Genomic DNA, 57,335 nt, shown 5'->3' with positions numbered 1-57,335 from the left:
TCGGCCGGATTACGGCCGTGGCCAGGCCCGAGGATGCAAAGCCAGCAGCTTGTGAGATAACTAACCGACCGGTCGTTCTTATTTATTGCTAGCCTGCCGCCATGAAGGCTGCGATATTCCTGACCGGACGGCTCCTCAACGCCGCGGCCGTCGTCGCCCCACCCCTGGCCCGACGCGCCGCGTACACGCTCTTCTTCCGACCGGCCGGCCGCGCCCCGGTCCACCCCCGCGAGCAGGACGTGCACGCGGCCGCCATGGTCGGACAGGTGGACCTCGACGGCGTCCCGGTCACCACCTACACCTGGGGCGACGGCGGCCGGCCGGTGCTGCTCCTGCACGGTTGGAGCTCGCGCGGTTCCCGCTTCGCCGGGCTGGTCGCCGACCTGCTCGACCGGGGATACAGCCCGGTCACCTTCGACGCGCCCGGCCACGGCGACTCCGGCGGCACCTCCACGAACCTGCTCCAGTACGAGCGCATCATGCGCCTGCTGCAGGAACGCCACGGCGACTTCGCGGCGATCGTCGCCCATTCCTTCGGGGTTCCCTGCGCCTTCCACGCGCTGCGCACCGGACTGCGCGCCGGCCGCCTGGTCGCGGTCGGCGGTCCGGCCGAGTTCGAGCACCTCATCACCGAGTTCACCCGGCAGCTGCGGCTGCGCCCCGCGCTCGCCGAGCACCTGCGCACCCGCTCGGTGCACGACATCGGCGTCGCCGACCTGTGGCAGCGGTTCTCCAGCACGTTCCAGCCCGAGGCGCTGACGATCCCGCTGCTGATCGTCCACGACACCGACGACGACGTGGTCGGGGTCGACCACGCCCGGCGGATCCACGCGGCCTATCCGGGATCGCAGCTGCTGATCACGAGCGGCCTCGGGCACCGCCGGGTCCTCGGCGATCCGCGTATCGTCGGCCCGGTCGTCGCCTTCCTCGACGCCCAGGCTCCCGCCTCCACACACTGAGGAACCGGCCACCCGACCGGGCTCAGCCCCGAACTCGTCGGCCGGCTCCTCCGGCGGGCAGGTCGCACCACGCTGTCCAGGGCTCAGTCATCGACACGATCGGCATTCTGTTGCCCGGAGTCTGCGGCCAGGTGGTCGGCGTGGAACGCCAGCGCCGCCGCGTAGGCCGGGAACACCGGCTCCCGCACGTCGTACGCGGCGACGAAGATCCATGCCCGCGGGCGGGAGCGTCCCCACAGCAGTCTTCGCCACAGAGGCGTCGGCCGGGCCGACCACACCGCCCCGGGGTCGCGCAGCCGTAGGGCCAGTCCGAACCGTTGCTGGGCCGTCCGATCATCGGGGCGGGTCGCCACCTCGGCGACCTGCTCCCACGGCACGGTGAGGCCGCGGACCGGCAGGCGTACGCCGTCCCGGTCGACCTCCAGCGCCGGGCGCGTACGCCGCCGGGCGACGGCGACCACCCCCACGATCAGCAGCACCGCCGCCAGCACCGTGCAGGTCATGAACAGCGTCTGGTCCGGATCGATGCCGCGCCGCCGAACCCAGAGCGCGACGGACATGATCAACACGGGCGCGGCCGCCACCGCGACGACACTCTGCAAGCCCCAGGGTGCCGGCAGGCGCAACCGGACCGGTTCCGCCTGTCCGGGTCGGCGTGCCGCGATCGCGGGCCATTGCGCCGCCGCGATCTGCCCCATGCGATCTTTCCGGGCGCCCGCCGCCAACATCACGAACGTGGCGATCAGACCGGCCGGCCGCAATCCGTCCGGCGGGTCGGTCAGAGCCCGGACCGCCCAGATGCCGCAGAACGCGAAACCAGACAACCGGAAAACCCAGCGCAGCCTGCGGGTCGCGGACTGGGCCGCGTCCTGTACGGCCGGATCGGGGTGCGGGTGCCCTGACTCGGCGAGTCGCCGTGCCTCCCGGCGCACGGGGGCGGGCAGGAACATCCAGAGAGACCGCATGGCGATCATGGTGACCGGGCACCGCAACCCACCGGTATCCACCATGCAGTCGGCCCGGTGAGCTGCGGCAAACAGCTCACCGGGCCGACCGGTGCTCGTCTGGCTGCTCGTCACCCGCGTCGGCAGGGGTCACCCGAAGACCCGTCCCGGCCGTGCGACGAACGTGTCCGCAATGGACACCTGTGCAGGTTACCCAGCGGACAACACGCTACGCAAGCGTGTGCTCACTCTTCGGTGAGATCCACCGCGCTGACCGAGACCGCGCCGATGTTCTCGGCGGCCCGCTGCAGCAGGTCCGCCGCGACCGGCGAGTCGACGGTCAGCGTCATCAGCGCCTCGCCGCCGGCCTCGCGCCGGGCCACCTGCATCGCCGCGATGTTCACGCCGACCGCGCCGAGCACGGTGCCGACCGCGCCGACCACGCCGGGCCGGTCCGCGTAGCGGAAGAACAGCAGGTTGCCGTCGGCGTCCAACTCCAGGTCGAAGCCGTCCAGTTCGGTCAGCTTGATCTGCTCGCGCAGGCCGTGGGTGACCACCGCGCCGGCGACCGAGACGGTGCGCCCGTCCGGCAGCGCGCCGCGTACCGTCACCAGGTTCTTGTGCTCGTTGACCTCGGGGTTGGTGGTCAGGTCGATCTCGACACCGCGGTCCGCCGCGATCAGCGGCGCGTTGACATAGGTGACCTGCTCCTCGACGATCGCGCTGAACAGGCCCTTGCTGGCGGCCAGCTTCAGCACCGACACGTCGTGCTGGTTGACGATCTCGCCGCGCACCTCGACGGTTACCCCGGCGGCGACGCCGCCGGCCACGGCCGTGAAGACCTTGCCCAGCTTCTCCGCCAGCGGCAGCAGCGGCCGCACCTCCTCGGCGACCACGCCACCGGCCTGGACGTTCACCGCGTCCGGCACGAACTCGCCCTGCAGGGCCAGCTTGACGCTCTTGGCCACGGCCAGACCGGCCTTGTCCTGCGCCTCGTGTGTGGACGCGCCCAGGTGCGGCGTGGCGACCACGTTGTCGAACGCGAACAGCGGCGACGTGGTGCACGGCTCCTTGAGGTACACGTCGATGCCGGCACCGGCGACCCGGCCCTCGGCCAGCGCATCGGCGAGCGCCTCCTCGTCGATCAGCCCGCCGCGCGCGGCGTTGATGATCCGCACGTCGGGCTTGACCAGCTGGAGTTCCTTCGCGCCGATCAGGCCGACGGTCTCCGGGGTCTTCGGCAGGTGGATCGAGATGAAGTCGCTCTCGCGCAGCAGCTCCTCCAGGCCGACCAGGCGTACGCCCAGCTGGGCCGCACGGGCCGGCTGCACGTAGGGGTCGTACGCGATCAGGCGGGTGCCGAACGCGGCGATGCGCTGCGCGAAGAGCACGCCGATGCGGCCCAGGCCGACCACGCCGACGGTCTTGCCCTGCAGCTCGACGCCGGTGTACTTCGAGCGCTTCCACTCGCCGTTCTTCAGCGCCGCCGACGCCGAGGCGGTGTTGCGGGCGACGGCCAGCAGCAGCGCGATGGCCTGCTCGGCGGCCGAGACGATGTTGGACGTCGGCGCGTTGACCACCATCACGCCACGGGCGGTGGCGGCGGGCACCTCGACATTGTCCAGGCCGACACCGGCACGGGCGACGACCTTCAGCCGCGGCGCGGCGGCGATGGCCTCGGCGTTGATCTGGGTGGCACTGCGCACGATCACGGCGTCGGCATCGGCCAGCGCGGCAAGCAGTGCCGCCCGGTCCGTGCCGTCGACGTGACGTACGTCGAAGTCGTGCGCCAGCACGTCGAGCGCGGCGGGAGCGAGTTCTTCGGCAATGAGAACGACGGCAGTCACAGCTTGCCTCACGGAGAGAGTTGGATGACTTCAGCCCGGTTCGCCGCACTGCGTTTCGGGCCCTACCCACGCGATGCTACGGGCTCGCGGGTGCTTCGCATGTCGAAGCCACCGCGTGACGGTACTCACGTTCGTGCTGCTCAGTCCGTTTCCGGTGCTCTCTGGAACCGGTCAAGAACGCGGTGAAACGCCGCCAGAGCGCTGACCGGGCGAAACGGCATGATCAGAAAAAACCGGGCCGTGCCCAGGGATCGCCTGGGCACGGCCCGCCAAGCCCGGCCGCATGGTTCTTGCTTCGCCAGTGGCTCGTCCCGGTGCCCCGCCTGAACGGCGGACCACCGAGGACTCCCCACCGGCGACCGGACACCTATGGGAGAGGAAAGCTCTTAAGCGGTCTCGGTGATCGGCCGGTCGACCCAGCTCATCATGGCCCGCAGCTTCGCGCCGGTCTCCTCGATCGGGTGCACCGCGCCCTGCTCCTGCAGCTTGGTGAAGTTGGGGCGGCCGTTGTCGTCCTCGGCGACCCACTCCCGGGCGAACTCACCGTTCTGGATCTCGCCCAGGATGCGCTTCATCTCTTCCTTGACCCGGCCGTCGATGACGCGCGGGCCGCGGGTGACGTCGCCGTACTCGGCGGTGTCGGAGACGCTGTAACGCATCCGGGCGATGCCGCCCTCGTACATCAGGTCCACGATCAGCTTCAGCTCGTGCAGGCACTCGAAGTACGCCACCTCGGGCGTGTAACCCGCCTCGGTCAGCACCTCGAAGCCCGCCTGGACCAGCGCGGACGCGCCGCCGCAGAGGACCGCCTGCTCGCCGAAGAGATCCGTCTCGGTCTCCTCCTTGAAGGTGGTCTTGATGACACCGGCCCGGCTGCCGCCGATCGCCTTGGCGTAGGACAGCGCCAGCGCCTGCGCACCGCCGGTGGGGTCCTGCTCGATCGCGATCAGGCAGGGCACGCCCTTGCCGTCGACGTACTGGCGGCGCACCAGGTGGCCGGGGCCCTTCGGGGCGACCATGGCGACGTCCACGTCCGCGGGCGGGGTGATCAGGCCGTAGCGGATGTTGAAGCCGTGGCCGAAGAAGAGCGCCTTGCCCGAGGTCAGGTTCGGGGCGATCGACTCGGCGTAGATGAAGCGCTGCGCGGTGTCCGGCGCGAGGATCATGATGACGTCGGCCTCGGCCGCCGCCTCGGCCGGCGTGACGACACGCAGGCCCTGCTCCTCGGCCTTGGCGCGGCTCTTCGAGCCCTCCTTGAGGCCGACGCGCACGTCGACGCCCGAGTCGCGCAGGGACAGCGCGTGGGCGTGACCCTGGCTGCCGTACCCGATCACCGCGACCTTGCGGCCCTGGATGACGGACAGGTCCGCGTCGTCGTCGTAGAAGATCTCAACCATTTTCGTTCCCTCTCAAGGTCACACGCCGGGCCAGGGCATCTTCGCCCCCGCCCCCGGCGGTAGGTGCACGCGGCCGTCCCGCGTCCCACCAGTTGATCGTCTTGTCCCCGCCCGGCCTCTCCCTGCCACAACTCTCAACGAGTCGCGGCCCCGACTCCCCTCCCCTGCCGCAACTCTTGAAGACTTGCGGCCTCGACGGGCGCTGGATGCCGCGACTCTTTAAGAGTTGCGGCGGCAGGGGGCGGGCGGGCGGGCGGGTGTCAGGCGGCGAGGCGCAGGGCGGGGTTGGCGGTGATGCTGCGGGAGCCGCGGCCGATGGCGACCAGGCCCGACTGCACCATCTCCTTGATGCCGTACGGCTCCAGGTCGCGCAGCAGCGCGTCCAGCTTCTCCGCGGTGCCGGTGGCCTCGATGGTGAGCGCGTCCGGGGCCACGTCCACGACCTTGGCCCGGAACAGCTCGACGGTCTCCAGCACCTGCGAGCGCACCGGACGATCGGCCCGGACCTTCACCAGCAGGAGTTCACGCTGCACCGCGGTGCTGGGCTCCAGCTCCACGATCTTCAGCACGTTGACCAGCTTGTTGAGCTGCTTGGTGACCTGCTCCAGCGGCTGCTCGTCGGCGTTGACGACGACCGTGATGCGGGAGACCTCGGGGTGCTCGGTCTCCCCCACCGCGAGCGAGTCGATGTTGAACCCGCGCCGCGAGAACAGCCCCGCCACGCGCGCCAGCACACCGGGCTTGTTCTCCACGAGCACAGACAATGTGTGCTTACTCATGCGTCCGCTCCACTTCGCTCCGCGGCCACCTGAGTCGAACTGAGCTTCATGATTCCCTCGCTGCGCTCGGTCATGTCAGAGGTCATCCTCGTCGAAGGTCGGGCGGACGCCCCGGGCGAACTGGATCTCGTCGTTGCTGGTGCCGGCGGCGACCATCGGCCACACCATGGCGTCCTTGCCCACCACGAAGTCGATGACCACGGGCGCGTCGTTGATCGCCATGGCGGCCTCGATCGTCTTGTCGACGTCCTCGGCCGACTCGCAGCGCATGCCGATGCAGCCCAGCGCCTCCGCGAGCTTCACGAAGTCCGGGATGCGGTGCTTGTGCGTGCCCAGGTCGGTGTTGGAGTAGCGCGAGTTGTAGAACAGCGTCTGCCACTGCCGGACCATGCCCAGGTTGCCGTTGTTGATGACGGCAACCTTGATCGGGATGCCCTCCAGGGCACAGGTGGCCAGCTCCTGATTGGTCATCTGGAAGCAGCCGTCGCCGTCGATGGCCCACACCACCGCGTCGGGCCGGGCGACCTTGGCGCCCATCGCGGCCGGGACCGCGTAGCCCATGGTGCCCAGGCCGCCGGAGTTGAGCCAGGTGGCCGGCTTCTCGTACGAGATGAACTGGCTGGCCCACATCTGATGCTGGCCGACGCCCGCCACGTAGACGGCGTCCGGACCGGCGATCTCGCCCAGCCGCTTGATCACGTACTGCGGGGCGAGCGTGCCGTCCTCCGGCTCCTCCCAGCCCAGCGGGTAGCGGGTGCGCAGGTCGTTGAGCTGCGCCCACCACTCCTCGCGGGCCGGGTGGGTTTCGCTGTTCAGCGCCGCGATCAGTTCCTCGAGCACGTACTTGACGTCGCCCACGATCGGCACGTCCGCGTGGCGGTTCTTGCCGATCTCCGCCGGGTCGATGTCGGCGTGGATGATCTGAGCGTCCGGGGCGAAGCTGTCCAGCTTGCCGGTCACCCGGTCGTCGAAGCGCGCGCCCAGGGTGATCAGCAGGTCGCTGCGCTGCAGCGCGTACACCGCCGACACCGTGCCGTGCATGCCGGGCATGCCGACGTGCTGGGTGTGCGAGTCGGGGAACGCGCCCCGGGCCATCAGCGTGGTGACCACCGGGATGCCGGTCAGCTCGGCCAGCTCCCGCAGCGCCTCGGTGGCCTGCGCCTTGAGCACACCGCCGCCGACGTACAGCACCGGGCGCTTCGCCGCCATGATCAGGCGGGCCGCCTCCCGGATCTGCTTGCCGTGCGGGTGCAGGGTCGGCCGGTAGCCCGGCAGGTCCAGCGCGGGCGGCCAGCTGAAGGTGGTCTGCGCCTGCAGCACGTCCTTGGGGATGTCGACCAGGACCGGGCCGGGCCGGCCGGTGGCGGCCAGGTGGAACGCCTCGGCCAGCACACGGGGCAGGTCGTCGGCCGACTGCACCAGGAAGTTGTGCTTGGTGATCGGCAGCGTGATGCCCTGGATGTCCGCCTCCTGGAAGGCGTCGGTGCCGATGGCCGGGCGGGCCACCTGACCGGTGATCGCCACCAGCGGCACCGAGTCCATGTAGGCGTCCGCGATCGGCGTGACGAGGTTCGTCGCGCCGGGACCGGAGGTCGCCATGCACACCCCGACCTTGCCGGTGGCCTGGGCGTATCCGGTCGCGGCGTGCCCGCCGCCCTGCTCGTGGCGGACCAGGATGTGGCGCAGCTTCGAGTCGAACAGCGGATCGTAAGCGGGCAGGATGGCGCCGCCGGGAATGCCGAAGACCACCTCTACCCCGAGCGCCTCCAGCGACTTGACGAGGCTCTGCGCACCGGTGGCCGCTACGGGGGCGGACTGGGCGCTGGTGGCGGCGGGGGGCGCTGATCGTTGCGCCGCGGCCCGCTGGGCCAGTGACTCCGGGCTGGGTCTAGTCATTTTCCGATCACCTTTGGCATCTGGAAGGTCTCCGGGCGTCCGGCCAACAAAAAAGCCCTCGTGCAAAGTTCGCACGGGGGCCAGCGCACTCTCGTCAGTTTGAGAGTGCGCTCAGGTAAGTACTCGGGCGGACGGCCGAGAGGTCGACATGGGCTCAGCTTGACGCATCTCAGCCGATGAGTCAACTGCTCCCGGATGTTGGGACGGCCGTGTCGTGGCGTCCCGCTGAGCTGCTGCTCGTCTCGCTGGCGCGAGACGGCGAAAGCCCGTTGAGCGGTTGCCCCAGCGGCAGCGACTTGGCTGGTGAGGAACCATTTCCGGGGGCGGACTGGGCACTCGGCAGGATCTTGGTCGGCGTCGTGCCGGTGCCCGCGGGCGACGCGCTCGGCAGCGGTCTGGGCGGGGCGGCCGGCAGGGCTTTGGGCCCCCCGTTGCCCGAGGACGCCAACCGGGCCTCGAGGTGCTCGGCGGGCACGCCCATGCCGAACAGCCGGCCCTGCCCGTACGGGCAGCCGGTGGCCTCGACCAGGCGGCGATGGTGCGGCTCGCTGATGCCCTCGGCGATCACCTGCAGGCCGAGGCGCTGCCCGAGGCGCACCGCCACGTCCACCATCGGCGCACCCGGCCCGTGGTCGGACGGCGCGTCGATGACCAGGTCTCGATCGATCTTGAGGATGTCCACCGGCATCTGGCGCAGCTGTCCCAGCGAGGAGTAGCCCGCGCCGAAGTCGTCCAGGGCGATGCGCAGGCCCAGCGCGCGCAGCGCGGCCAGGGTGCGCCGGAACTCGTCCAGGTCGGTGGCGACGGCGTGCTCGGTCACCTCCAGCACCAGCCGCGACGGCGGCACCCGGTGCTTGCGCAGCACCTCCTTGACGCCGGTGACGTACTTGGTGGAGTGCAGCTCCCGCGGGGAGATGTTCACCGACACCCAGACGTCGTAGCCCTCCTGGACCCAGCGCGACAGCTGGCGGCAGGCCTGGTCCAGCACCCACGCGCCCAGCACCTCGATCTGGCCGGTCTCCTCGGCGATCGGGATGAACTCCAGCGGGCCGACCGCGCCCAGCTCCGGGTGGTTCCAGCGGATCAGGGCCTCCGCGCCCACCGGGCGGGTCGACGGCAGGGCCACCACCGGCTGGTAGGCCAGCGACAGCTCCTGGCGGTCGATCGCACCGCGCAGCTCGTGCTCGATCGCGGTGCGGCGGCGCAGCTGCTTGTCGTACACCTCGTCGTAGAGCTCGACCCGGTTCTTGCCGCGTTGCTTGGCGGCGCGCAGCGCCAGGTCGGCGTTGCGCAGCAGGGTGGGGATGTCGTCGGCGGCGCCGCACCCGGCCAGGCCGATGCTGGCGGACAGGAAGATGTCGGCGGCACCGTGCTGGTAGGGCCGGGACAGCACGGACAGCAGGCGTGTGGCGACCTTGCCCGCCTCGCCGGGCCGGCTCCACATCAGCACTGCGAACTCGTCGCCGCCCAGCCGTGCCGCGAGGTCGCCAGGGCGCAGGTTGAGCCGCAGCCGCTGGCCGACCTCGATCAGCACCGCGTCGCCCGCGTCGTGCCCGCGCATGTCGTTGACGTTCTTGAAGCCGTCCAGGTCCAGCGTGAGCAGCACGCAGGGCGGGCCGCCCGCCGCGTCGAGATACATGGTGCGCAGCAGCCCGCGCCGGTTGGCCAGGCCGGTCAGCGGGTCGGTATGGGCCAGCTCGCGGAAATGCGACTCGCTGTCGGCCAGCCGGTTGTTGGCCCGTCGCACGTCGACCACGGCCAGGTACTGCCGGCCGACCATGAACAGCCCGTTGACGATGCCGACCAGGGCGGTGACCGGCTCGATCCCCATGCCCCGGCTGTAACCGAGCACGACCACCAGGGAGATCGTCACCACCGGCGCGAGGCCGGCAGCCAGGCCGGAACTCGGCGACACCGACTCGGAGTCGCTGGCCCGCGGCGGCGGCGGCGGTCCGATGAACCACAGCGCCGCGCCGGTGGGGACGGCTGCCGCTCCCACCAGCACCACCAGTGGTGCGCCGTAGCAGGCGCCCCCGGCGATCGTGGTCATGCCGACGGCCATCAGCCCCGCACCGATGCAGTGCCGCAGCAACGGACCCTGCCGCAGCTGGGCACGCACCACCAGCACCGCGCTCAACCCCAGCACCGCGGAGCACAGCACCGTGGCCACCAGCACCGGCACGCATGCGCCCGGCAGCGCGTGGTGCCCGCCGGGCTTCTCCGGCGCCAGCACGAAGGTCCAGGCCACGATGAACAGGCCCGACGCCACCATCAGGGACTCGAGCATCAGCCGCAGCCGGGCCCCGTCGCCGACCACCTGATCGGTGATCTCCAGCAGAGCGGCCACCAGCAGCAGCGCCGCGATCGACGCGGGCAGGCCGAGCAGGCCGCCCAGCACCATCCGGCTGCTCATCCGGTCCACCCAGCCGTCCGGCCAGCCGGCCGTGTGCACCCAGGCGATCGGCGCGGCAAGGGCGAACACCATCAGCGCACCGGCGCTGAGCCGGTTCGCGCGGACGACCAGGCCGTGCTGGTCGACCAGCCGATTCGTCGCCAGTGCCCAGACCACAGGCACAGCGGTCAACACGCTCGCCAGTACGGCTATCGCGAGCCCCGGGGGGAGGTCCACGTCCCCCACTCTGCCGCAGCTCTGAGCACAAAGCGAGACACGTTGTGCGACATTCCCCCTCCGCCACCGTCCCGGGGTGTGGACACAGCAACGCTGAGCTGGGCGCGCGCTCGGACGAGTGACACACTTACGACATGCCCGAGCTGCGTTCCCGCACCTCCACTCACGGTCGCACCATGGCCGGCGCCCGCGCGCTGTGGCGCGCCACCGGTATGACCGACAGCGATTTCGGCAAGCCGATCATCGCCGTCGCCAACAGCTACACCCAGTTCGTGCCGGGGCACGTACACCTCAAGGACCTCGGCGGCCTGGTCTCGGAGGCGATCGCCGAGGCCGGCGGCGTCGGCCGCGAGTTCAACACGATCGCCGTCGACGACGGCATCGCCATGGGCCACGGCGGCATGCTCTATTCGCTGCCCAGCCGCGAGCTGATCGCCGACGCGGTCGAGTACATGGTGAACGCGCACTGCGCCGACGCACTGGTCTGCATCTCCAATTGCGACAAGATCACGCCCGGCATGCTGCTGGCCGCGTTGCGCCTCAACATCCCGACCGTCTTCGTCTCCGGCGGCCCGATGGAGGCCGGCAAGACCGTCGCGGTCGAGGGTGTCGTGCACACCAAGCTCGACCTGATCGACGCGATGATCGCCGCCTCCAACGACGCCGTCAGCGACGAGCAGCTCGGCGAGATCGAGCGGTCCGCCTGCCCGACCTGCGGCTCCTGCTCCGGCATGTTCACCGCGAACTCGATGAACTGCCTGACCGAGGCGATCGGCCTGGCGCTGCCCGGCAACGGCTCCACGCTGGCCACCCACGCCGCCCGCAAGGCGCTGTTCGAGCAGGCCGGCTCGCTGATCGTCGACCTCTGCAAGCGCCACTACGACAACGACGACGCCTCCGTGCTGCCCCGGGCGATCGCCACCCGCGAGGCGTTCGAGAACGCGGTCGCGCTCGACGTCGCCATGGGCGGCTCGACCAACACCGTGCTGCACCTGCTGGCCGCCGCCCGCGAGGCGGAACTGGACTTCGGCGTGGCCGACATCGACGCCGTCTCGCGGCGGGTGCCGTGCCTGGCCAAGGTCGCGCCGAACAGCCAGCAGTACCACATGGAGGACGTACACCGGGCCGGCGGCATCCCCGCCCTCCTGGGCGAGCTGAACCGGGCCGGGCTGCTGCACACCGGCGTGCACGCGGTGCACTCGCCGGACCTGGCCGGCTGGCTGTCCGATTGGGACATCCGCAGCGGCGCGACGCTGCCCGAGGCGGAGCGGCTGTTCCACGCCGCCCCCGGCGGGGTGCGCACCACGCAGCCGTTCAGCACCGAGAACGTGTGGTCCACGCTGGACACCGACGCGGCCAACGGCTGCATCCGGGACCTGGCGCACGCGTACTCCGCCGACGGCGGCCTGGCCATCCTCTTCGGCAACCTCGCCCCGGACGGCGCGGTCGTGAAGACCGCCGGCGTGTCCGAGGAGAACCTGCGCTTCACCGGCCCGGCGAAGGTGTTCGAGTCGCAGGACGACGCGGTCACCGCCATCCTGGGCGGCGAGATCGTGGCCGGCGACGTGGTCGTCATCCGCTACGAGGGCCCGCGCGGCGGTCCCGGCATGCAGGAGATGCTCTACCCGACCTCGTTCCTCAAGGGTCGGGGCCTGGGCAAGGCCTGCGCGCTGATCACCGACGGGCGCTTCTCCGGCGGCACCAGCGGCCTGTCCATCGGCCACGTCTCGCCCGAGGCGGCCGGCGGCGGCCTGATCGCGCTGGTCGAGAACGGCGACACCATCGCCATCGACATCCCCGCGCGATCGATGGTCCTGGAGGTCCCCGAGCAGGTGCTCGCCGAGAGGCGTATCGTTCAGGACAAGCGGGAAAAACCGTACACGCCGGTCGACCGGCAGCGCCCGGTGAGCGCGGCCCTGCGGGCGTACGCGTCGATGGCCACGAGCGCCAGCGACGGCGCCTACCGCCTGGTCCCGTAAGACCCCAGTCCCCCGCAGGCTCGCCCCCGCGGGAGGACTCCCTCACGCTGGTTGACCATGAACCTCAGTTCATGGTCAACCAGCGTGTCCCGTTCCACCCGCCCGCACCTGCGGAGTCGGGGCCGGTGGGCCGGTGGGTGATCATGGGCGGCATAGGATGCGGGGCAGCACCGAATGTGAGGAGTACTGCGATGCACGAGCCCAAGTTGCCGCACCTGACCGCCGCCGATCCGACCCTGGCGGCGCTCATCGAGGGCGAGGCGAAGCGGCAGCACGACAAGCTGCGGATGATCGCCTCCGAGAACTACGTCTCCGCCGCGGTGCTGGAAGCCTGCGGGACGGTGCTGAACAACAAGTACTCCGAGGGATACCCGGGCAAGCGCTACTACGAGGGCCAGCAGTTCTGCGACCAGGTCGAGACGCTGGCCATCGAGCGGGCCAAGGCGCTGTTCGGCACCGAGCACGCCAACGTGCAGACGTACTCCGGCTCCCCCGCGAACCTCGCCGTCTACCTGGCCTTCATGACGCCTGGCGACACCTTCCTGTCACTGGAGCTGGCGCAGGGCGGCCACCTCACGCACGGCTCGCCGGTGTCGGCGACCGGCAAATGGTTCCGGCCGGTGCACTACACCGTCGGGCGCGACAGCGGCCGCATCGACATGGACCTGGTCCGGGACCTGGCGCTGGCCGAGCGACCCAAGATGATCTTCTGTGGCGGCACCGCGATCCCGCGCACCATCGACTTCCCCGCCTTCGCGGCGATCGCCCGCGAGGTCGGCGCGATCCTGGTCGCCGACATCGCGCACATCGCCGGCCTGATCGCGGGCGGGGCGCACCCGTCGCCGGTCGGCCACGCCGACGTCATCACCACGACCACCCACAAGACCCTGCGCGGCCCGCGCGGCGCCATGATCATGGCGAGCGCCGAGCACGCCACCGCCATCGACAAGGCCGTCTTCCCCGGCCTGCAGGGCGGCCCGCACAACCACACCACCGCCGGTATCGCCGTCGCGCTGCACGAGGCGGCGCAGCCGACCTTCACCGCGTACGCCCACCAGGTCGTCGCGAACGCGAAGGCGCTCGCGGCCGCGCTCAACGACCGGGGCTTCGACCTGGTCTCCGGTGGCACCGACAACCACCTGCTGCTCATCGACCTGACCGGCAAGGGCGTCGAGGGCAAGCCCGCGGCCAAGGTGCTGGACGCGGCGGGCATCGAGCTGAACTTCAACACGGTGCCCTACGACCCGCGCAAGCCGTGGAGCCCGTCCGGCATCCGCCTGGGCACCGCCGCGCTCACCACGCGAGGGCTCACCGAGCAGCACATGCCGCAGGTCGCGGCATGGATGGACGACGCCGTCACCGCCGCGGTCAAGGACGACACGGCCGCCGTCGAGCGCATCGCCGGCGAGGTGCGCGACCTGCTCCAGGGTTTCCCGATGCCGGGGTACACCGACTGAGCCACTGTGATCGGAGCTCCTTTCGTGCTGAACTGTTCAGCACGAAGGGGGCTTCGATCATTCACAAAGCAGCTGGAGCTCATATGAAGCGCGTAACCATCGCCGACATCGCCCGCGCCGCGGGGGTGTCCAAAGGCGCTGTCTCGTACGCGCTCAACGGCCGCCCCGGCGTCTCCGAGGAGACCCGGCGGCGCATCCTCGCCGTCGCCGAACAGTTCGGCTGGCACCCCAGCAGCGCCGCGCGGGCACTGTCCGACGGCCGCACCGGGGTGCTCGGCATGATCGTCGACCGCCCGGCCCGCACGCTCGGCATCGAGTCCTTCTTCATGCAGCTCATCTCGGGCATCGAGGCGACCCTGTCGGCCCACGACGTCAGCCTGCTGATGCAGGTCACCGAGGACCGCGAGCGGGAGATGGCGACGTACCGCCGCTGGTGGGCGCAGCGCCGGGTGGACGGCGTGATCATCGTGGACCTGCGCCGCGACGATCCGCGCATCCCGCTGCTGGAGGAACTGAACATGCCGTGCGTGGTCATCGGCGGCCCGCACGGCCTCGGCACGCTGCCCGGCGTGTGGAGCGACGAGGTCGCGGTGACCACCTCGGTGGTCGAATACCTGGCCGCACTGGGGCATCGGCGGGTCGCCCGGGTCGCCGGGCTGGCCGACCTGTGGCACACCTCGCTGCGCGGGCAGGCCGTCGCCGACTCCGCCGACCGGGTCGGGCTGACCGACGTGACCACCGTGTACACCGACTACACCGGCGAGGAGGGCGCGCGCGCCACCCGCGCGCTGCTGTCCCGGCGGCCGTCGCCCACCGCGATCGTCTACGACAACGACACCATGGCGGTGGCGGGGCTGGGCGTCGCGCACGAGATGGGCATCGCCGTGCCGCACCAGCTGTCCATTGTGGCCTGGGACGACTCACCGCTGTGCCAGCTGCTGCACCCGCAGCTGTCCGCGGTCAGCCGCGACATCGCCGCCTACGGCGCGCACGCCGCCGACCAGCTGCTGAAGATCCTCGACGGCGCCGAGATCCGCGGTTTCCAGGACACGACACCGCAGCTCGTGCCCCGCGGAAGCACCGCTCCGCCGGCCGGCTGAGGCCTAGACTCGCCCCATGACCCTGTCCGCGGCGTACGCCCGCGAGCTGCTGGCGGCGCTGCCGGCCCAGGTCGCCGACCCGCTGACCGCGGCCGAGTTCGCGGGCCTGGCGAGCCGCTTCGGGTTCGTCTTCAACCCCGATCACCGCGCCCTGCTCACCGCCGGGTTGCCGGTCGGCGAACGCTGGCCGGACTGGCGCGACGGCGACCCCGACCAGCTGCGCGACCTGCTCGCGGCGCCGGTCGACGGGGTGCTGTTCGACGTGCAGGAGAACGGATTCTGGCTGCCCGCCTGGGGCGACCGGCCGTCGCGCACCGCCTTCGCGCTGGCCGTCGCCCGCCGCATGCTCGCCCAGGTCCCGCGGCTCGTGCCCGTGTACGGCCACCGCTACGCCCCCGCGCTGCCCGAGACAGACCTGCCGGTGTTCTCCGTGATGCAGACCGACGTCATCGTGTACGGCGACACCCTGCCCGCCTACCTGCACCACGAGTTCGACCTGCCCCACACCGACCCCGCCCTCGGCAGCGCCCCCGCGAAGCAGATCCCCTTCTGGTCCGACCTGACCTGACCTCCACCCGCGCCGCCGATCCCAATTTTCATAGACGCTGGCCTATTACATCGATTATTCGTCGATCCAACTCGATGTAATAGGCCAGCGTCTATGAGAAAGGCGGGGTCGAAGCCGGGCGCGGCGGTCAGAGGAGGGCGTAGACCGTCGTGGCGTGGGCAACCAGCGCGCCCTTGGCCGTCATCGTGACGTCGGCGAAGGCCATGGTCCGGCCGAGCTTGGTCAGCCGAGCCGTGACCAGCACGTCGCTGCCGAGCACCGGCCGCTGGAACGTCGTCGACAGCTGCACGGTGGTCATCGGCACGAACCCGCCCCGCGCCGCGCTGACCGCGATCACCGTAGCCGTGTCCGCGGCCGCCATCAGCGCCTGCCCGCTCAGCGCGCCGCCCTCCCGGGCCAGCCGGTCCGACCAGGGCAGCCGCAGCGTGGCCCAGTCCGGACCCGTCTCCTGCACGGTCAGCCCCAGCTCCCGCACCCACGGGGCGAAGTTCTCGGCGAGGATGCGGTCCCCGTCGAGCACGGAAGCCTCCTGCTCCACGCTGCCCCCGGCGACGCTGGGCAGCACCTGCACCTCGCCACCGCCGGCGACCGGCGTGTCCTGACCCGACAGCACCCGGCAGTCCTCCCCGTCCACGTACACGTTGACGTAGCGGCGCAGCTCGCCCCGCTCGTCCCGGATGCGTCGGCCCAGCCGCGGCCAGCGCTGGTCGACCTCGTCCAGCACCGCGCGCAGCGTGCCGTCGGCCTGCACCTCGAGTTTGGACTCGCCGCCGACCTCGGTCCGCAGCGCGCCCGGCACCAGCACCGTGACCATCAGATCCGGACCGCCCGCACGCTCAGCACGTCCGGCAGGTGCGCCGCGACCAGCGCCCAGCTGTCGCCCTCGTCGGCGCTGGCGAACACCTCGCCGGTGCGGCTGCCGAAGTAGACGCCGACCGGATCGTTGTCGTCCGCGCACATCGCGTCGCGCAGCACCGAGGGGTAGAACGGGGCGGTGGGCAGCCCATACGCCTGCGGGGTCCAGGTCTTGCCCGCGTCGGTGGTGCGGAAGACGCGGCACTTCGCGTCGACCGGGAAGCGCAGCGCGTCGGCGGTGATCGGGAAGTTCCAGGCGGTGCCGCCGCGGCGCGGGTGCGCCACCATGGCGAAGCCGAAGTCGCTGGGCAGGCTGTCCGCGATCGAGGACCAGGTCTGGCCGTCGTCGTCGGAGCGATACACCCCGTGGTGATTCTGCAGGTAGAGGCGCTCGGGGTCCTCGCCGTCGCGGGCGACCTTGTGCACGCACTGGCCGAACTCCGGGAACGGGTCGGGCAGGAAGCTCACCCGGATGCCGCTGTTGGCCGGGTGCCAGGTCTCGCCGCCGTCGGTGGTGCGGTAGACCCCGCCGGTGGACATCGCGACCAGAACCCGCTGCGGGTCGGTCGGGTGCGGCAGGATCGTGTGGATGGCCTGGCCGCCGAAGCCCTCGCCCCACTCGGTGCGGTGCGGGTGCTCCCAGAGGCTGCGGACCAGCTCGTAGGTCAGGCCGCCGTTGGTCGAGCGGAACAGGGCGGACGGCTGCGTGCCCGCCCAGACCACGTCCGGCTCGGCGGCCGAGCCCGGCTGCAGCGCCCACACCCGGCTCAGCGCGGTGTCGGTCTCGCGCGGAAACGCCAGCGGGGCGTGCTCCGGCTCGCGCCAGCAGACGCCCAGGTCGTCACTGGTCGCCACGCTCGGGCCGAAGTGCGAACTGTCGACGGCCGCCAGCAGGCGGGGCGTGGCGCGGCGCGTGTCGACGCCGACGGCGTACACCCCCGTCATCGGGAACTGCGGCACGGACACCTGCCAGGCGTCCCCGACCCGGTCCCGGCGGGCGAGGAACAGCCCTTTCGCCGTGCCTATGAGTAGCAGAACGGTCATCGTCGACCTCACTTCTTCTCAGCTTCACCGCGTCTTCGGGCATCTCCGCAGCGCGCCACAGGCGCGAGGGGCCCGTCGGTCAGTATGCCCGTGACGTCCGACACAACACACTACGTGGAACAATCGTGGCGTGACCCGCTTCCGCCTTCCCGCTTCCATCAGCGTCGCCGCCCTGATCACCGCACTCGGCGGCGTCCCGCTCGCCGCGTTGGGCGGGTTCTGGTGGCTGGTGCTCACCGTGCCCGTCGCGGTCATGGTCTGGGCCTGGCGGGCCGGCACCGACGTCAACGAGCGCGGGCTGCGCGTCCGCGCGCTGCTCGGCAGCCGGATCGTGCTGTGGCCGCACGTCGCCGAACTGCGCCCGGACGGCCCGAAGCGGGTCGTCGCGGTGCTCACGGACGGCACCGCCGTCGAGCTGACCGCGGTGCGCCCGGCCGACCTCCCCGCGCTGGTCCGGGCCGCCGGTCAGTCCCTCGCCACCGCCTGACGACGCCCGCCCCGCCGGCCGGCGGGGCGATCAGTAGCCGTCGTGGACCTGGTTGTCGAGGGTTTCGCCGGCGAGGTGTCGGCGTAACTGCCGACCCACCAGGCGGTACGCCCGCGGCAGCAGGCCGCGCACCGAACCGGCCACGTGCGGCGTGATCAGGACGTTCGGCATGTTCCACAGCGGGTGCCCGGCGGGCAGCGGTTCGGGGTCGGTGACGTCCAGCGCCGCGCTGATCCGGCCCGACGCCAGCTCCTTGGTCAGCGCCGCCGTGTCGGCGACCGGCCCCCGGGCGGCGTTGACCAGCAGCGCCCCGTCGGCCATCGCGGACAGGAACGACGCGTCCACCATGCCCCGGGTCTGCGGGGTCAGCGGCACCAGCAGCACCACCACGTCGGCCTGCGGCAGCACCCGGGGCAGTTCGTCGACGCCGTGCACACCGTCGCGCGCGGTGCGGGCCACGTACGCCAGGTCCACCTCGAACGGCGCCAGCCGCGCCGCGACCGCCGCGCCGATGGAGCCCGCGCCCACGATCAACACCCGCTTGCCGCCCAGCTCGTCGGTGGGCGTGGCCTCGGCGTACGCCCAGCGGTGCGCCGCCTGCGCCCGCGCGAAGTGGTCGAAACGGCGCAGTGAGGACAGGATCGCGGTGACCACCCACTCGGCGGTGTGCGAGTCGTGCACACCGCGCGCGTCGCACAGCGTCACGCCCTCGCGCAGCCGCCCGACCCAGGCATCGGCCCCGGCGGTGGTCAGCTGCACGACCTTCAGGCTCGTCATCCGCTCGGCCAGACCGACCACGTCGCCGCTGCTCAGGAACGGCGGCACCCAGAACTCGACCTGGGCGGGATCGGCCGGCAGGGGCGCGTCGGGCCGGGGTAGCACCGCCACCTCGACGCCCTCCGGCAGGGGCCCCATCAGTTCGCGTCCGGCCTCATGGGCGATCCACATCCGCACGCCCCCACGTTATCGGTCGCGCATGCGTCGCAGAAGGGCGCCCGCTTCCGTCAAAGCGACAGCGGGCGCCCTTCTGCGACTCAGTCCCAGTCCTCGACGCCCATCAGCATGGTGGACTGCTCCGTGGGCATCGGAAACTGCCCGGTGCCCACGACGCCCCCGGAGGCGTCCAGCACCCGCAGCAACCGCTCCACCTCCCGCTTCTGATAGATCGTGCCGACCCCCTCCGCCAGCGGCACCGTCTCGACGAGACGGCCGACCTCATCCAGGACCTGAAGGGTGGTCGCGGTGGGTGGCGCCACCACGAGCACCGGCCAGTCGCTGTTCCCGTCGGGCGTGGGCGGTGCCTGCGCGCCCGGGTTCGCGAAGTCGAGGATCACGCTGACGACCGTGTCGGCCCGGCCCAGATCAGCCGAGGTGGCGAAGGACATCCCCTGGGAGCCCGTCGCCTCGGACGCCACGTACCACCAGCCGCCCGTCAGCGGCGCCGTGATGACGCTGTGCACCAGCTGATCGGTGCCCGGGGGGCGGCCCATGAACAGCAGCCGCGGCGCGCCGGACATCTCCGCCCGGCCCGCGGCGCGCAACTGCCGCACCGCCTCGCCGGCATCGACCTGCCCCCGTGCCCCGGCCAGCCCGGCCGCCAGCTCGGCCTCGGTCACGGCGCGGCCCTGGTGTATGCCGAGGCTTCCCATCCCCGGGCCCTGGAACCGGATCTTCCCGTCACAGGTGACCCGGTGCCAGGCCCAGCCGCGCTGGCTCAGCAACAGATCTCCGGCAGGCTCGTCGACCCACGACAGCGGGAGCACCCTGGTGTCCTGGACCGCGATGCGGCACCCGGCCGGAGCCAGCCCGATGATGGTCCGGCCCACCGACACCCGGTAGTAGGGGTCCAGCCGGACCGAGAAGAACGCCCGTTCGTCAGGGGTGTCCTGCCTGGTGTCGGTGCTGTTCAGTCGCTGCGGGCTCGCTCCGCGCTCGGCCGCCAGCAGCATGCCCCGCTGACTCCGGTCGTCGGCCCGGACGGCGACGACCACCCGGTGGTCGTCCACGTCGCCGGCAAACAGGATCTTCACTCGGCCGTCCGGCAGGACCGTGGAATCGCGCTGCTGGAGCAGGTCGGTCAGCTCGTCCACGAACGCGGTGTCGGCGGCCAGGCCACCGCGCACCGGCGTATCGATCAGACGCCGGACCCACGGCGTGAGGACATCCGAATCCTCCGACTCCTGCGCCGAGGACGAGCCGGACGGGCCGCCGAGCACCGGCTGCGCCGCGCCCTGGATGCCGATCGGGCCCAACAGCGCCGCCACGATCACCATGACCACCCCCGTGGCCCAGCCCGCCGCAGTGGTCCGGCGGGAACGGCGGTGGCGGCGCATAAGCCGGCCGTACGGGTCCTCGCCCGGCAGGACCGGACCGGCCAGCCGGGCCAGTCCGTCGATGAGCTCGCGCTCGCTCATGCGATCACCTCCGCCACGTCGGCCACACGCCGGGGCTCCGGGCGCAGCACCTCCCGCAACCTGGCCAGCCCACGGCTGGCCTGGGACTTCACCGAACCCACCGAGCACCCCATCAGCGCGGCGGTGTCCGCTTCGGACATGTCCTCCCAGTACCGCAGCACCAGCACGGCGCGCATGCGCACCGGCAGCTTCGCCAGCGCCGCCATCAGCTCGTCCCGCTCCGCGTGTGCGGCGCTCCCGTCTGCCCGACCCCGTTCCGGCAGCACACCGGTGAGCAGTTCCCGGGAGCCGATCCGGCGCCACACGCTGGTGCGCTGGTTGACCAGCGCCCGACGCAGGTACGCCATGGGCTCGTCCACCAGATTCCAGCGCCGGTATGCCTTCAGCAGCGCCGACTGCACCAGGTCCTCGGCCGCGTGGGTCGAGCCGGTCAGCAGGTACGCGGTGCGCAACAGCTCGCCGTAGCGCAGCTGCACGAACTCACGGAACCCCTCGTCCGCCATACGGCTCCTCCTTCCGTCGCCCTTCCCGACGCGGTTGTGCGGGCGCAGGTTGAGAGAAATGGGGAGTAGTTGAGCACAGAGCGCGGAGCTAGGCTCGATCGCATGTCGTTGGGCCGGGCACGGAACGGAATCATCGCGGCGTTGACCGCGTTCGCCTTCACCGCCGGGTGCAGCGAGGAGCCCGACACGATCGCCACGCAGGCTCCGACGCTGCCGGCCGCCCCGTCGTCGGCGGCGGCGACGGCGGCGCCGACTTTCAGTCCGCGTACCGCCGAGGTGAAGACCCTCGCCACCGGACTGCGCGCGCCGTGGGGTGTGGCATTCCTGCCCGACGGCGGCGCGCTGGTGACCGAGCGCGACTCCCGGCGGATCGTGCAGGTCGGTCCCGGCTCGTCCGGCGGCAGGCTCACCGTCACCGAGGTCGGCAGGATCCGCGAAGCGGACGCCAACAGCGAGGGCGGCCTGCTCGGCATCGCCGTCTCGCCGCAGTATGCGCAGGACAAGACGGTGTTCCTGTACTACACCTCGAACAAGGACAACCGCATCGCGCGCTGGAAGCTCGGCGGCCGGCCGCAGCCGATCGTCACCGGCATCCCGGTCTCGGGCATCCACAACGGCGGGCGGCTGGCCTTCGGGCCGGACGGCTTCCTCTACGCGACCACCGGCGACGCCTCGACCGTGGGAAACTCGCAGAACCTGAAGAGCCTGGGCGGGAAGATCCTGCGGATGACGCCGGACGGCAAGCCGGCGCCGGGCAACCCGTACGGGACGCTGGTCTGGTCCTACGGCCACCGCAACGTGCAGGGCATCGCCTGGGACTCCGGCGGCCATCTGTGGGCGACCGAGTTCGGCCAGAACACCTGGGACGAGGTCAACCGGATCGAGCCGGGCAAGAACTACGGCTGGCCCAAGGTCGAGGGCGCGGCCGGCCAGGGGCAGTACGTCGACCCGGTGGTGGCCTGGTCGACCGCCGAGGCGTCGTGCTCGGGCGCGGCGATGGCCGGGGACGTCCTGGTCGCGGCCTGCCTGCGCGGCGAGCGCCTGTGGCTGGTGCCGGTGCGTGGCGACGGCACCCTGCGGGCCGCGCCGGCGGCGGCGCTGGTCGGCGAGTACGGCCGTCTGCGCGACGCGCACACCGCCCCGGACGGCTCGGTGTGGGTGCTCACCAGCAACCACGACGGCCGCGGTGAACCCGTCGCAGCCGATGATCGAATTCTTGCTGTCACGCTCGCTCCGGCGTGACAGCCGGGGCATGATGGGGCGATGACTCGGTTGCCGAGGTGGGCACGGCCGCTGGGACGCAAGGCGGGGGAACGGACGGGCGACGGCGTGCGGCTTCGCGGCCGCGCCGCGCTGACGGCCGTGTCCGGCCGGGTGCCGTGGCGGCGGCTGGGCTCCGCGTTCGGGGTGCTGGTGGTGTCGCTGACCGGGCTGGCGCTCGGCCTCTACCTGGCGGCCGCCACCAGCGTGGACGTCGGCCCGTTCCGCTCGACGATGGCGCTCACCCCGTCGCTGTACGGCGACACCGAAGTCGTCCTGCCGCCGCTGGGTTCGCTGCAGCTGGACAGCCACGACGGACCGGCCCGGCTGATGGTCCGGCTGGACGCGCTGGACCGCACCCGCACCGAGGCCCTGATCACCGACCCCGCGGGCATCACCACGGCCAGCCGCACCGCCGTCGACGACGTACGTGCCGGCGTCACCCGGCTGGTGCTGCGCGCCACCGCGGTCGCGATGCTCGGCGCGATGCTGCTGGCCGCGCTCGTGTACCGGCGGATGCGCCGGGTCGCGTGGGCGGGCGGGCTCGCCCTGACGATCATGCTGGGCGCGTTCGGGTCGGCGTTCGGCACGTTCAACCCGGGCGCGCTGCGCGAACCGCGGTACGAGGGCCTGCTGGCCAACGCGCCGTCGGTGCTCGGCAACGCGCAGCGCATCGCCGACCGGTACGACGAGTACGCCGCGCAGCTGCAGAAGCTGGTGAGCAACGTCGGCAGCCTCTACGCCACCGTGCAGAACCTGCCCGTGTACTCCCCCGAGGACAACACCCTGCGCGTGCTGCACGTCTCCGACCTGCATCTGAACCCCGCGGCGTGGGGCGTGATCCGGACCGTGGTGGACAACTTCCACATCGACGTCGTGGTCGACACCGGCGACATCACCGACTGGGGCAGCGAGCCCGAGAAGGCGTTCGTGGCGTCGATCTCGCTGCTGAAGGTGCCGTACGTCTTCGTGCGCGGCAACCACGACTCGGCCGTGACCCAGGCCGCGGTCGCCGCCCAGCCCAACGCGATCGTGCTGGACAACCGGGTGGTACGGGTGGCCGGGCTGAGCATCGGCGGGATCGGCGACCCGCGCTTCACCCCGGACAAGGCGGAGGAGCCGGCCGGATCGGGCGACTCCAAGCAGACCGTGGAACGGGTCATCGACGTCGGCGACCAGCTCGCGGACACCATCGCCAAGCAGCGCGAGCGGGTCGTCGACCTGGCGCTGGTGCACGACCCGCTGTCGGCGGGGCCGCTGGCCGGGTACACCTCCGTGGTCCTGGCCGGGCACCGGCACCACCGCGAGGTGCGCAAGCTGGGCGACGACCAGACCATGCTCATGGTGCAGGGTTCCACCGGCGGGGCCGGGCTGCGCGGGCTGGAGGGTGAGACACCGACGCCGCTGACGATGTCGGTGCTCTACTTCGACGACAACCGGGCGCTGATGGCGTACGACGACATCACCGTCGGCGGCACCGGCCTGGCCGAGGTCGCGCTGTCCCGCCACGTCGTCGACGACACTCCACCGGGCCAGGCAGCCGCCCCGGGCACCTCCCCACGGCCGACCCCCACCCGCTGACACGCACCGTCCCGCACCGGGCACGCGCCGTTCCGCACCGCGGGTTCCACCCACCCAAACATAGATGCTGGCCTATTACATCGACTATTCGACGATCGAACTCGATGTGATAGGCCAGCGTCTATGAAAAGCGGGGCGCGGTGCGGCGGTCAGCCGAACCGGTCAGCCGGCGAGGCGGGCGAGGACGAGTTCGCGGACCGTCTTGGCGTCGGCCTGGCCCTTGGTGGTCTTCATGACCGCGCCGATGATGACGCCGGCGGCGGCCTGGTTGCCACCGCGGATCTTCTCGGCCACGGCGGGGTTGGCGGCGATGGCCTCGTCGATGGCGGCGGTCAGCGCGCCGGTGTCGGAGACGACCTCCAGGCCGCGCGCGGCCATGATCTGCTCCGGGTCGCCCTCGCCGGCCAGCACGCCCTCCAGCACCTGGCGGGCCAGCTTGTCGGTCAGCTTGCCCGACTCGACCATCACCTGCAGCTTCGCGACCTGCTCGGGAGTCGCGCCGACGGCCTCCAGCTCGACGCCCTCGGCGTTGGCGCGGCGCGACAGCTCGCCCAGCCACCACTTGCGGGCCGCCTCGGGCGACGCGCCCGCGGCGACGGTGCGCTCGATCAGCTCGACCGCGCCCGCGTTGAGGATGGACTGCATGTCCAGGTCGGACAGGCCCCAGTCGGTCTTCAACCGGGCCCGGTGCGCACTCGGCAGCTCGGGCAGGGCGGCCTTGAGCCGCTCCACCCACGCCGGCTCCGGCGCGAGCGGCACCAGGTCGGGCTCGGGGAAGTAGCGGTAGTCGGTCGCGGTCTCCTTGGACCGGCCGGACGTGGTGTCGCCGGTGTCCTCGTGGAAGTGCCGGGTCTCCTGCGTGATCGTGCCGCCGCTGTCGAGCACCATGGCCTGGCGCAGCATCTCCGTGCGCACCGAACGCTCGACGCTGCGCAGCGAGTTGACGTTCTTGGTCTCGGTGCGGGTGCCCCACTCCGCGCCGGGCAGGTTCAGCGAGGTGTTCACGTCGCAGCGCATCGAGCCCTGCTCCATGCGCACGTCGGAGACGCCCAGGGTGCGGATGACGTCACGCAGCTCGGCGACGTACGCCTTGGCGATCTCGGGGGCCTTCGCGCCGAGGCCGGGCACCGGCTTGGTGACGATCTCGACGAGCGGGATGCCGGCCCGGTTGTAGTCGACCAGCGACTCGGTCGCGCCGTGGATGCGCCCGGTCGCGCCGCCGACGTGCAGCGTCTTGCCGGTGTCCTCCTCCAGGTGCACCCGCTCGATGCCGATGCGCACGGTCTCGCCGTCGATCTCGACGTCGAGGTAGCCGTCGGTGCACAGGGGCTCGTCGTACTGGCTGATCTGGAAGTTCTTCGGCATGTCCGGGTAGAAGTAGTTCTTGCGCGCGAAGCGGCACCAGGTGGCGATCGAGCAGTTCAGCGCGAGCCCGATGCGGATGGTCGCCTCGATCGCGGCGCGGTTGGCCACCGGGAGGCTGCCGGGCAGGCCCAGGCAGACGGGGCACACCTGGGTGTTCGGCTCGCCGCCGAAGTCGGTCGGGCAGCCGCAGAACATCTTGGTGACCGTGCCCAGCTCGACGTGCGTCTCCAGGCCGATGACCGGCTCGTAGCGGGAGATGACGTCGTCATAGGTGGGCAGCAAGTTGGTGCTCATCTGCTCGCTCCAGGCTTGGCGTGGGCGTGCTAGACGCCGCCGGACAAAACAACCACCAGCCTAGTAGCCCGTCCGGCTCCGCTCACACCGGGTTATCCGCCCCTCCACGCATCGATCATGACAAGAGTAGTGGCGTAGGTCACAACATGAGCCGATCAGATGAGCCCTCATTCATTCATTCGTCGCTGTGCGCTGATCACCGCCGCCCCGATCCTGAATGCACCCTGAGAACGGGACAACGCACCGACCGGGCCACCCCTATCCGCCTGCCGGTTCACGCGTCGCGTTCTTTCCCTCATCGATGCACAGGGAGGTGCATGATGGGTTCCGCAACGCTGTCCCGCCTCACCGCCGAGGCGCTCGGCACCGCAGTACTGGTCTTCTTCGGTGTCGGCGCGCTGCTCGTCGGCGGCGGTCCGCTGCTGGCCGGCGCGGTCGGCCTGATGATCGCCGCGGCCGCCGCCGCCTGGATCTTCGGCGGCCACTTCAACCCCTGGCTCACCCTCGCCGCCGCGGTCCGCGGCAGCGTGGACTGGGTCGGCGGCGCACTGATCATCGCCGCGCAGCTGGTCGGCGGCTTCGTCGGCGGCCTGCTCATGTGGCTGTGCTACGGCGACAAGGGCGTGGCCCTCGGGCTCGGCGCGAACCGCCTGTCCGAGGCGGCGAGCTCCGGCAAGGGCCTGATCGCGGCGATCGTCGCCGAGGCGCTGGCCGTGTTCGTGATCGCCTGCGTGATGTTCGCGGTCGGCGACGGCGAGCGCTCGGGCATCAGCCTGGGCCTGGCGTACGCCGGTGGCACCCTCGCCATCGCGGCAGTCACCAGCGCGTCGCTCAACTTCGCCCGCACTTTCGGGCCGGAGCTGGCGCTGACCCTCGCGGGCGGCGCGTCGGACTGGTCCGACATCTGGGTGTTCGCCGTCTCCGGCGCCCTCGGCGCGGTCCTCGCGGGCCTGCTCTACCCCCGCTTGAAGGGGGCCGCCTCCTGACCCCCGCTCATCCGCTCCTCAGGCGCTGAGACGACGGCGCCCCCTCCCTGTCCGGGAAGGGGGCGCCGTGCTGTCAGACCGTCAGAGCGCGGGCGGGGTGAACGTGCCCACCGTCGACTCGACCGCGGCGGCGATCCGGTACATCCGGTCGTCGGCCATGGTCGGGGCCATGATCTGCAGACCCACCGGCAGCCCCTCGGACAGGCCGACCGGCACTGAGATCGCCGGGCCGCCGTACAGGTTCGTCGGGATGGTGTACAGGTCCGCCAGGTACATCTGGTACGGGTCGGCGGTGCGTGCGCCCAGCTCGAACGCGGTGAACGGGGTGGTCGGCGAGACCAGCACGTCGACCTGCTCGAACGCGGACGTGAAGTCGCGCGTGATGAGTGTGCGCACCTTCTGCGCCTGGCCGTAGTAGGCGTCGTAGTAACCCGACGACAGCGCGTACGTGCCGATGATGATGCGGCGCTTGACCTCGTCACCGAAGCCCGCCTCGCGGGTCAGCGACATGACGTCCTCGAGCGAGTTGCGGCCGTCGTCGCCGACCCGCAGGCCGAAGCGCACCGAGTCGAACCGGGCCAGGTTCGACGAGCACTCACTCGGCGCGATCAGGTAGTACGCGGGCAGCGCGTACTGGAAGTGCGGGCAGGAGATCTCGACGACCTCGGCACCCAGCTTGGTCAGCGCCTCCACGGTGTCGCGGAAGACCGCCATCACGCCGGGCTCCGCACCCTCGCCGGAGAACTCCTTGACCAGGCCGACGCGCACTCCGGTGAGGTCACCCGAGGCGCCCTGGCGGGCGGCGGCGACGACGTCCGGCACGGGCAGCGGAATCGAGGTGGAGTCGCGCGGGTCGTGCCCGGCGATCACCTGGTGCAGCAGCGCGGTGTCCAGCACCGTACGCGCGACCGGGCCGGGCGTGTCCAGCGACGAGGAGAACGCGATCAGGCCGTAGCGGGAGGTGCCGCCGTAGGTCGGCTTCGCGCCGACGGTGCCGGTGACCGCACCGGGCTGGCGGATCGAGCCGCCGGTGTCGGTGCCGATCGCCAGCGGTGCCTCGTACCCGGCGACCGCTGCCGCCGAGCCGCCGCCGGAGCCGCCCGGGATGCGGGTCAGGTCCCACGGGTTGTACGTCGGGCCGTAGGCCGAGTACTCGGTGGAGGAGCCCATCGCGAACTCGTCCATGTTGGTCTTGCCGAGCATGACCATGCCCGCCTCACGGATGCGGGTCATCACCGTCGCGTCGTACGGCGGCCGCCAGCCTTCGAGGATCTTCGAGGCGGCGGTGGTGGGGATGCCCTTGGTCGCGATGACGTCCTTGATCGCGATCGGCACGCCGGCCAGCGGGCCGAGCTGCTCGCCCGCGGCCCGCTTCGCGTCGACGGCCCGCGCGGCCTCGACCGCGCCGTCGTTGTCGACGTGCAGGAAGGCGTGCACCCGGCCGTCGACCTCGGCGATGCGGTCCAGGTGGGCGCGGGTGACCTCCTCCGCGGAGACGTCGCCGGCGGCGATCTTCGCGCCCAGTTCGGCCGCGGTCAGCTTGATCAGATCACTCATCGGGGTCACTCCTCATCCGCAAGGATCTGGGGGACGCGGAACCGGTCCTCGGCGGCGTCCGGCGCGCCCGACAGCGCCTCTTCACGGGTCAGGCCGGGCACGACGACGTCCTCACGCAGCACGTTGACCAGCGGCACCGAGTGCGAGGTGGGCGGGATGTCATCCGCGGCGACCTCACCGACCCGCGCCACCGACTGCAGGATCACATCCAACTGGCCGGCGAAGCGGTCCAGCTCCTGTTCGGTGACGGCGAGCCGCGACAGGCGCGCGAGATGCGCGACCTCTTCGCGGGAGATGGCGGCCATGACTGCCCCCTAGACGTAGCGGCGAACTCGGACAGCGCGAAGGGTGGCACACGCTCCGCGCCCGTAGCGAGTCTATTTGTCACCGCTGGTGCGGTTCGCAGCGGCCCTGGCCGGCCGCGCCTCACGACGGCGTCGACAGTTTCGGGGAAACTGCACGAACCACGCACCTCAAGCGTGCAGTTTCCCCGAAACTGCAGCTTCGCGCGTGAGCCTTCAGGCGCTGCGGGCGGGCAGGGTGGTGCGGGAGAGCCAGTCGGCGAGCTCATCGGGGGGCAGCGGGCGGGCGTAGAACCAGCCTTGGGCCACCTCGCAGCCGGCGGACTGCAGCAGGCGCCAGGCCCGCTCGTCCTCGACGCCCTCGGCGACCACGCGCAGCCCGAGCGCCCCGGCCAGCTCGATGATCGACCGTACGATCACCAGGTCGTCCGGGTCGTCGGCCATCGCCATCACGAACGAACGGTCGATCTTCACTTCGGACAGCGGCAGTCGGCGCAGGTGCTGCAGCGACGAGTAGCCGGTGCCGAAGTCGTCCAGCGCGATGCCGACACCGAGCAGCTGGAGCCGGGTCAGCGTGGCCAGCACCCGGTGCGGGTCGGCCATCAGCGCGCTCTCGGTGATCTCCAGCTGCAGCCGGTACGGCTCCACGTCGTACCGCTGCAGCAGCTCCTCGATCTGCTCGACGATCGCACCGGTGTGCAGGTCGCGGACGCTGACGTTGACCGCCATGCGCACCTGCAGGCCCGACGCGGACCACTTGGCGAGCTGGATCACCGCCTCCTCGACCACCCACCGCGTCAGCAGGCGCATCACCGAGCTGGGCTCGGCCACCCGGATCAGCTCGTCGGGGCTGACCGGGCCGCGGGTCGGGTGCTGCCAGCGCAGCAGCGCCTCCACGCCGACCACCTCGCCGGTCGTGATCTCCACCTGGGGCTGGTAGAACAGCCGCAGCCCGCCCCGGTCCGGTTGGCTGAGCATGGTGCGCAGGTCGGCGAGCAGGCTGAGCCGCTGCGGGGAGTTCTGGTCGGCGTCGGGGTCGTACACGGCGACGCCGTCGCCGTCGTGCTTGGCCGTGTACATGGCGACGTCGGCATGGCGCAGCAGGGTGGCGAAGTTGGTGCCGTGGTCGGGGTAGAGGGCGATGCCGATGGAGCCGCCGACGTCGAGCGGCAGCCCGTCCAGCACGACCGGTGCGGTCAGCGCCTGCTCGATCTGCTCGGCCAGCTCCCGCGCCTGCTCAGGGCTGTCGAGGCGCTTCGCCACGACGGCGAACTCGTCGCCGCCCAGACGCGCGACCAGATCGCCGGGGCGCACCAGCTGGTCCAGCCGATCGCCGACCGCGATCAGCAGCCGGTCCCCCACCTCGTGCCCCAGCGAATCGTTGACGTGCTTGAACCGGTCCAGATCGAGCAGCAGCAGGCCGAAGCGGCTGCGCGGGTCGCCCTGCACGGCACGCTGGGCGTGACCGGCGACCGCCGCGGACACCTCGCCGATCAGCGCCTTGCGGTTGGCCAGGCCGGTGAGGGTGTCGATGTTCGCCAGGTGGTTCTGCTCGGCGGTGATGATGGACAGCCGCCGCACCGCCAGCAGCGGCAGGATCAGCGCCAGCACCAGCTCCGGCGCGACCTCGGTCTGCGCGGCGATGACCGGGCCGAGCATGAGCAGCGCGCCGGTGCTCAGCGCCTCGTTGGCCAGCGGACCCATGATGATCGGCAGCAGCGAGCCGCCGTCGCGCAGCCAGATCGCCGTCGCCGTGGTCAGGTACTTCACCGCGAACCAGGCGGCCGCCGAGGCGGCCAGCGCGAGCAGGCCGGGCGGGGCGTCGCCGCTGAACAGGTGCAGCACCCCGTACGCGAACCCGAAGGCCAGCGTGTACTGGCCGAGGTTGAACACGGCCCGCCACAGCGCGTGTCGCAGCCGCAGCGAGGCGACCGCCACCGCCAGGCCCTGCACCACCACCGCGGCCGCGAGGCCGGAGTCGATCATTATGGCGAAGGTGAAACAGATCGACGGATAGATCGCCGACGTGTTCCACCGGCCGGGCAGCGTCACCGGCAGCGCGTCGCCCGCGACGGCGAGCCCGGCCAGCACCCAGAACCCGACGGTGACGTTCTCCAGGACGGTCGGCAGCTCAATAAGGTCACGCAGCGTGATGGCAGCCGCGGCCACGGTGATGGCGATGACGTACACACCGAAATTCCGCCGTCGCTCCGCGGGCACGCGATTGCGATGCGCCTGCAGTGCTTGGGGTGTGGCCGCCATGGACACCTTCCCGAGGCCGATTGACGCGCGACCGCGCCGCCCGCCGATCGCGGCTGGTCACTTCACTCTAAGCCCGAAAACGCCCCAGACCACTCTGCGCGTTCGCGTGTGACGAAGATGTGATTGTTTGACCCTTTCCTCCGTCACTCCATGTAAGACCCATGCGACCTTGCGTATATCTCCATCCGCCACTGCCCGGACCACCGTTCACGTTCGACGGGTGGGGAGCCGACGGCGGACGGTCCGCTACGCGACTTCGCGGTTCGCGTCGGCGTACGCCTTCGCGGCCTCCGGGCCCTGCTCCAGCAGCACGGCGAAGCCCGGCTCGTCGAGGATAGGCACGCCCAGCGAGCGGGCCTTGTCCAGCTTGGACCCGGCGTTCTCGCCGACCACCACGAAGTTGGTCTTCTTCGACACCGAGCCCGCCACCTTCGCCCCGAGCGCGGTCAGCGCCTCACCGGCCTCGTCGCGGCTGTGACCCTCCAGCGTGCCGGTGACCACCACGGTCAGGCCGTCCAGCGGCTTCGGCCCGGTGTCGGCGACCGGCTCCTGCTCCATGCGCACGCCCGCGGCGCGCCACTTCTCGACCACCTCGCGGTGCCAATCCTCGGCGAACCACTCGCGGACCGCCTCGGCGATGGTCCCGCCGACGTCCTCGACCACCGACATCTGCTCCAGCGAGGCGGTCGCGATCGCGTCGAGCGCGTTGAAGTGGTTGGCCAGCGCGCGCGCCGCGGTCGGGCCGGTATGCCGGATGGACAGCGAGGTCAGCACCCGGAACAGTTCCTTCTGCTTGGCCAGTTCCAGGTTGGCCAGCAGCTTGCCCGCGTTCGTGGACAGCGTGCCGTCCTTCTTCAGGAAGAACGGCGACTTCGCCAGCTGCGACTCGTCGAGACTGAACAGGTCGCCCTCGTCGGCCAGCACGCCGTCGGTCACCATCGCCCAGGCGGCCTTCTCGCCCATGCCCTCGATGTCGAAGCCGTCCCGACCGCCGATGTAGATGATCCGCTGGGCCACCTGGGCCCTGCAGTAACGGGTGTTCGGGCAGCGCAGGTCGACGTCGGCCTCCTTGGCCGGGGCGAGCTTGGTGCCGCAGGACGGGCAGGTAGGCGGCATGGTCCAGGCCGTCTCGCTGCCGTCGCGCAGCGCCTCGACCGGGCCCAGCACCTCCGGGATCACGTCGCCCGCGCGCCGGATCACCACCGTGTCGCCGATCAGCACGCCCTTGCGCACCACCTCCTGCTGGTTGTGCAGGGTGGCGCTGGCGACCGTCACGCCGCCGACGAACACCGGCTCCAGCACCGCGTACGGCGTCACCCGGCCGGTGCGGCCGACGTTCACCTCGATGCCGAGGAGCTTGGTGTTGACCTCCTCGGGCGGGTACTTGAACGCGATCGCCCAGCGCGGCGCCCGGCTGGTCGTGCCCAGCTTCTGCTGCTCGGCGACGTCGTCGACCTTGACCACCACGCCGTCGATGTCGTGCTCGAGGTCGTGCCGGTGCGCGGCGTAGTTCGCGATGTAGGCCTTCACCTCGTCCAGCGAACCGACCACCTTCCAGCGCTCGCTGGTCGGCAGACCCCACGCCTTGAGCTGCGCATACGCGTCGGACTGGCTGACCGGCTCGAAGCCGGTGCGGGCGCCGATGCCGTGCACGATCAGGTGCAGGGCGCGTTTGGCGGTGATCGCCGGGTCCTTCTGCCGCAGCGAACCGGAGGCGGCGTTGCGCGGGTTGACGTAGGTGCGCTCGCCCGCCGCGGTCTGCGCCGCGTTCAGGTCGGCGAAGGCCTGCGCCGGGAAGTAGATCTCGCCGCGGACCTCGACCAGGTCCGGCGGGTTGTCGCCCGCCAGCCGGTGCGGGATGCCCTTGATGCGGCGCACGTTGGCGGTGACGTCCTCGCCGGTGCGCCCGTCGCCGCGGGTCGCGCCGCGGGTCAGCCGGCCCTTCTCGTAGGTGAGGTTGACCGCGAGGCCGTCGATCTTCAGCTCGCAGAGGTAGCGCACCGGTGCGCCCGCGTCCTTCTCCACCCGGGCGGCCCAGGCGGCGAGCTGGTCGTCGTTGAACGCGTTGTCCAGGCTGAGCATCCGCTCGGCGTGGTCGACGGCGGCGAAGCCCAGCCACTCGCCCGCGCCCACCCGTTGCGTCGGCGAGTCCTGCGAGACCAGCTCGGGAAGCTCCAGCTCCAGTGCCTCGAGCTCGTGCATCAGCTCGTCGTAGGCCGCGTCGGACAGCGTCGGCGCGTCGTCGATGTAGTAACGGTGCTGCGCATCGTTGATCTTGGCCACGAGCTCGGCGTACCGTGTCCGGACCTTGTCGGTTACCTCACTGGTCACCTGTGCACGGTAACCGCAACCACCGACACCGCGGACCCCGCCCTGCGGACCGCCCATGATCTGTTTTCGTGGACGCTGGACGTCGCTCCAGCAGCACCGGGCGTCCACAAAAACAGATCATGATGACGCCGCCGCGCCGCCGCACGCGGTGCCGCCGGAGGTCAGTCCCAGGCCGTGCCGAGCGTGGCGAGCTGGTCGGTGTACTCGATGCGCTCGGCCCAATCGGCCGGCCAGGCCGCCATTCCCGCCGCGGCGCCGTGGAACGCGCCCGCCAGGCAGGCGATCGAGTCGGAGTCGCCGTTGGTGGCCGCCGCCCGGCCGAGCGCGGCCACCGGGTCGTCGACGTGGCGCAGCGCCGCCAGCAGCGCCGTCGCCAGCGCCTGCTCCGCGATCCAGCCCTCCCCGGTCTCCTGGCAGACGTCACCGCCGGAATCCGGCCGGGCCAGTGCCACGAGCAGCTGGTCCAGCGCATCGCCGCACTCGTCCCAACCGCGCGCGATGAATTCCTCAGGCGTCAGCACACCCGGCCGCTGCCACAGGTCGCCGAGCCAGTCCTCGCGGTAGACGGTGCGCTGTTCGGCGCAGCGGTCCCGCAGCGCTCCGGGCACGTCCGGCAGGGCCAGACCGTCGCGAAGCAGGCGCACCGCCAGCGCGGTCAGCTCGGCCGCGGCCAGCCCGGTCGGGTGCCCGTGGGTCAGCCCCGCCTGCAGCTGCGCCACCCCGGCCAGGGCGTCCAGGTCGTACTCCGCGATCAGGCCCACCGGGGTGACCCGCATGTTCGCGCCGCAGCCCTTCGACCCGGCCACGGTCGCCTCCTGCCAGCGCAGCCCCTGCGACAGGTTCGCGCAGGCGTTCAGACAGGTCATGCCGGGAGCGCGGTTGTTGTACGGGCTCTGCGCCCAGGCCAGGAACCGCTCGCGCAGCAGCGGTTCGAGCACGGCCGGGACCGGCTCGGCCGCGTCGCGCAGCGCCCAGGCCACCGCGAGCGCCATCTGCGTGTCGTCCGTGACGAGCGCGGGCTCGGGCAGCTCCCGCGGCCCACCCGGCCCGTAGTCCGCCGTGATCTCGGTGTACTTGCGGAACTCGGTCGGCTTGCCCAGCGCGTCGCCGTACGCCAACCCGAAGAGCGACCCGCTGGCCGCGTCCATCACCGTCACCTGCGGCATACTGCCACCCCGACGCCACCCGAGGGGCGGCCGGGCGGCCGCCGGAACGGCCACCCGGGCCCTCGGACGTCAGGCGACGGCCGGGTACAGGTTGCGCAGGTCGCCGGAGAGGCCGGCCTTGACCTGGCGGCTGACGTCGTCGGCGAGCACTTCGGGCAGCCCTTCCTCGACCCCGTCCAGGACCTGTGCCACCACGTGCCCGGGCGCGACCTTCGGGCCGTCGACGTGGGCGGCCATGTCGGTGTCGATGTAGCCGATGTGCACTCCGGTGACCAGGGTGCCCTGGTCGTGCAGCTTCAGGCGCAGCGCGTTGGTGGCCGCCCAGGCGGCGGACTTCGACGCCGAGTAGCCCGCGGTGGTGGGCAGCGAGAACCAGGACAGTGCGGAGAGCACGTTGACGATGGCACCGCCCCCGTTGGCGGCCAGGATCGGCGCGAACTCGCGGGACACCCGGACCGTGCCGAAGTAGTTGGTCTCCATCTCGCGGTGCAGCGCTTCGTCACCGTCCAGGATGCCCGCCCCGGTCGTGATACCGGCATTGTTGATCAGTAGCTGCACGTCGCCGGCCTGCTTCGCGGCGGCCGCCACCGAAGCGGAGTCGGTGATGTCGAGCTGGAGCGGGACGACCCGCGGATCGGTGATCGACGCGGCGACGCGCGCGGTGGCGTACACCTTCGATGCGCCGCGGGCCAGCAGCTCCTCGGCGAAAGCCTTGCCGAGGCCGCGGTTGGCACCCGTCACGAGTGCCACAGAACCATTGATCTTCATCTTCGCCTCCTGGTGGGACTTGCTTCACCGGCGACACTATACGAAAAATATAGTTGCGACCTGAGATACGAATCATATAGCTGCTGCCATGTGAAAGGTATGCTCAAACCATGCCCAAGCGGATGTACGGCCAGGTGTGCCCGATCGCGCGCTCGCTGGACGTGCTCGGTGAGAGGTGGACCCTTCTCATCGTGCGCGAGCTGCTGCTCGGGCCGAGACGGTTCAAGGAACTCCTGACGCTGCTGCCCGCGATGGGGACCAACCGCCTGGCCGAGCGGCTCCAGTTGCTGGAACGCAGCGGGGTCGTGGTCCGGCGCGCCCTGCCGGCGGCCGCGGACGTGCGCGCCTACGAGCTGACCGCGTACGGCGAGCGGCTGCGCCCGCTGCTGATCGAACTCGCCACCTGGGGCGCCGAGCTGCCGGTCGACGACGAGATCGATCCCGGCACCGCCCGGGCCGAGCTGATCGCGCTCTACCTCGCCGAGCGCTGCCCGCCGGAAGCCGGGCGCGGGCTACGCGAGACCTATCAGTTCCAGGTGGGCGAGGAAGTCTTCCACGTGAGCGCCGACGACGGCGGCGTACGCGCCCGGTCCGGCCCGGCACCGGCACCCGCCGACCTCGTGGTGACCTGCGACCTGGCCACCTTCGACGCGCTGACCCGTGGCCGCACCCCCGCCACCGACGCCGTCACCACGACAGGCGACCCCGCCCTGCTCGACCACGCCTTCCACATCCTGCGCCACCGCACACCGGCCGACGCGGCTGCCGCACCGCGCACTCGATAGGTGCGGCGATACGCGAGGTCACTGCTCGATGAGGCGGCGGCCGGCTTCGCGGCACGCCTTCAAAACCGCCTGGGCGTACGCGGGCGACGCGCCCGCCAGGCCGCACGACGGCGTCATCACCACCCGCTGCGCCAGCAGCTCGTCGGCGAACCCGAGGTCCCGCCACAGCCGCTTGACCCGCTCGGCCAGCACCGCGCCGTCGGGCTGCCGGCCGTTCGCCGGGGGCGTCGTGCGCGCTACGCCCGCGAACAGGCCCAGCCCGGCGTCGATCATCTCGCCGATCGCGTCGAGCTTCTCCGCGCCGGTGCCGACCAGCTCCAGGTCCAGCGCGAGCCCGGCCGCCCCGGCCTCGCGCAGCAGTGCCATGGGCGCGTCGGGCGCGCAGCAGTGCACGATCACCGGCACGCCTGCCGCGTCGATCACCGAGATGAGCGTGTCCCGGACGGTCGACGGGGCCACCGAGCGGTACGTGTGCAGGGTGCTGGCGGTGCGCACCCGTCCGGCCAGCACCGCGGGCAGCGACGGCTCGTCCAGCTGGAGCAGCACCTTCGCGCCGGGCACCCGGCGCTGCACGTCGGCGACGTGCGTCTTGAGCCCTTCGGCGAGCGAGGCCGCCAGGTCACGGGAGGCGCCGTGGTCGGAGACGAGCGCCTCGCCGAGGGCCAGCTCGATGTTGGCGGCCAGCGTCCACGGTCCGGCCGACTGCACCTTCAGCGTCCCGGTGAAGCCGTCGGCCTGCTCGGTGAGCTGGTCGAGGTCGCGCTCGCGCAGGTCGTACGCCTGGCGGAGCTCCCGGCCCGCACTCGCGGCGACCCGCCACCGGCCTGCGTAGATCTCCACCGGCAGCTCGACCAGCAGCCCGGCACTGCGGCCGATCATGTCCGCGCCGGGCCCGCGCCCCGGCAATTCCGGCAGGTACGGCAGGTCGGGCAGCTCGCCGAGGGTGAACCTGATCGCCTCGGCGATGTCGGTGCCCGGCAACGAGCCGATGCCCGTCGCCGACCCCGCGGGCCACAGCGGCTCGGCGGGGGTGGTGCTGTTCTCGTCCGGCGTGCTCATGGTGAGGCCTCGTTCTGCTCGCGGGGACAACCCGGTGCGGCCGCTCCGCGGCGCGGAGACGGCGGGGTGGGCGGCACGCACGTCGCCCGGACGTGGTGATCCACACCTGTGGAGAGGGCTCGACGGACACCGTGCCGGCGGGTCGAGAGGACGCGGTGGTGACCGCGTGCGGTCATGACGCGGTGGTGATGGTGGCGCTGCCGAGCACGATGTCGCCCGCCGGGTCCGGCCGGTAGGCGACGACGGCCTGGCCTGCGGCGATGCCGCGCTCGGGGCGGCGCAGGCGCGCGCTCATCGCGGATCCGTCCAGCTCGACGACGGCGGGCGCGGGGCGGCCGTGCGCCCGCAGCTGCACCTCGCACTCGATCGGGCCGACCGGCGGCTCGCCCGCGATCCAGACCGTGCGGGTGCCGTCGACCTGCGAGACCTCCAGCGCCTCCGCCGGGCCGACGGTGACCGTGTTGGTGACCGGCGTGATCGACAGCACGTAGCGGGGGCGGCCGTCCGGCGCGGGCCGGCCCAGCGCCAGCCCCTTGCGCTGGCCCACCGTGTACGCGAACGCCCCGTCGTGCTTGCCCAGCACCTCGCCGGTGCCGGCGTCGACGATGTCGCCCGGCTCGCTGCCCAGGTGCTTGCGCAGGAAGCCCTGGGTGTCGCCGTCGGCGATGAAGCAGATGTCGTGCGAGTCGGGCTTGTCGGCGACGGCCAGGCCGCGGGCATGCGCCTCGGCGCGCACCTGCTCCTTGGTCGAGTCGCCCAGCGGGAACATCGAGTGGCCGAGCTGCTCGGAGTTGAGCACCGCCAGCACGTACGACTGGTCCTTGGCGAGGTCCACGCTGCGGCGCAGCAGCCCGTCCGCGCCGAGCCGGGCGTGGTGGCCGGTGACCACCGCGTCGAAGCCCAGGGCCAGCGCCCGGTCCAGCACCGCCGCGAACTTGATCTTCTCGTTGCAGCGCAGGCACGGGTTCGGGGTGCGCCCCGCCGCGTACTCGGCGACGAAGTCCTCGACCACGTCCTCGTGGAAGCGCTCGGCCATGTCCCACACGTAGAACGGGATCCCGAGCACGTCCGCCGACCGCCGCGCGTCGTGCGCGTCCTCCTTGGTGCAGCACCCCCGCGCCCCGGTCCGATGCGTCGCCGCATTCTTCGACAGCGCCAGATGCACCCCGGTGACGTCGTGCCCGGCCGCCACGGCCCGGGCAGCCGCCACCGCCGAATCCACTCCACCAGACATAGCCGCCAGCACTCGCACGCCCGACAGCCTACCCGCCTGCCCACCCCACTCGTTGATCATGAACTTATGGCACAGGTCGACAGCGTGTCATCGCCACAAGTTCATGATCAACGCGAAGAGGCCCTGGCGGGGGTCAGCGGGACATGCCGGCGCGGCGGGCGCGGTCGACGGCGGGGGGCAGGGCCGTGATGAGGGCGTCGAGGTCGGCGCGGGTGCTGGTGTGGCCGAGGGTGAAGCGGAGGGAGGTGCGGGCCGCCAGGGGGTCGGCGCCCATCTCCAGGAGGACGTGCGAGGGCTGGGCCACGCCGGCGGAGCAGGCCGAGCCGGTGGAGACGGCGATGTCCTGGGCGTCGAGCAGCAGCAGGAGGGCGTCGCCCTCGCAGCCGGGGAAGCCGAAGTGCGCGTTGCCGGGCAGCCGTGCGCCGGGCCGGTCGGTCGGCGCGCCGTTGAGGACCGCGTCGGGGACCACGGCCCGCACCCGCTCGATCAGCTCGTCGCGCAGCGCGGCGAGCCGCTGCGCGTGCTGCTCCTGGTGCTTGACGGCGTGCTCGACGGCCACCGCGAAGGAGACGATCCCGGGCACGTCCAGCGTGCCGGAGCGCACGTCACGTTCCTGACCGCCGCCGTGCAGCAGCGGGGTGCAGGCCACGTCGCGGCCCAGCACCAGCGCGCCGACACCGAGCGGGCCGCCCAGCTTGTGCCCGGTGACGGTGAGCGCGGCGACACCGCTGGCGGCGTAGTCCACCGGCACCTGGCCGACGGCCTGGACGGCGTCGGTGTGCAGGGGCACCCCACGCGCCGCGGCCAGCGCGGCCAGCTCGGCGATCGGCTGGACCGTGCCGACCTCGTTGTTCGCCCACATGACGCTGACCAGCGCGACCGTGTCGTCCAGCGCCTCGGCCAGCACCTCCGGCCGCACCCGGCCCTCGTGGTCCACCGGCAGCGAGACCACCTCGGCGCCCTCGTGCTCGCCCAGCCAGTGCACCGCGTCCAGCACCGCATGGTGCTCGACGGCACCGGCCAGGACCTTCGTCCGCCCCTCCGGGCGGCGGGCCCAGTAGACGCCCTTGATCGCGAGGTTGTCGCTCTCGGTGCCGCCGCCGGTGAAGATCACTTCGGACGGACGTGCGCCCAGCACCGCGGCGATGCGCTCGCGCGACTCCTCCACCCGGCGGCGGGCAGCGCGACCCGCGCCGTGCAACGACGAGGCGTTGCCGACCTCACGGGCGGTCGCGACGTAGGCGTCCAGCGCCTCGGGCAGCATCGGCGTGGTCGCCGCATGATCAAGGTAGGCCATCTCGCCGCCAAGCCTAGCCGCAAGGGGGCTCCCCCGCGTTCCAGGTGTACGCGAGTGAGGGCCCGGCAGGGGGTTCCCGCCGGGCCCTCACGAAGGCGTACGCCTAACGACGCTTGCGAATCTCCTCCGCGGCCTGCGGCACGACCTGGAACAGGTCACCCACCACACCGAAGTCGGCCAGCTCGAAGATCGGCGCCTCGGTGTCCTTGTTCACCGCGACGATGGTCTTCGAGGTCTGCATGCCGGCCCGGTGCTGGATCGCGCCCGAGATGCCCAGCGCGACGTAGAGCTGCGGCGACACCGTCTTGCCGGTCTGCCCCACCTGGAAGGCGTGCGGGTAGAAGCCGGAGTCGGTGGCCGCGCGCGACGCGCCGACCGCCGCACCGAGCAGGTCGGCGAGCTCCTCGACGACCCGGAAGTTCTCCGCCGAGCCGACGCCGCGGCCGCCGGAGACGACGATCGACGCCTCGGTCAGCTCCGGGCGGGCGCCCTTGGCCTCGGCGACGCGCTTGGTGACCACGGCCAGCTTGTCGGTGTCGGCGAGCGCGACCTCGACCTGCTCCACCGACGGCGTGGCCGCGGCGGGGCTGGGCGTGAGCGAGTTCGGCCGGACGGTGACCAGCGGCAGGCCCTTGGTGACCTTGGACTTCACGATGGTGGAACCCGCGAAGGCGACCTGGGTGGCGGTGCCGTCGGCGGCCAGCTCGACCACGTCGGTGAGCACGCCGTTGTCCAGCTTGACCGCGAGCCGGCCCGCGATCTCCTTGCCCTCCTGGGTGGAACCGATCAGCACCGCCGCCGGGGAGACGGCCTTGACCAGCTGCGCGAGCGCGGTGGCCTTGGGGGCGACCAGGTGCTCGTCGATCTCGGTGCTCTCGGCCGCGTAGACCTTCACCGCGCCGTACTCGCCGAGCTTGTCGACGAGCGGGGCGGCCGTGCCGGGCGCGCCCAGCACCACCGCGGCGGGCTCGCCGAGCGAGCGCGCCAGGGTCAGCATCTCGAGCGTGACCTTCTTGACCGTGCCGCCGGAGGACTCGACGACTACCAGAACCTCAGCCATTGTCGGCAAGCCTCTCAGACGAACTTCTCGGACGACAGGAACTCGACCAGCGCGACGCCGCCCTCACCGGAGTCGGCGACCTTCTGGCCGGCGCTGCGCGCCGGGCGCTTGCTGTGCGACAGCACGGTGGTGGCGGCGCCCGCCCAGCCCACCTGGTCGGCCGGGACCTGCAGGTCGGCCAGCGACTTGGTGGCCACCGGCTTCTTCTTGGCGGCCATGATGCCCTTGAAGGACGGGTAGCGCGGCTCGTTGATGGTGTCCCACACGCTGACGATGGCGGGGGTGGCGGCCGTGACGACCTCGTACCCCTCCTCGGTCTGGCGCTCCACGGTCAGCTGCGAACCCTCGACGGTGAGCTTGCGCGCCCCGGTCAGCGCCGCGAAGCCGAGCCGCTCGGCCAGCATGTGCGGCATGACCTGGCCGCGGGCGTCGGTCGACTCGGCCCCGGAGATGACCAGGTCGGGGGCGAGCTCGCTGATCGCCGCGGCGAGCACCTTGCTGGTGCCGAGCGCGTCGGTGCCGGCGAGGGCGTCGTCGAGGACGTGCACGGCCGCGTCGGGGCCCATGGACAGCGCCTTGCGGATCGACTCGGTGGCCCGGTCCGGCCCCATGGTCAGCACGGTCACCTCACCGCCGTGCGCCTCCTGCAGCCGCAGCGCCTCCTCGATGGCGTACTCGTCCATCTCGTTGATGACGTTGTTGGCCGAGGCACGGTCGACGGTGTTGTCGTCCGCGCGCAGATTGCGCTCGGCGCCGGAGTCCGGCACCTGCTTGACAAGTACGACGATCTTCATCGCGCTCTGACGACCCTCCTGAGTTGAACGGACGTTCATGCCCTCGCCGCGAGCCTGTCGCCTGACACGTCGCGGGTCAAGTTCGACCGGCTGTGGACGTTGCCACTTTTGCCAGCCCGCCGCAGGTTACTGACGAGTAATTTATTGCCCTTGCTCGTCTACCCGCCAGGACGGCCGCCAATAGTGACAGAGGTCACCCCACCAGGGTGCCCATCCCGTAAAGTCACGCCTAGCAGGAGGTGTCATGACATGACCACGCAAACCGCACCCCTGCCGGGCCGCCCCACGACTGATCCAGGCTTTGACCCCGAGGCGGAACACCACCGGCAACAGGAGCCCGACGAACACCTGTGCACATGCGGCCGCCTACGCGACGACTGCGTACGCGACACGATCCGCGACCTGTGGAACCCGTCCACCCACTGACCACCCGTCGACCGCCCATTTTCCATAGACGGTGGCCTATCACATCGAAAATTCGTGGATCAGAGTCGATGTAATAGGCCACCGTCTATTCAAAAGCCGGCGCAGCCGAGCGGGGGTCACGCCGCGAGCGGCCTCCAGATGTACGGCGTCGTCGTGGTCACCGCGACCATGCCCAGCCGCTCCAGGATCGGGCGGCTGTCATCAGACGCATCCACCTGCAGGTACTTGAACCCGCGCGCCACCGCGCGGATCGCCCGGTGCGCCACCATCGCCTTGTAGATGCCGCGACCGCGCCACTGCTCCAGCGTCGACCCGCCCCACAGGCCCGCGAAGTCGGTGCCCTTCTCGTACCGGATCCAACCGGCGCAGACCACCTCGCCACCCGCCTCGGCGACCACGATGGTCAGCCCCTGCGGGTCGGCGTCCAACTCCTTGGCCAGGCCGCGCACCAGGTGACTGCGGTCCTCGTGCCAGACCGCCTCCTCCATGGCGGCGATCCGCTCCAGGTCGGCGTGTGAGGTGACCTCGCGCAGCGTCACGCCGTCCGGCAGTACCGGGGCCTGCGCCAGCGGCGCGGCCAGGCCGATGATCACCGTCTCCAGCTCGTCGGGCTTGAACCCGGCCGCGACCAGCCGATCCGGCAGGTCGGCGGGCAGGTCATGGCCGCGCAGCTTCCACTCGACCTCTTCGCCGCGGGCGGCGAAGTAGTCGCGCTGCCGCGCGATGAGCGCGTCGAGTTCGGGGCCGGTCAGGTGGGAGACGTCACGGTAGGTGACGAATCCGCCGCGGTCGAGCCCGCTCATCCGGACCACCGGGCCGTCCCATTCGACGACCATGCCGGCGGGCAGCGGGTCGGGGATCTCGGTGCGCAGTTGCTCGTCGTACGCCCTCAGCAGGACGTCGGCATCAAGTTCAGAAGTCATCGCCTTGATACTAGGAAGGTGCTGGCTAGAGTGCGCAACTGGTTTGATCCGCGCGAAGTTCACGAAACAGGGCAGACTCCCGACTACCGCTTCTCGCTGGCGAACGAGCGCACCTTCCTCGCGTGGATTCGCACCGGCCTGGCCATGATCGGCGGCGGGCTGGTGGTGGCCCAGTTCCTGCCGCCGATGGCCGTGCCGCACATGACGAAGATCCTCGGGGTGGCGCTGATCCTGCTCGGCGTGGGCTGCGCGCTGCGCGCCGTCGACCACTGGATCCGTTGCGAGATCGCCATGCGCAACAGCCGGCCGCTGCCGCCGTCGCGGTTCCCCGCAGTGCTCGCGATCGTGGTCGCGCTGGGGTCACTGGCCCTGCTGGCCGAGGTCTTCGTCGACTGGTTCCGCAGCCGGTGAGCGGCCCGGCCGACCACGGCGCGCGGCCGTGAACACCACCCCCGACCCCGGCGCGCAGGCCGAACGCACCCGGCTGGCCTGGCGGCGCACCGTGCTGTCGGGTACGGCCTGCGCGCTGCTGCTTTTCCGGCTGGCTTTCGAGCGCGGGCTCGACGACGTCGGCGCGCTGGCGCTCGCGCTGGCCCTGCTGTGCTGGCTGGCATTGCTGCTGGTCGCGCAGCGGCGGATCCGGGCGATGGATCGGCAGGATCCGGTCGCGGTGGCTCGCACGATAGCCGCGGTCACCTTCTCCTGCGTCCTGACGGGTCTGTTGGGGGTACTGCTCATCCTCTGGTGAGGTCTACGCTCTACGCCGTGGGACGCCTGTGGTTGTTCATCTTCCTCGCCGAGCTCGTGCTGACCGTGGCTGCGCTGATCAGCTGCCTGTCCGCGGAGGAGCACCGGCTGAACGCGCTGCCGCGCTGGGGCTGGGTTCTGATCATCCTGCTGTTCTCGCCGATCGGGGCCATCGCCTGGTTCGTGGTCGGCCGCGAGAGGACGCCCGACCCGAAGGTGTGGCGGCAGGGCAGCGGCTTCCCGGAGCAGCAGCGTCCAGGTCGGGGGCTCGCCCCCGACGACGACCCGGAGTTCCTGCGCAAGCTCGCCAAGGAGCAGCGGGAGACCCAGGCCGCCGACCGCGAGCTGCTGAGCAAGTGGGAGATGGACCTGCGCCGCCGCGAAGAGGAGCTGCGCAAGCAGGACAAGTCCGACGACTAGGTGCGGTCGCGCAGTCGTCGCGCGAGCCAGTGGAAGGACTCCTTGGGCGTACGCCGCTGCGTCGGGTAGTCGACGTGCACCAGCCCGAATCGCTGGCTGTAGCCGGCCGCCCACTCGAAGTTGTCGAGCAGGCTCCACACGAAGTAGCCGCGCAGGTCGAGCCCGTCGGCACGCTTGCACAGCGCCACCGCGAGGTGCTCGCGCAGGTAGTCAACGCGCTGCGGGTCGGGCACCGAGCCGTCGGGGGCAACCTCGTCGGGGAAGCTGGCGCCGCCCTCGGTGATGTACACCGGCGGCAGCCGGTCGCCGTAGCGTCCGGACAGTTCGTCGAGGGTGTCGCCGAGCCCGGACGGGCTGACCGGCCAGCCGAAACCGGTCCGGGGCACACCCTCGATCTCCGCGAAGGCGAACGGCAGCTCGCCGACCCGGGCGAAGTCGCCCTCGGGCGTGTGGTCGGTGGCCGCATCGGGGTCCGCCATGCCGACGCGGCTCGGGTAGTAGTAGTTGACGCCGTAGAAGTCCAGCGGCGACGAGATCACCGCGAGGTCCTCGGCGGGCACCGCGCCGAACGCGTCGAACAGTTCCGTGAACGGCTCCGGGGCCTGCGGATACCGGCCGAGCAGCACCGGGTCCTCGAAGACCCGGTTGGCGATGAGGTCGTACAGGGCCGCGGCGAGCTGGTCCTCGGGCCGGTCCGAGGCGGGCATCACGGGCGTGTGCACGTTGGTGATGCCGATCTGCCCCGTCACCCCGGCGGCGCGCAGCGCCTGCACTGCGAGGCCGTGGCCGAGCAACTGGTGGTGTGCCGCGGGCAGCGCGTCGAACAGCAGCGTGTGGCCCGGCGCGTGCGCGCCGGTGGCGTAGCCGGCCAGGGTCACCGAGTGCGGCTCGTTGATAGTGATCCACTTGCCGACCCGGTCGCCGAGACGTGCCCCCATCAGGGCGGCATACTCACCAAAGCGCGCGGCGGTGTCACGGGACAGCCAGCCGCCCGCGTCCTCCAGGGCCTGCGGGGTGTCCCAGTGGAACAGGGTGGCCACCGGCTCGATGCCGCGGGCCAGCATCGCGTCGACGAGGCGGTCGTAGAACGCCACACCGTCCGGGTCGGCCGGTCCGGTGCCGTCGGGCTGGATGCGCGGCCACGCGATGGAGAAGCGGTACGCGTCGGCGCCGAGTTCGCGTACCAGATCCAGGTCCTGCTCGTAGCGGTGGTAGTGGTCGCACGCGACCGCACCGGTGTCGCCGCCGAGCACCCGGCCGGGCTCGGCGCAGAAGGTGTCCCAAACCGACACCCCGCGCCCGCCCTCGGCAACCGCGCCCTCGATCTGGTACGCCGCCGTGGCCACGCCCAGCGTGAAGTCCCTGGGGATCACCGGATCCAGCACGCCGTCTCCTCGCTGCGCTCGTCGTCGGCGTCGATCGGCGACATGGTTCGCTCGCTGCGCTCGCTCACGCGCCCAGCACCCGGTCCAGGTAGTCGTTGGCGAAGACGCGCTCGGGGTCGAGCTTGTCGCGCACCGCGAGGAAGTCGCCGAACCGGGGGTACGTCGGCGCGAGCGTGGCCGCGTCCTGGTAGTGCATCTTGCCCCAGTGCGGCCGACCGCCGTGCGCCCGGAAGATCTGCTCGGCGAGGCGGAAGTAGGTGTGCGGGTCCTCCTTGAAGAACCGGTGGATCGCCACGTACCCGGTCTCGCGCCCGTGCGCGGTCGACAGCCAGATGTCGTCCGGCGCGGCGACGCGGACCTCGACCGGGAACGAGATGCGCCAGCCGTTCTGCGTGATCAGGCGGTCCAGCGCGCGCAGCACGTCGGGCACCTCTTCGCGCGGCAGGGCGTACTCCATCTCCCGGAAGCGCACCTCGCGCTTGGTGGTGAAGACCGACGTGGACACGTCGGTGAACTCCCGGTTGTTGGTGAGCCGCTGGGCCAGCCGGTTGATCGGCGGGGTCAGCGCAGGCGCGGCCTTGCCCAGGTTGCAGACCCAGTTGAAGACGGTGTTGGACATGAAGTCGTCGTCCATCCACCGTTGGAAGCCGCCCAGCGGCTTGCGCGGGGCGTCCATCGGCAGCCGGGTGTTCGTCTTGGTCAGCGCGGTCTGCGTGTGCGGGAACCAGTAGAACTCGAAGTGGTCCGCGCCCAGCGCCCGCTGCTCCCACTGCGCCAGCACCTCGGCCAGCGGCTCCGGCTTCTCGATCGCCTGCAGCTGGAACGCGGGCACGCACTGCACGGTGATGTCGAGCAGCACCCCGAGCGCGCCCAGGCCCAGCCGGGCCGCGTCGAGCAGCTCCGGGTTGGCGTTCTCGGAGATCTCCAGGATCCCGCCGTCGGCGGTGGCCAGGGTCAGCGCGACGATCTGCGTGGCCAGGCCGCCGAACGCGTGCCCGGTGCCGTGCGTGCCGGTCGAGGTCGCGCCCGCGATGGTCTGCGCGTCGATGTCGCCCATGTTCTGCAGCGCCAGGCCGTACGGCTGGAGCAGCTCGGGCAGGCGGTAGAGGTGGGTGCCCGCGGCGAGCTTCACCCGGTGGCGCTGCTCGTCGACGGCCAGCACGCCCTGCAGGTTACGCAGGTCGAGCTGCACGCCCGGGGCGACCGCGATGCCAGTGAAGCTGTGGCCCGCGCCGATCGGCTTGACCCGCAGCCCGTCGGCGCGCGCGGCGGCGATCGCCTGCACCACCTCGTCGGGACTGCCGGGATACGCCACCCGTGCCGGGGTCACGCTCTCGATCCGGCTCCAGTTCCGCCACACGGTGCTGCTCACAGGAATGCCTTTCCTTCACCACGGTACGTGGGCAGAGCCCCGACAACCGTGTCTGCGTCGATCAGGTGAAGCTCGTTGACGTGCTCGGACAGCTCGCCCGCCTTGGTGTGCCGCAGCCAGACGCGGTCGCCCAGGCGCAGCCGGGTCGCGGGCTCCCCCAGTACCGGAGTCTGCACCTCGCCGGCCATCTCGCGGGGCACCATCTTCAGCCCGGCCGGCCACACGATCTGCGGGAGCCGGTCCACGCCGGGCGGGCCGGACGCGATCCAGCCGCCGCCGAGCAGGGTGACCCGGTCCGGGGCGGGGCGGCGTACCACCGGGAGCGCGAACGCGGCGGCGGGCGCCGGGCTGAAGTGGGCGTAGTTGTCGAACAGGTGCGGGCCGAACAGCCCCGACCCGGCGGCCACCTCGGTCACCGAGCCGTCCGCGCCGGTGACCTCCAGGCTGCCGGTGCCGCCGCCGTTGACGAACTCCAGCGGGGCCAGCTCCGACACGGCCGCGACGGCCGCCGCGCGGCGCTCCAGCAGCTCGGCCATCGAGGAACGCTGCAACGCGCGCACCATGGCGCCGCGCAGCGGGCTGCCCTTCGGGGCGTTGCCCAGTCCGGCGATCTGGGCTTCGTACCCCATCATGCCGACCAGCCGGAAGCCGCGCCGGGCGACTATCGCCTCGGCCAGGGTGCGGGCCTGCTCGGCCCGGTGCACCGGCGAGCGCCACACCCCGATGTGCCCGAGCAGCCGCGACTTGAACGACGAGTCCAGCTCGATGGCGACCCGGATGTCCGCCCGCGCGGTCGGCGCGACGACGGAGTCGACGAGGTCCAGGTGGTCCACAGAGTCGATCATGATCGTGACCCGGCGGGACAGCTCGGGCGAGGCGGCAAGCCGCGCGATCGCCTCCCGGTCGGCGCTGGGGTAACCGACGACCACGTCGTCGATCGTCTCGGCCAGCCACAGCGCCTCGGCCAGGGTGTACGCCAGCACGCCGTGGTAGCCGGGCAGCGCGAGCACCGCGTCGAGCACGCCTCGGCAGCGCACCGACTTGCTGGCGATGCGGATCGGCACGCCGTTCGCGCGGCGGGCCAGGTCGTGCGCGTTGTACGACAGCGCGGCCAGGTTCACCGCGCCGAACACCGGATCCAGCGCCGCGGTCGCCGTGTTCATCGCCGACCAGTACGCGTCGGCGTCCTCCCACGGCCGGGCCGTGGTCGGCGGCGACACCTGCAGCGCCAGAGTCATCAGCGCACTCCCTTCACCGGCAGCACGGCGAGCGCGCCAAGCACGGAGATCACACCGGACGCCACGTACAACGGGCCGAAGCCGCCCAACTGCGCGACGACGAACGCGCCGAGCAGCGGGGCCATCGCCTGCGGCACCGCGGTGGCGATGTTCATGATGCCGAGGTCCTTGCCGCGCGCCGCCGGGTCCGGCAGCACCTGGGTGGCCAGCGCCTGGTCCACCGACAGGAAGCAGCCGTAGCCAAGGCCCAGCAGGCCCGCGCCGATGGTGGCCACAGTCAGGTTCGGGAAGAACGCCAGCAGCACGGCGGCGACGCCCTGCAACCCCGACGAGACGAGAACGAAGACCTTGCGCCGGCCGATGCGGTCGGACAGCCGGCCGAGGAACAGCGCGGCCAGCACCACGAAGAACATGTAGATCAGCGTGAGGACGAGCAGCGCGTCCTCGGCCTTCTCCACCTTGACGTGGTACATCAGGAAGTAGAGCAGCAGGGTGGTGCCCAGCGCGTTGCCGACGTTGACCAGGATGCGGCTGAGCAGCGTCCAGCCGAAGTCGGGGTAACGCCGCGGGCTGATCCAGAAACCGGCGGCCAGGTCGCGGAAGCTGAACGGCGGCCGGGCCGTGCGCGGCAGCACCTGGTCGGGCACGCCGAGCACGAACGGCAGCACCAGCAGCACGAGCAGCGCGGCCATCAGGGAGTAGCCGATCAGGTGGCTCAGTGCCAGCGCGGTGACCAGCACGATGCCGAGGATGGTGCCGATCGCCTGCGGGGCGGAGATCCAGCCGGAGACGTACCCACGCTGGCCCACCGGGACCTGGTCGGAGATGGTGGCGGTGAGCGCCGCGGTGAGCACGCAGAAGCCGATCAGGGTCAGCGTCCACCACACGCCGATGCCGACGATGTCGTGCTGCAGGCCGAGCACCACCAGCGAGGCGGCGAACAGCAGCGCGCCGAAGACGATCCACGGACGGCGGCGGCCGAACCGGGACACCGTGCGGTCCGAGAGTGCGCCGGTCAGCGGGTACGCGATCAGCGCGAACGCGCCCGCGATGCCGGACACCACGCCGAAGGCGACCACGTTGTCGACCCAGTCAGTGGCCTTGAGCTGCGCCTCGACCTGTTGCGGCAGCAGCAGCTGCACCGGGGTCAGCTGGGCCATCCAGATGCCCAGCCAGGCCAGCGCGAACAGGCTGATCCAGCGGCCGGTGACCGGCCGTTCCGGCTCGGCGAACGGAGCGGGCGGGGGCGTTGCGGGGTCAGCCGTGGTGAGCGTGGCCGGTTCGGTCATGGGGGGTCCCTCGGGCCAGGTGTGATTCCCGTCGCGCGGAGTTTAGAGAACTTTTCATGTTCACACCAGGCTCGCCACCCGGACAGCTGAACACGCCCCCGCACTGTCCGGATGATCGTCCGATTTGCCAGGCAAACGGGGGAATCATGGTCACGCATTCACCCGGTTGCCTGCCAAATCGAATGACCTTGGGGCGCCGCGGCGCGGGGTCTGGTGCGAATGTGAAACATTCTCTAGGCTCCGCCGCCATGAAGGCATACACACGTCTGCTCGGCATCGTCGCCGTGGCGGCGATCGCGATACTCGGTCCGGCCACCGCGGCCTCGGCGCACGAGGAGCGGCCCACCCGCGAGCTGGACGGCACCGGCAGCGTCCCGGTCTACCGCACCACCGGGCCCACCCTGCTGGTCTGCAAGACCGACCCGGCCGACTTCGCCACCCGCATCGCCGCCTTCCCGGCCGAGCTCAAGGCCGCGAACGAGCAGCTGTGGACGCAGTGCCAGCAGGACGGCTACCGCCACATCCAGCAGGCCGTGGACGCCGCCCACCTGCCCGGCACCAACATCAAGATCCTGCCGGGGGTGTACCTGGAGGAACCGAGCATCGCCCCGGCCAGCCCCCAGTGCGCGGCCATGGAGAACGGCGCGGTGCGCGGCCGGATCTACGGCTACCCGGTGCTCACCTGGGACCAGCAGCTCGCCTGCCCGCACCTGGCCAACCTCGTGGCCATCCTCGGCAAGAAGAACCTCCAGCTGGAGGGCACCGGCGCGAACCCGGCCGACGTCCTAATCGACGCGCAGTACAAGAAGCTCAACGCGATCCGGGCCGACAACGCCGACGGCGTGTACTTCCGCAACATGTCCGCGCAGCGGGCGCAGTTCAACGCCTTCTACATCATGGAGACCGACGGCTTCGTGGTCGACCGGACCATGGGCCGCTGGAACGACGAGTACGCCTTCCTCACCTTCGCCGTCGACCACGGCCTCTACACCGACTGCGAGGGCTACGGCAACGGCGACTCCGCCTTCTACCCCGGCGCGGCCTCGAACATCAACAAGGACCGGGGCCACGACGTGCCCCGCTACGCCGTCGAGATCCAGCGCTGCTACGGCCACCACAACACGCTGGGCTACTCCGGCACCGCCGGCGACTCGGTCTGGGTGCACGACAGCGTCTTCACCGAGAACACCGCAGGCATCGCCACCGACAGCGCCTTCCCCGACCACCCGGGCATGCCGCAGAACCACTCGAAGTTCGAGAACAACGTCATCGCGAACAACAACACCGACTACTACCGCCACATCGTCGACGGCACCTGCAAGAAGCCCTTCGCCGAGCGCGGCTACGAGCAGGGCGTGGTCTGCCCGGCGGTCGGCCTGCCGGTCGGCGCGGGCGTGGTCAACCCGGGCGGCAACTACAACATCTGGCGCGGCAACCACATCTACGGCAACCGGTACTCCGGGTTCGTGACCAGCTTCGTGCCCGGCTTCGTGCGCAACGACACCGAGTTCGCGCAGCAGTTCGACACCTCGCACCACAACCGCTACCTCGACAACGTCATGGGCGTCAGCGAGCAGGGCGAGGCCAAGCCCAACGGGCTGAACTTCTGGTGGGACGGGCAGGGCGTCGGCAGCTGCTGGACGGACATGTCCGGCACGAACATCCGCACCGTGCCCGCGTGCGGCGACGACGACCTGCCCGCCATCGGCTCGCACCGCTACCTCGGCGAACCCGCCGGAACCCTGAAGATGTACGCCTGCGCCGGCTACGACGGCGGCCGGCAGCACCTGCCCTCGGACTGCGACTGGTACGGCGAGTACGCGGCCGCGGGCCTGGAGCGCATCGAGGTGAAGTGGGCGTTCGGCGGCGCGGTCCTGCTCGGGCTGCTCGCGATCGGCCTGTACTACCGCCGCCTGCGTGCCTCGAAGCGCGCCCTGCTCGGCCTGCTGCTGGTGGTGGGCGGCCTGACCGTCGGCGTCTTCGGCACCATCGAGACGGGCAGCGTGCTGCACCCGATCGGCCTCGCTCTGTACGGCGCGGGCTTCACCCTGCTCGGCCTGGCCCTGCGCGGCACGCATGCGCGCAAGTTGGGCACGACCACGCTGATCGTGGCCGTCTTCGCGCTGCTCGGCGCGATCGACCACGGGCTCATCATGATCCCGTACCTGCCGGTCTCCCCCGCCCTGCTGCGCGTCCTGACCGAGTTCGTCTGGATCCCGTGGGCCCTCGGCGCGGTCCTGGTCGCCGGGCGTGCCCCCGAGGCCGCACCCGCCGCGGCTGCGCCCGAGCCGGAGCCCGCGACCGCCTGACCGGCGGCTGTCTGAGTGGCATCTCGGCGCTTACCCGGCTGCGAACTTGTGGACAGCGCCGCGGCGCAAAACGATGCGGGGTGAACCGGTAGCGGGCTACCGGTTCACCCCGCGGTCATGCCGTCAGCCTTACTTCTTCACGGTGAGCTTGATCGTGTTCGTGTTGTTGCCGAGCACGGGGTCCGGCGTCGAGCTCTTCACCGTCGCCGTGTTCTCGATCTTGCAGTCGTCCTTGAATTTCACCCGGATCTCGAACGCGACCGTCACGCCGGCCGGCAGAGTCGCCGCGGTGCAGGTCACCGTGTGGTCCTCCTTCGCATAGGAGCACTGCGGCGAGACGTACTCGACCTCGACCTCCTTCGCCTTCAGCGGCAGCTTGTCCACCACCACGATGTTCTGCGCATCCGACGGGCCGCCCGCGCCGCAGTTCGGCTGCGGTGTCGACACCGTGTCGGTCTCGCAGCCCTTGTCGTTGTGCACGGTCAGGATGAAGGTCGCCGTCCGCTTCTCCTTCGAGGTCACCGCTCCCGTCTTGTCGATCCACAGGTCCGCCGACGTCGTCACCTGCGTCGTCTCCGTGGCGGTGTCGTTGCCCGGAGTCGGATCGGTCGTGGCCGAGGAGATCTTCACCGTGTTCGTGAGCGTGGTTCCCGTGGCGACCGACGGTGCCACCAGCACTGTCAGGTAGACCTTCTTCGTCTGGCCGGGCTGGAGCACACCCAGCGCGCAGACCACCTGGTTCGGCTGCACGAGCGTACATACCGTGGCGTCGTTGCCGTCGACACCGCTCACGTAGGTGGTGCCCGCCGGCAGGGTGTCGGTCAGGACGGTCACCTGCGCATCCGACGGCCCGGCGTTCGCGGCGGTCAGGGTGTAGGTCAGCTTGTTGCCCGCGATCACCGAAGCCGGCGAGTCCGCCTTCGTCACCGACAGGTCTGCCGACGCGCTGACGTCGGTGGGGACGCTGTCACTGACGTCGTTGTTGTCCTTGTCGGCGGTCGCGCTGGACACCACCGCTTCGTTGAACAGGCGCGTGCCCGGCACCACGTCCGGCGCCACCAGACCGACGACGGTGACCGTCGCGGTCGCGCCCTTGGGCAGATTGCCCAGGCCGCACACCAGGTCCCGGGCGGTCGGCTGGCCGTTGGTGCAGGTCCCCGACGCGGACGTCGCCGAAACGAAGCTCACCCCGGCGGGCAGCGTGTCGCGCACGGTCACGTCGTTCGCGGTGGACGGACCGCCGTTGGTCACCTTGATCTCGTACTTCAATTGCGTGCCTGCCACGATCGTGGCCGGACCGGACTTGTCCAGGCTCAGGTCGGCCAATCCGACGAAGTCGAGCCGGCCGGTCGCCTGGTTGTTGGAGGTGTCCCGGTCCTTGGTCGTGCTCTGCACCGTGGCCACGTCGTTGATCTGGGAGACGTCATCGGCGGACACGGTGACCCGGACGATCTTCCGGCCGCCGGCCGGGATCGTGCTCAGGTCACACTCGACCACGAGCCTGGTGACCGGGCCCGAGCTCGTCGGCTGGCAGGTGTCGGGATCGAGCAACCGTACGCCCACCAGCTGGAACGGCGCCGCCGAGGTGAGCACGTCCGTCAGCTCCACCCCCACCGCGTCGGACGGGCCGACGTTGTCGACGTAGATGTCGCAGAAGCCCTGGGTGCCTGCCGGGGCGGGCGCGTCGGGCTTGCACACCTTGGTCACGGTGAGATCGGCCAGCCGCTTGACCACGGTGATCGTGGTCGCCGTGTTGTCTCCCTGAACCGGGTCCCGCAGGTCGGGCGCCGTCACCGTGGCCACGTTGGTGAGCGACCTCGGCTGGAAGTCGGCCGGAAGGCCGATCTGGATCACCAGCGGGACGGTCTGCCCCGGCAGCAGGTCACCCACCGGGCATACGAGAACGCTTGCGCCGGTGCACTGCGTTGGCGAGGACAGCAGTTGCACGCCCACCGGCAGCGTGTCGGTCACCGTCACACCGGTTACCGTCACACCGGTTCCCGTTGCCGGGGCCACGTTGGTGACGAAGATCGTGTAGGTCAGCTCCTGCCCGGCGTACACGGGATCCGGTTTGGCCTCCTTGGTGATGCGCAGGTCGGCCGCCACCAGGGCCGAGGCGCGGGTGGCGGTGCCGGCAGCTTGACCGGGTGTGGTCCTGGCCGGTGAGGTCGCCTCGAGTCGGCCCGACGGGCCGGCGGCCGCCGACGCCGAACCCGGCGTGGCGCCTATCGCGAGCGCGCTGGTCATGGCCAGCACTGCACCCGCGGAAAGAAGATGTTTACGCGACAACGGTGTCCCCTGTCTGGTTGATACGGGGTCGGAACCCCAATGCATCAACGCACGACAGATACGGAAAGTGATTAATCAGCTACGCAAAGTTGACAATCGCCGCCATCCCGAGGCCCTGCCCGACGAGCCGAGCATCTTCGGCACCGGCGAACGCGGGGCGCTCTCGGCCTGATCGCCAAGAAGGGCGCCTTCTGCCGCGGATCGCGACAGAAGGCGCCCTTCCTTTCCGTCAGGCGAGATTGGCGGAGCGGGGGTAGGCGTCGTCGGGGTCGGTGATGACGTTGACGAGGTAGGGGACGCCTGCGGAGAAGGCGCGGCCGAGGGCGGCGGGGAGGTCGGCGGCCTTGGCGACGGTTTCGCCGCCGCCGCCGAGGGCCTTGACGACCTCGTCGTAGCGCAGGCCGGGCTGCAGGTCGGCGGCCACGTCGTAGCCGTACATGGCGCGCATGGGGTGCTTCTCCAGCCCCCAGATGCCGTTGTTGCCGACGACCATGACGACCGGCAGCTTCTGCCGCACCAGGGACTCGACGTCCATCAGCGAGAACCCGGCCGCGCCGTCGCCCATCAGCACGCAGATCTGGCGGTCGGGGTAGGTGACCCTGGCCCCCATGGCGTAGCCCATGCCGGTGCCGAGGCAGCCGTACGGGCCCGGGTCGAGCCAGCTGCCGGGCACCGAGGGCTCCAGGTAGCGCCCGGCGTACGAGACGAAGTCGCCGCCGTCGCCGATGGTCACCGCGTCCGGGGCCAGCACCTTGCGCAGCTCGCCGTACACCCGGGCCGGCTTGATCAGCTCGGTGTCGGCCTGCATCTCCAGCTCGTGCTTGGCGGCCTGGGCCTGCTCGGCGGCGCGCAGCGTGGCCACCCAGTCGCCGTGGTCCACCCGGTCCCCCGCGTACGCGGCCAGCCCGGTGAGGATCGTACGCAGGTCGCCCGCGGGCGAGACGGCGACGGAGACGTGCTCGGCTCGCTGGCTCGGGGCGTCGACGACGTGCACGACCTGGGCCGCTCCGAAGTCACCGAAGCCCAGCCGGAAGTCCAGCGGGGTGCCCACCACGATCACCACGTCCGCCCCGTCGAGGGCCTTGCGGCGGGACTTGGCGAAGGCGAGCGGGTGGCTCGGCGGCAGCGTGCCGCGGCCCATGCCGTTGGCGAAGACCGGCACGGTCAGCGCCTCGGCAGCGGCGCGCAGCGCCTCGGTCGCGTCCCCGCCGTACACGTCCGAGCCCGCGATGATCACCGGGCGCTGCGCTCCGGCGATGAGGCGGGCGGCCTTCTCGACCAGGTCCGGGTCCGGCTCCAGCACGTCGACCCGGGGCGCGACCGCCTTGCCGTCACCGGTGCTGAAGACGACCTCCAGCGGCAGGTCCAGGAAGGACGGCCCGCGGTGCGGGGCGAGCGCGTGCTCCAGCGCGGTGGTCACGGCCGACGCGATGTCGTCGGTGGACGTGACGGTGGCGGCGTGCTTGGTCACCGGCGCGACGATCGGCAGGTGGTCGATCTCCTGCAGCGACCCGGAGCCCCAGCGGAACTGCGGGGCCCGTCCGCCGAGCACCAGCACCGGGGCGGCGTTGAAGAAGGCACTGGTCAGGCCGGAGACACCGTTGGTGACACCGGGACCGGCGGTGAGCACCGCGACGCCGGGGCGGCGCTGCAGCTTCGCGACCGCCTCGGCGGCGAACACGGCGGTCTGCTCGTGCCGCACGTCGTAGAGCGGGAAGCCCTCCTGATGGGCCGCGTCGTACAGCGGGAAGACGTGCCCCCCGGAGAGGGTGAACATCTCGCGTACGCCCGCGGCCCGCAGCGCGGCCAGCGCGAGCTGTCCACCGTGGCCGGAAACAGCGATGTCAGAGGTCTCAGCCATGACCGTGTCCCTTCGTGTGTCGGGAGCCTATCCAGCACGCGAGAAAATATGAAGAGGACTCACAAACTCGCCGGGCGGCGGTTCCCGGCGCGCCACGCGTGACCCGGCCGCGCGCCGGTGTGGGACAGGTGCCGGGCACGAAGCCCCGGTCGCGGCAGCCTCAGCGGCCGATGAACTTCGGCTGGCGGCGCTCCACGAACGCGGTCATGCCCTCGCGCCGGTCCTCGGTGGCGAACAGCGCCGCGAACAGCTGTGACTCCCAGGCCAGCCCAGCCGCGAGGTCGCGGTCCAGGCCGCCGTCGATGGCCATCTTGGCCGCCTTCAGCGCCTGCGCCGGGCCGTTCACGAAACTCGCGACCAAGGCCTTGGCCTGGTCGTAGACCATGTCCGCGGCGCACACCCGGTCGGCGAGCCCGATGGCCAGCGCCTCCTCGGCGTCGACCATACGGCCGGAGAAGATGATGTCCTTGGCCTTGGCCGGGCCGATCAGGCGCGCCAGCCGCTGGGTGCCGCCCGCGCCGGGGATGATGCCCAGCTTGATCTCGGGCTGGCCGAGCTTGGCGTCCTCGGCCACGACCCGCCAGTCACAAGCGAGAGCCAGCTCGCAGCCGCCGCCGAGGGCGTAGCCGGTGATCGCCGCGACGACCGGCTTGGGAATGCGCGCCACGGCGTCGAAGGCGCTGCTCAGCGCACCGGCGCGGGCCGACATGTCCACGTACGACATGTCGGCCATCTCCTTGATGTCGGCACCGGCCGCGAAGACCTTCGGCCCGCCGTAGACGACGACCGCGGCGATGCGGCTGTCCGCCGTCACCGCCTGCGCGGCGGCCCGCAGTTCCTCCTGGACCTGGACGTTGAGCGCGTTCATCGGCGGGCGTTCCAACCGGATGGTGCCGATGCCTGCGTCGACTTCCACGTTCACGAACTCGCCCACCGCTGCCTCCTCATCGAGTGCCGATAGGACGAGCTTAGGCGGTTTGCGTGCATCGCCTACGGTGAGGGCCGGAGGCTGCGATGATCGTCTATTACCGCGATCCCGCGGTGGAAGTCACCTCGACCGCGATCCACATCCACGACCGCGTCTTCCGGCTCGAGGATCTGGAGTACGTCTGGCACCGCGAGATCACCGCAGATCCGCGGTCCATGCGCCGGCTGGCCGGGCGCGGCGCCCTCAACGCGGGCCTCGTGGTCGGCGCGGTGCTGGCCCTGCTCGGGCTCATCTACCTGGTCGCCACCACCGTCGGCGACCCTGGGGCGGCAGGTCGGGTGCTGGTGCCGCTGGCGATCGTGGTGCTGCTGGTCGGCCTGGCCGGCCCCGCGCTGGAATGGACGCTGCACCGCCTCGACCACAGCTACGACCAGGGCATCGGAATGCACGAGATCTGGGCGGTATGGCGCGGCCGCGAGCTGCTCCTGCTGCGCGTGGCCGACGAGGCGCGCTTCGGCCGCATCTACCGCTCCATCCAGCGCGCCCTCCACCCGCACGGGTGGCGCGGCAGGGTCGGCCGGTCCCGGATCCGGGACGGGCCGACCGCGGCACGACGGTCAGGGTCGCTCGACGATCTCCCGGCCGAGCGGCCACAGCGCGGCCGGCACCAGCTTGAAGTTGGCGATGCCGAACGGGATGCCGATCAGCGTGATGCACAGCGCGATGCCGGTGACGATGTGCACCAGCGCCAGCCACCAGCCCGCCACGATCAGCCAGACGACGTTGGCCAGCGTGGACGCCAGCCCGGCGCTGGGCTTCTCCACGATGGTGTATCCGAACGGCCAAAGCGCGTACCGGGCGATCCGGAACGAGGCCACGCCGAACGGGATCGTCACGATCAGGATGAAGCAGATGATGCCGGCCAGGCCGTAGGCGATGGCCAGCAGGAAGCCGCTGCCGAAGATGAACCACAGGATGTTCAGGAGCGTGCGCATACCTACGATCGTGACCGGTCGTGGCAAGGCCGGTGCCCGTTCCGCCCAGCTGTCCGGCGCCATGGCGCGGCTGCTGCGCGCCGACGGGGTGCGTCCCGCCGGTATCCGGCTGGCAGGTGTCGCGGGGGGGGGGGGGGGGGGGGGGGCGCCCCCCCCCCCCCCCCCGGGGGGGGGGGGGGGGGGGGGGGCGGTGG

Annotated in this window: 46 protein-coding genes and 2 pseudogenes; 16 read left to right on the top strand and 32 right to left on the bottom strand. The window is 71.3% G+C overall.

Features of this window, described 5'->3' with window-relative positions; all coding sequences use genetic code 11:
- The first annotated feature begins 101 nt into the window (after window positions 1–101).
- The gene (locus tag FLL47_RS11520) at window positions 102–959 is read left to right on the top strand and encodes an alpha/beta fold hydrolase (RefSeq protein WP_144120465.1); all 858 of its coding nucleotides are present in this window, start codon (window positions 102–104) and stop codon (window positions 957–959) included.
- Between the two features lie 83 nt (window positions 960–1,042).
- Here FLL47_RS11520 and FLL47_RS11515 read toward each other — a convergent pair whose 3' ends face one another.
- The 6 genes from FLL47_RS11515 to FLL47_RS11490 all read right to left on the bottom strand — a co-directional run bounded on the left by FLL47_RS11515 (window position 1,043) and on the right by FLL47_RS11490 (window position 10,451).
- Entirely contained in the window at window positions 1,043–1,924 is an 882-nt protein-coding gene (locus FLL47_RS11515) for a hypothetical protein (RefSeq protein ID WP_144120464.1), read from the bottom strand.
- 224 nt (window positions 1,925–2,148) lie between these two features.
- Entirely contained in the window at window positions 2,149–3,750 is a 1,602-nt protein-coding gene (gene serA / locus FLL47_RS11510; protein WP_144120463.1) for a phosphoglycerate dehydrogenase, read from the bottom strand.
- 386 nt (window positions 3,751–4,136) lie between these two features.
- A complete protein-coding gene (ilvC, locus tag FLL47_RS11505; RefSeq protein ID WP_144120462.1) occupies window positions 4,137–5,147 on the bottom strand; it encodes a ketol-acid reductoisomerase in 1,011 nt (336 codons plus the stop codon).
- 260 nt (window positions 5,148–5,407) lie between these two features.
- Window positions 5,408–5,926, bottom strand: coding sequence for an acetolactate synthase small subunit (gene ilvN, locus FLL47_RS11500; RefSeq protein ID WP_144120461.1), 519 nt, complete (start codon window positions 5,924–5,926; stop codon window positions 5,408–5,410).
- A gap of 75 nt (window positions 5,927–6,001) precedes the next feature.
- On the bottom strand, window positions 6,002–7,822 hold the full coding sequence (locus tag FLL47_RS11495; RefSeq protein WP_144120460.1) for an acetolactate synthase large subunit: 1,821 nt from the start codon (window positions 7,820–7,822) through the stop codon (window positions 6,002–6,004).
- Window positions 7,823–8,003: 181 nt separating this feature from the next.
- Complete coding sequence (locus FLL47_RS11490) at window positions 8,004–10,451, bottom strand: putative bifunctional diguanylate cyclase/phosphodiesterase (RefSeq protein ID WP_144120459.1); 2,448 nt, start codon at window positions 10,449–10,451, stop codon at window positions 8,004–8,006.
- A 134-nt stretch (window positions 10,452–10,585) separates the two neighbouring features.
- Here FLL47_RS11490 and ilvD point away from each other — a divergent pair, with 134 nt between their 5' ends.
- The 4 genes from ilvD (at window position 10,586) to FLL47_RS11470 (ending at window position 15,555) form a co-directional block, all read left to right on the top strand.
- On the top strand, window positions 10,586–12,430 hold the full coding sequence (gene ilvD / locus FLL47_RS11485) for a dihydroxy-acid dehydratase (RefSeq protein ID WP_144120458.1): 1,845 nt from the start codon (window positions 10,586–10,588) through the stop codon (window positions 12,428–12,430).
- Window positions 12,431–12,621: 191 nt separating this feature from the next.
- Window positions 12,622–13,887, top strand: coding sequence for a serine hydroxymethyltransferase (locus FLL47_RS11480; RefSeq protein ID WP_144120457.1), 1,266 nt, complete (start codon window positions 12,622–12,624; stop codon window positions 13,885–13,887).
- 83 nt (window positions 13,888–13,970) lie between these two features.
- Entirely contained in the window at window positions 13,971–14,987 is a 1,017-nt protein-coding gene (locus FLL47_RS11475) for a LacI family DNA-binding transcriptional regulator (protein ID WP_144120456.1), read from the top strand.
- A gap of 16 nt (window positions 14,988–15,003) precedes the next feature.
- Window positions 15,004–15,555, top strand: coding sequence for a hypothetical protein (locus FLL47_RS11470; RefSeq protein WP_144120455.1), 552 nt, complete (start codon window positions 15,004–15,006; stop codon window positions 15,553–15,555).
- A gap of 127 nt (window positions 15,556–15,682) precedes the next feature.
- Here FLL47_RS11470 and FLL47_RS43980 read toward each other — a convergent pair whose 3' ends face one another.
- Window positions 15,683–16,369: a MoaD/ThiS family protein gene (locus FLL47_RS43980; protein WP_246157804.1), complete on the bottom strand. Its 687-nt coding sequence runs from the start codon at window positions 16,367–16,369 to the stop codon at window positions 15,683–15,685.
- The gene (locus FLL47_RS11455; RefSeq protein WP_144120454.1) at window positions 16,369–17,454 is read right to left on the bottom strand and encodes a WD40/YVTN/BNR-like repeat-containing protein; all 1,086 of its coding nucleotides are present in this window, start codon (window positions 17,452–17,454) and stop codon (window positions 16,369–16,371) included. The genes FLL47_RS43980 and FLL47_RS11455 overlap by 1 nt, the downstream gene beginning before the upstream one ends.
- A gap of 130 nt (window positions 17,455–17,584) precedes the next feature.
- Between FLL47_RS11455 and FLL47_RS11450 the strand changes: the two genes are divergently transcribed.
- The gene (locus FLL47_RS11450; RefSeq protein WP_144120453.1) at window positions 17,585–17,941 is read left to right on the top strand and encodes a PH domain-containing protein; all 357 of its coding nucleotides are present in this window, start codon (window positions 17,585–17,587) and stop codon (window positions 17,939–17,941) included.
- Window positions 17,942–17,971: 30 nt separating this feature from the next.
- On the opposite strand, the gene FLL47_RS11445 is transcribed toward FLL47_RS11450, so the two are convergent.
- The 3 genes from FLL47_RS11445 to FLL47_RS11435 all read right to left on the bottom strand — a co-directional run bounded on the left by FLL47_RS11445 (window position 17,972) and on the right by FLL47_RS11435 (window position 20,858).
- Window positions 17,972–18,895, bottom strand: coding sequence for a 2-hydroxyacid dehydrogenase (locus FLL47_RS11445; RefSeq protein WP_144120452.1), 924 nt, complete (start codon window positions 18,893–18,895; stop codon window positions 17,972–17,974).
- 80 nt (window positions 18,896–18,975) lie between these two features.
- Entirely contained in the window at window positions 18,976–20,355 is a 1,380-nt protein-coding gene (locus FLL47_RS11440; RefSeq protein WP_144120451.1) for a hypothetical protein, read from the bottom strand.
- The gene (locus FLL47_RS11435; protein WP_144120450.1) at window positions 20,352–20,858 is read right to left on the bottom strand and encodes a SigE family RNA polymerase sigma factor; all 507 of its coding nucleotides are present in this window, start codon (window positions 20,856–20,858) and stop codon (window positions 20,352–20,354) included. Before FLL47_RS11435 ends, FLL47_RS11440 begins: the two co-directional genes overlap by 4 nt.
- Window positions 20,859–20,960: 102 nt before the next feature.
- Between FLL47_RS11435 and FLL47_RS11430 the strand changes: the two genes are divergently transcribed.
- Entirely contained in the window at window positions 20,961–22,100 is a 1,140-nt protein-coding gene (locus FLL47_RS11430) for a PQQ-dependent sugar dehydrogenase (protein ID WP_144120449.1), read from the top strand.
- Window positions 22,101–22,138: 38 nt separating this feature from the next.
- A pseudogene (locus FLL47_RS11425) lies at window positions 22,139–23,699 on the top strand (metallophosphoesterase family protein).
- Window positions 23,700–23,861: 162 nt separating this feature from the next.
- Here FLL47_RS11425 and gatB read toward each other — a convergent pair.
- Window positions 23,862–25,358 (bottom strand): Asp-tRNA(Asn)/Glu-tRNA(Gln) amidotransferase subunit GatB, encoded by a 1,497-nt coding sequence (gatB, locus tag FLL47_RS11420; protein ID WP_144120447.1) that lies wholly within the window; start codon window positions 25,356–25,358, stop codon window positions 23,862–23,864.
- Window positions 25,359–25,678: 320 nt separating this feature from the next.
- Between gatB and FLL47_RS11415 the strand changes: the two genes are divergently transcribed.
- Window positions 25,679–26,344: an MIP/aquaporin family protein gene (locus FLL47_RS11415; RefSeq protein ID WP_186315668.1), complete on the top strand. Its 666-nt coding sequence runs from the start codon at window positions 25,679–25,681 to the stop codon at window positions 26,342–26,344.
- Window positions 26,345–26,425: 81 nt separating this feature from the next.
- On the opposite strand, the gene gatA is transcribed toward FLL47_RS11415, so the two are convergent.
- The 6 genes from gatA to FLL47_RS11385 all read right to left on the bottom strand — a co-directional run bounded on the left by gatA (window position 26,426) and on the right by FLL47_RS11385 (window position 34,730).
- The gene (gatA, locus tag FLL47_RS11410; RefSeq protein WP_144120445.1) at window positions 26,426–27,901 is read right to left on the bottom strand and encodes an Asp-tRNA(Asn)/Glu-tRNA(Gln) amidotransferase subunit GatA; all 1,476 of its coding nucleotides are present in this window, start codon (window positions 27,899–27,901) and stop codon (window positions 26,426–26,428) included.
- A 5-nt stretch (window positions 27,902–27,906) separates the two neighbouring features.
- Complete coding sequence (gene gatC, locus FLL47_RS11405) at window positions 27,907–28,206, bottom strand: Asp-tRNA(Asn)/Glu-tRNA(Gln) amidotransferase subunit GatC (RefSeq protein WP_144120444.1); 300 nt, start codon at window positions 28,204–28,206, stop codon at window positions 27,907–27,909.
- Window positions 28,207–28,419: 213 nt separating this feature from the next.
- Window positions 28,420–30,465 (bottom strand): putative bifunctional diguanylate cyclase/phosphodiesterase, encoded by a 2,046-nt coding sequence (locus tag FLL47_RS11400; RefSeq protein WP_144120443.1) that lies wholly within the window; start codon window positions 30,463–30,465, stop codon window positions 28,420–28,422.
- A gap of 246 nt (window positions 30,466–30,711) precedes the next feature.
- On the bottom strand, window positions 30,712–32,853 hold the full coding sequence (ligA, locus tag FLL47_RS11395; RefSeq protein WP_144120442.1) for an NAD-dependent DNA ligase LigA: 2,142 nt from the start codon (window positions 32,851–32,853) through the stop codon (window positions 30,712–30,714).
- 104 nt (window positions 32,854–32,957) lie between these two features.
- Entirely contained in the window at window positions 32,958–33,962 is a 1,005-nt protein-coding gene (locus FLL47_RS11390; protein WP_144120441.1) for an ADP-ribosylglycohydrolase family protein, read from the bottom strand.
- Between the two features lie 69 nt (window positions 33,963–34,031).
- Window positions 34,032–34,730, bottom strand: coding sequence for an SDR family oxidoreductase (locus tag FLL47_RS11385; protein ID WP_144120440.1), 699 nt, complete (start codon window positions 34,728–34,730; stop codon window positions 34,032–34,034).
- A gap of 110 nt (window positions 34,731–34,840) precedes the next feature.
- On the opposite strand from FLL47_RS11385, the gene FLL47_RS11380 reads away from it, so the two are divergent.
- Entirely contained in the window at window positions 34,841–35,515 is a 675-nt protein-coding gene (locus tag FLL47_RS11380) for a winged helix-turn-helix transcriptional regulator (protein WP_144120439.1), read from the top strand.
- Between the two features lie 18 nt (window positions 35,516–35,533).
- Here FLL47_RS11380 and FLL47_RS11375 read toward each other — a convergent pair whose 3' ends face one another.
- The 5 genes from FLL47_RS11375 to FLL47_RS11355 all read right to left on the bottom strand — a co-directional run bounded on the left by FLL47_RS11375 (window position 35,534) and on the right by FLL47_RS11355 (window position 40,959).
- Window positions 35,534–36,574: a methionine synthase gene (locus FLL47_RS11375; protein WP_144120438.1), complete on the bottom strand. Its 1,041-nt coding sequence runs from the start codon at window positions 36,572–36,574 to the stop codon at window positions 35,534–35,536.
- A 172-nt stretch (window positions 36,575–36,746) separates the two neighbouring features.
- The gene (gene mnmA, locus FLL47_RS11370; protein ID WP_144120540.1) at window positions 36,747–37,826 is read right to left on the bottom strand and encodes a tRNA 2-thiouridine(34) synthase MnmA; all 1,080 of its coding nucleotides are present in this window, start codon (window positions 37,824–37,826) and stop codon (window positions 36,747–36,749) included.
- Window positions 37,827–37,941: 115 nt separating this feature from the next.
- Window positions 37,942–39,105 (bottom strand): cysteine desulfurase family protein, encoded by a 1,164-nt coding sequence (locus tag FLL47_RS11365; protein ID WP_144120437.1) that lies wholly within the window; start codon window positions 39,103–39,105, stop codon window positions 37,942–37,944.
- Between the two features lie 103 nt (window positions 39,106–39,208).
- Window positions 39,209–40,165, bottom strand: coding sequence for an electron transfer flavoprotein subunit alpha/FixB family protein (locus tag FLL47_RS11360; protein WP_144120436.1), 957 nt, complete (start codon window positions 40,163–40,165; stop codon window positions 39,209–39,211).
- 14 nt (window positions 40,166–40,179) lie between these two features.
- Window positions 40,180–40,959, bottom strand: a complete 780-nt coding sequence (locus FLL47_RS11355; RefSeq protein WP_144120435.1) for an electron transfer flavoprotein subunit beta/FixA family protein — start codon at window positions 40,957–40,959, stop codon at window positions 40,180–40,182.
- Window positions 40,960–41,208: 249 nt separating this feature from the next.
- On the opposite strand from FLL47_RS11355, the gene FLL47_RS42835 reads away from it, so the two are divergent.
- Window positions 41,209–41,385, top strand: coding sequence for a hypothetical protein (locus FLL47_RS42835; protein WP_186315667.1), 177 nt, complete (start codon window positions 41,209–41,211; stop codon window positions 41,383–41,385).
- Window positions 41,386–41,501: 116 nt separating this feature from the next.
- On the opposite strand, the gene FLL47_RS42830 is transcribed toward FLL47_RS42835, so the two are convergent.
- Window positions 41,502–42,308 carry a GNAT family N-acetyltransferase gene (locus FLL47_RS42830; RefSeq protein ID WP_186315666.1) on the bottom strand — a complete coding sequence of 269 codons (807 nt, stop codon included), beginning with the start codon at window positions 42,306–42,308 and terminating at the stop codon, window positions 41,502–41,504.
- 18 nt (window positions 42,309–42,326) lie between these two features.
- On the opposite strand from FLL47_RS42830, the gene FLL47_RS42825 reads away from it, so the two are divergent.
- From FLL47_RS42825 to FLL47_RS11335, 3 genes are read left to right on the top strand one after another with little or no spacing between them, the layout of a single operon-like run.
- Window positions 42,327–42,719, top strand: a complete 393-nt coding sequence (locus tag FLL47_RS42825) for a YidH family protein (protein ID WP_186315665.1) — start codon at window positions 42,327–42,329, stop codon at window positions 42,717–42,719.
- A gap of 28 nt (window positions 42,720–42,747) precedes the next feature.
- Entirely contained in the window at window positions 42,748–43,056 is a 309-nt protein-coding gene (locus tag FLL47_RS11340; protein ID WP_144120432.1) for a DUF202 domain-containing protein, read from the top strand.
- A gap of 17 nt (window positions 43,057–43,073) precedes the next feature.
- Window positions 43,074–43,475 carry a PLD nuclease N-terminal domain-containing protein gene (locus FLL47_RS11335; protein WP_144120431.1) on the top strand — a complete coding sequence of 134 codons (402 nt, stop codon included), beginning with the start codon at window positions 43,074–43,076 and terminating at the stop codon, window positions 43,473–43,475.
- On the opposite strand, the gene FLL47_RS11330 is transcribed toward FLL47_RS11335, so the two are convergent.
- From FLL47_RS11330 to FLL47_RS11315, 4 genes are all read right to left on the bottom strand, one after another.
- A complete protein-coding gene (locus FLL47_RS11330) occupies window positions 43,472–44,860 on the bottom strand; it encodes a GH1 family beta-glucosidase (RefSeq protein WP_144120430.1) in 1,389 nt (462 codons plus the stop codon). The two genes, FLL47_RS11335 and FLL47_RS11330, sit on opposite strands and share 4 nt — an antisense overlap.
- Window positions 44,861–44,924: 64 nt before the next feature.
- Window positions 44,925–46,232 carry a D-arabinono-1,4-lactone oxidase gene (locus FLL47_RS11325; protein ID WP_246157801.1) on the bottom strand — a complete coding sequence of 436 codons (1,308 nt, stop codon included), beginning with the start codon at window positions 46,230–46,232 and terminating at the stop codon, window positions 44,925–44,927.
- Window positions 46,229–47,395 carry an alanine racemase gene (locus FLL47_RS11320; protein WP_246157820.1) on the bottom strand — a complete coding sequence of 389 codons (1,167 nt, stop codon included), beginning with the start codon at window positions 47,393–47,395 and terminating at the stop codon, window positions 46,229–46,231. The genes FLL47_RS11325 and FLL47_RS11320 overlap by 4 nt, the downstream gene beginning before the upstream one ends.
- Before the next feature lie 74 nt (window positions 47,396–47,469).
- Window positions 47,470–48,759, bottom strand: a complete 1,290-nt coding sequence (locus tag FLL47_RS11315) for an MFS transporter (RefSeq protein ID WP_144120428.1) — start codon at window positions 48,757–48,759, stop codon at window positions 47,470–47,472.
- Window positions 48,760–49,007: 248 nt separating this feature from the next.
- On the opposite strand from FLL47_RS11315, the gene FLL47_RS11310 reads away from it, so the two are divergent.
- Window positions 49,008–51,068 carry a hypothetical protein gene (locus tag FLL47_RS11310; protein ID WP_144120427.1) on the top strand — a complete coding sequence of 687 codons (2,061 nt, stop codon included), beginning with the start codon at window positions 49,008–49,010 and terminating at the stop codon, window positions 51,066–51,068.
- A gap of 129 nt (window positions 51,069–51,197) precedes the next feature.
- On the opposite strand, the gene FLL47_RS11305 is transcribed toward FLL47_RS11310, so the two are convergent.
- From FLL47_RS11305 to FLL47_RS11295, 3 genes are all read right to left on the bottom strand, one after another.
- Window positions 51,198–53,315, bottom strand: a complete 2,118-nt coding sequence (locus FLL47_RS11305) for a DUF11 domain-containing protein (protein ID WP_186315664.1) — start codon at window positions 53,313–53,315, stop codon at window positions 51,198–51,200.
- A gap of 271 nt (window positions 53,316–53,586) precedes the next feature.
- On the bottom strand, window positions 53,587–55,218 hold the full coding sequence (locus FLL47_RS11300; protein ID WP_144120425.1) for an acetolactate synthase: 1,632 nt from the start codon (window positions 55,216–55,218) through the stop codon (window positions 53,587–53,589).
- Between the two features lie 160 nt (window positions 55,219–55,378).
- The gene (locus FLL47_RS11295) at window positions 55,379–56,152 is read right to left on the bottom strand and encodes an enoyl-CoA hydratase/isomerase family protein (protein WP_144120424.1); all 774 of its coding nucleotides are present in this window, start codon (window positions 56,150–56,152) and stop codon (window positions 55,379–55,381) included.
- 80 nt (window positions 56,153–56,232) lie between these two features.
- On the opposite strand from FLL47_RS11295, the pseudogene FLL47_RS43605 reads away from it, so the two are divergent.
- Window positions 56,233–56,634, top strand: a pseudogene (locus tag FLL47_RS43605) (DUF6232 family protein); the annotation flags it as partial.
- Between the two features lie 129 nt (window positions 56,635–56,763).
- Here FLL47_RS43605 and FLL47_RS11285 read toward each other — a convergent pair.
- Window positions 56,764–57,141 (bottom strand): YccF domain-containing protein, encoded by a 378-nt coding sequence (locus FLL47_RS11285; protein ID WP_144120423.1) that lies wholly within the window; start codon window positions 57,139–57,141, stop codon window positions 56,764–56,766.
- Window positions 57,142–57,335: the final 194 nt, after the last annotated feature.

This window comes from Catellatospora sichuanensis, assembly GCF_007483665.1.
GTDB lineage: Bacteria > Actinomycetota > Actinomycetes > Mycobacteriales > Micromonosporaceae > Catellatospora > Catellatospora sichuanensis.
The sequence above is the reverse complement of the archived record's forward strand: the minus strand, read 5'-3'. Positions and strand labels throughout refer to the sequence as shown.

What these genes read in the sequence shown, in the direction of transcription:
- FLL47_RS11520 (WP_144120465.1), top strand. Translation starts at nt 102, where the DNA reads ATGAAGGCTGCGATATTCCTGACCGGACGGCTCCTCAACGCCGCGGCC.
- FLL47_RS11515 (WP_144120464.1), bottom strand. Translation starts at nt 1,924, where the DNA reads ATGCGGTCTCTCTGGATGTTCCTGCCCGCCCCCGTGCGCCGGGAGGCA.
- ilvC (WP_144120462.1), bottom strand. Translation starts at nt 5,147, where the DNA reads ATGGTTGAGATCTTCTACGACGACGACGCGGACCTGTCCGTCATCCAG.
- ilvN (WP_144120461.1), bottom strand. Translation starts at nt 5,926, where the DNA reads ATGAGTAAGCACACATTGTCTGTGCTCGTGGAGAACAAGCCCGGTGTG.
- FLL47_RS11495 (WP_144120460.1), bottom strand. Translation starts at nt 7,822, where the DNA reads ATGACTAGACCCAGCCCGGAGTCACTGGCCCAGCGGGCCGCGGCGCAA.
- ilvD (WP_144120458.1), top strand. Translation starts at nt 10,586, where the DNA reads ATGCCCGAGCTGCGTTCCCGCACCTCCACTCACGGTCGCACCATGGCC.
- FLL47_RS11480 (WP_144120457.1), top strand. Translation starts at nt 12,622, where the DNA reads ATGCACGAGCCCAAGTTGCCGCACCTGACCGCCGCCGATCCGACCCTG.
- FLL47_RS11475 (WP_144120456.1), top strand. Translation starts at nt 13,971, where the DNA reads ATGAAGCGCGTAACCATCGCCGACATCGCCCGCGCCGCGGGGGTGTCC.
- FLL47_RS11470 (WP_144120455.1), top strand. Translation starts at nt 15,004, where the DNA reads ATGACCCTGTCCGCGGCGTACGCCCGCGAGCTGCTGGCGGCGCTGCCG.
- FLL47_RS43980 (WP_246157804.1), bottom strand. Translation starts at nt 16,369, where the DNA reads ATGGTCACGGTGCTGGTGCCGGGCGCGCTGCGGACCGAGGTCGGCGGC.
- FLL47_RS11455 (WP_144120454.1), bottom strand. Translation starts at nt 17,454, where the DNA reads ATGACCGTTCTGCTACTCATAGGCACGGCGAAAGGGCTGTTCCTCGCC.
- FLL47_RS11440 (WP_144120451.1), bottom strand. Translation starts at nt 20,355, where the DNA reads ATGAGCGAGCGCGAGCTCATCGACGGACTGGCCCGGCTGGCCGGTCCG.
- FLL47_RS11435 (WP_144120450.1), bottom strand. Translation starts at nt 20,858, where the DNA reads ATGGCGGACGAGGGGTTCCGTGAGTTCGTGCAGCTGCGCTACGGCGAG.
- FLL47_RS11430 (WP_144120449.1), top strand. Translation starts at nt 20,961, where the DNA reads ATGTCGTTGGGCCGGGCACGGAACGGAATCATCGCGGCGTTGACCGCG.
- gatB (WP_144120447.1), bottom strand. Translation starts at nt 25,358, where the DNA reads ATGAGCACCAACTTGCTGCCCACCTATGACGACGTCATCTCCCGCTAC.
- FLL47_RS11415 (WP_186315668.1), top strand. Translation starts at nt 25,679, where the DNA reads ATGGGTTCCGCAACGCTGTCCCGCCTCACCGCCGAGGCGCTCGGCACC.
- gatA (WP_144120445.1), bottom strand. Translation starts at nt 27,901, where the DNA reads ATGAGTGATCTGATCAAGCTGACCGCGGCCGAACTGGGCGCGAAGATC.
- gatC (WP_144120444.1), bottom strand. Translation starts at nt 28,206, where the DNA reads ATGGCCGCCATCTCCCGCGAAGAGGTCGCGCATCTCGCGCGCCTGTCG.
- FLL47_RS11400 (WP_144120443.1), bottom strand. Translation starts at nt 30,465, where the DNA reads ATGGCGGCCACACCCCAAGCACTGCAGGCGCATCGCAATCGCGTGCCC.
- ligA (WP_144120442.1), bottom strand. Translation starts at nt 32,853, where the DNA reads ATGGGCGGTCCGCAGGGCGGGGTCCGCGGTGTCGGTGGTTGCGGTTAC.
- FLL47_RS11390 (WP_144120441.1), bottom strand. Translation starts at nt 33,962, where the DNA reads ATGCCGCAGGTGACGGTGATGGACGCGGCCAGCGGGTCGCTCTTCGGG.
- FLL47_RS11385 (WP_144120440.1), bottom strand. Translation starts at nt 34,730, where the DNA reads ATGAAGATCAATGGTTCTGTGGCACTCGTGACGGGTGCCAACCGCGGC.
- FLL47_RS11380 (WP_144120439.1), top strand. Translation starts at nt 34,841, where the DNA reads ATGCCCAAGCGGATGTACGGCCAGGTGTGCCCGATCGCGCGCTCGCTG.
- FLL47_RS11375 (WP_144120438.1), bottom strand. Translation starts at nt 36,574, where the DNA reads ATGAGCACGCCGGACGAGAACAGCACCACCCCCGCCGAGCCGCTGTGG.
- FLL47_RS11365 (WP_144120437.1), bottom strand. Translation starts at nt 39,105, where the DNA reads ATGGCCTACCTTGATCATGCGGCGACCACGCCGATGCTGCCCGAGGCG.
- FLL47_RS11360 (WP_144120436.1), bottom strand. Translation starts at nt 40,165, where the DNA reads ATGGCTGAGGTTCTGGTAGTCGTCGAGTCCTCCGGCGGCACGGTCAAG.
- FLL47_RS11355 (WP_144120435.1), bottom strand. Translation starts at nt 40,959, where the DNA reads ATGAAGATCGTCGTACTTGTCAAGCAGGTGCCGGACTCCGGCGCCGAG.
- FLL47_RS42835 (WP_186315667.1), top strand. Translation starts at nt 41,209, where the DNA reads ATGACCACGCAAACCGCACCCCTGCCGGGCCGCCCCACGACTGATCCA.
- FLL47_RS42830 (WP_186315666.1), bottom strand. Translation starts at nt 42,308, where the DNA reads ATGACTTCTGAACTTGATGCCGACGTCCTGCTGAGGGCGTACGACGAG.
- FLL47_RS11320 (WP_246157820.1), bottom strand. Translation starts at nt 47,395, where the DNA reads ATGAACACGGCGACCGCGGCGCTGGATCCGGTGTTCGGCGCGGTGAAC.
- FLL47_RS11315 (WP_144120428.1), bottom strand. Translation starts at nt 48,759, where the DNA reads ATGACCGAACCGGCCACGCTCACCACGGCTGACCCCGCAACGCCCCCG.
- FLL47_RS11310 (WP_144120427.1), top strand. Translation starts at nt 49,008, where the DNA reads ATGAAGGCATACACACGTCTGCTCGGCATCGTCGCCGTGGCGGCGATC.
- FLL47_RS11305 (WP_186315664.1), bottom strand. Translation starts at nt 53,315, where the DNA reads ATGACCAGCGCGCTCGCGATAGGCGCCACGCCGGGTTCGGCGTCGGCG.
- FLL47_RS11300 (WP_144120425.1), bottom strand. Translation starts at nt 55,218, where the DNA reads ATGGCTGAGACCTCTGACATCGCTGTTTCCGGCCACGGTGGACAGCTC.
- FLL47_RS11285 (WP_144120423.1), bottom strand. Translation starts at nt 57,141, where the DNA reads ATGCGCACGCTCCTGAACATCCTGTGGTTCATCTTCGGCAGCGGCTTC.